We start from the raw sequence: 54,839 nt of genomic DNA, 5'->3' as shown, positions 1-54,839 counted from the left end.
CGGCCGCCGTCGGCCTCCGCGAGGTCGCGGGCCACGGCCAGGCCGATGCCGGTGGAGCTGCGGCCGCTGACGGCACGCTCGAAGATCCGCGCGCCGAGGTCGGCGGGGACGCCGGGGCCCTCGTCGGTGACCTCGATCACGGACTGGTTGCCGGTGACCCGGGTCCGCAGGGCGACGGTGCCGCCGCCGTGCATGAGCGAGTTCTCGATCAGCGCCGCGAGCACCTGGGCGACCGCGCCCGGGGTGCCGACGGCCCGCATGCCCTGCTTGCCGGAGTGGACGATGGCCCGGCCCGCGCTGCGGTAGGCGGGGCGCCACTCCTCGATCTGCTGCTTGACGACCTCGTCGAGGTCGAAGGCGACGGCGGAGCCGGTCCGCGGGTCGCGCGAGTTGGTGAGCAGCCGCTCGACCACGTCGGTGAGCCGCTCGACCTGGGTGAGCGCGATGGTCGCCTCCTCCCGGACGGTGTCGAGGTCGTCGGCGACGGCCACCTCCTCCAGGCGCATGGACAGCGCGGTGAGCGGGGTCCGCAGCTGGTGCGAGGCGTCCGCGGCGAGCCGGCGTTCGGCGGTGAGCATCCGGGCGATCCGCTCGGCGGAGGCGTCCAGGACGTCGGCGACCCGGTCGAGTTCGGGGACGCCGTACCGCCTGTGGCGGGGGCGCGGGTCGCCGGAGCCGAGCCGCTCGGCGGTCTCGGCGAGGTCGGTGAGCGGTGAGGTGAGCCGGTTGGCCTGGCGTACCGCGAGCAGCACGGCGGCGATGACCGCGAGCAGGGCGACGGCGCCGATGATCAGCAGGGTCCGGCCGACCTCGGAGGTGATGGTGGAGCGGGACTCCTCGACGGTGACGGTCTCGCCGCGCTCGCCGCGGGCGCTGCCCCGGATGACGCCGCCCTCGGGCTTGGTGCCGATCTCGATGGCCTCGCGGCCGGGGATCTCGATCAGCGCGTACCGCTTGGCGCCGCTCTGCTCGGCGAGGATGTCCGGGTTGACCGGCTCCCCGCCGAAGAGCCGGCTGTCGACGATGGAGACCAGCCGGAGCGCCTCGACGTCCACGGACTCCTGGGCTGCGGCGGTGATGGTCCGGGCCTCGACGATCACCAGGGAGACCCCGAAGACGGCGATGACGACGAGCACCACGGCCAGCGTGGAGTTGATCAGCCTGCGGCGCACGAGGGGCGGGTCCTAGCTCTTTTCGAAGCGGAAGCCGACGCCGCGGACGGTCGCGATGTAGCGGGGGTTGGCCGCGTCGTCGCCGAGCTTCTTGCGGAGCCAGGAGATGTGCATGTCGAGCGTCTTGGTGGAGGACCACCAGGTGGTGTCCCAGACCTCGCGCATGAGCTGGTCGCGGGTGACGACCCGGCCCGCGTCGCGCACCAGGACGCGCAGCAGGTCGAACTCCTTGGCGGTGAGCTGGAGCTCCTCGTCGCCCATCCAGGCGCGGTGCGACTCGACGTCGATGCGCACGCCGTGGGTGGCGGGCGGGACGACGGGCTCGGTGGCGCCGCGCCGGAGCAGGGCCCGGACCCGGGCGAGCAGTTCGGCGAGCCGGAACGGCTTGGTGACGTAGTCGTCGGCGCCGGCGTCGAGTCCGACGACGGTGTCGACCTCGTCGGCACGGGCGGTGAGCACCAGGATCGGCACGGTGTGGCCCTCGGCACGGAGCCTGCGGGCGACCTCCAGGCCGTCCATGCCGGGCAGGCCCAGGTCGAGCACGACCAGGTCGACGCCGCCCTGCAGTCCGGTGTCGAGGGCGGTCGGCCCGTCCTCGCGCACCTCGACCTCGTACCCCTCTCTCCGCAGCGCGCGGGCCAGCGGCTCCGAGATGGATGCGTCGTCCTCGGCGAGCAGTACACGGGTCATGGGGTGATGGTAGTCCGCGGACGCCCGCCCCCGGAGGGAGATCCGGCGCGCCTGCAAGTCCGGGTGTGCAACCTGATCATGACCTTCGAATGGGTGATGTTGGTTCCTCGTTCACCTGTGATCCATGTCTCAAGTCCTTCCATATCCGGCACTGTCGTGTCGTATGGTGGCGAGACGTCTGTACCACTGACGACGAGACCTTTGGCCACTTTCTTCGCCAAGCGTCTCTTTCCTGCACGAGGCGGCTGCTGCCGGCCTCGGAGGACCGTGAACGCGCCGCCGCACCCAAGGCGCGCGTCCCGAAAGCAAGGATCGACCTCATGGCGTCCAGCCTGACGAAGCCTTCTGCCGGAACCGCTGGTTCCGAGAAGACCTTCTTCGGCCACCCCCGCGGACTGGCCACCCTCTTCATGACCGAGATGTGGGAGCGCTTCTCCTACTACGGCATGCGCGCCCTTCTGGTGCTGTACCTGGTCTCGGGCGGCGCCGACGCCGCGACGGGCAGCCAGGGCGGCGGCCTCATGATGACCGCGGCGACCGCGACGGCGATCTACTCCGTCTACGTCTCGATGGTCTACCTGATGGCCATGCCCGGCGGCTGGTTCGGTGACCGCGTGTGGGGTGCCCGCAAGACGGTCGCCATCGCCGGCGCCGTGATCATGGTGGGTCACCTCTCCCTCGCCATCCCCGGCCAGGCGATGTTCTTCGTCGGTCTGGCGCTCGTCGCCGCCGGCTCCGGTCTGCTGAAGGCCAACATCTCCACGATGGTCGGCCACCTCTACGACGGCCCGGACGACCCGCGCCGTGACGGTGGCTTCACGCTCTTCTACATCGGCATCAACCTCGGTGCGTTCGTGGCGCCGTTCGTCATCGGCACCGTCGGTGAGAACGTCAACTGGCACCTCGGCTTCGCGCTCGCCGCGCTCGGCATGGCGCTGGGTCTGGTCCAGTTCCTGCTCGGCACCAAGCACCTGAGCCCGAAGAGCAACATCGTCCCGAACCCGCTCAGCGCCGAGGAGCGCAAGAGCATCCTGGTCAAGGTCTTCGGCACGCTCGCGGTCGTCGCCGCCTTCTACGGCGTCGTCGTCGCCATGGGCGCGTACACGCTGAACTGGGCGCTCGTCCCGATCACCCTCGCCGGCCTGATCATCCCGGTCGCCGTTCTGGTCCGCATCAAGCGCGACAAGGACCTCAGCAAGACCGAGCAGTCGAAGATGTCCGGCTACATCTGGTTCTTCGTGGCCGCCGCCGTCTTCTGGATGATCTACGACCAGGGCGGTTCGACCCTGTCGCTGTTCGCCGACGGCAAGACCGCCGACACCGTGTTCGGCTTCGGCTTCCCGGCCACCTGGTACCAGTCGCTGAACCCGCTCTTCGTGATGGCGCTCGCGCCGGTCTTCGCGTGGCTGTGGCTGTGGCTGTCCCGCCGCAACAAGGAGCCGAACACCATCACGAAGTTCGCGATGGGTCTGGTCCTCGTCGGTGCCTCGTTCTTCGTCTTCATCGTCCCGATGAACATGGCGGGCGGCGGCGACAAGGTCTCCCCGATGTGGCTCGTGTCGATCTACATGATCCAGACCATCGGTGAGCTGTGCCTCTCTCCGGTCGGCCTCTCCGTCACGACGAAGATGGCGCCGCAGAAGTACGCCTCCCAGATGATGGGTGTCTGGTTCCTCGCCGTCACCGCCGGTGACTGCACCACGGGTCTGCTCTCGCTGGCCGGTGTGGACCTGAACGGAACAGGGATCATCGGCATGCAGGCCGCGCTCGCGGTGCTCGCCGGATTCGCGGTCTACATGTACCGCAAGAAGGTCCAGACGCTCATGGGCGACGTCCACTGACGTCACCCGTCCCGCCTCGTACGGAGGGCCGCCGCACCGGACACCGGTGCGGCGGCCCTCCGCCGTTTCCGCCGGTCAGCGCCGCAGACGCGCCCACGGGGTGAAGGTGAACACCGCGCCGCCGAGCAGGATCACCGTGCCGGCGACCAGGGCGAGGGCACGCAGCGCGCCCTCGTCCTCCGCGCCGGTCTCGGCGAGCCCGCCGCCGGAGCCGGAGCCACCGCCCGCGGCCGTGTCACCGCCGCCCGCCGCGCCCCCCGCCTGGGCGGTCGTGTCGAGCTCCAGGGACGCCTGGACGGAGCCCTTGACCTGGCACGGGATCACGATCGGCGAGCCGCCGAGCGAGACGTTGATGGTCAGCGTGCCGGGGCTGAGGGTGGACTTGCCGGTCGCGCCCGGCTTGTACGTGCCCGTCATGTCCGGCAGGTCGACCGGCTTGCCCTGCTCCAGCGGAGCGGAGTTCGCCGGTCCGTCGACCTTCACGGTGCCGCTGTCCGCGCCGCCGATCTTGACGGCCATGGACGGCTTCAGCGCGCCCGCCGGGAGCGGCGCCGGGCTGTTCATGACGCCCTTGGCGGTCTTGACGGTGAGGGCGTAGCTGCCGCCGCTCTTCTTGGCGTTGATCGTCACCTTGGAGGTGATGCTCGCCGGTCCCGGGGACTGGCAGGTGAACTGGACCGCCACCTCCTTGCCGGTGAAGTCGGTCTGACCGCCGCCCCCGCCCGAGGCCCCGCCGGCGCTCGCCGAGCCGCCGCCGGAGGCGGTGCTGCCACCACCGGAGGTGCTCGTCGAACCGCCGCCCGAGGTGCTCGTGCCACCGCCGGAGGTGCTGCTTCCGCCCGACGTGCTCGTCGAGCCGCCGGAGGTGGTCGAGCCGCCGCCGTCGGTCACCTTGATCGTGGCGCCGACCGCGACCGTCTCCTTCGGGGAGCACTTGGTGTCCGTCGACATCGGCTTGGAGACGTTGATGTTGTACTTGTCCGGCGTCAGCGTGACCTCGCCGGCCTTCTCCAGCTTCAGCTTCCCCTTCATGTCCGGCAGCTTCATCGGGCTGTTCTTGGGGATCGGCGGGTTCTGCCGCGGCCCCTCCATGTTCAGGGTGGCGGTCACCGCGCCGCCGACCTTGATCACGCCGGTCGGCTTGACGGTGTCCTTGTCCAGGTCGAGGACGTCGGGGTTCTTGGAGGCGGCCTCGACCGTCTTCCACACCACCTCGACCTCGTCCCCCACCTTCGCCTCGGCCGGGGCGGTGATCTCCACCTTCGTCGTGCCCTGGACCGGCGGCATGCCGGAGATGGCCGGCGGAATGCACTCGGTCTTGTACGAGACCTCGGCGGCCTGGGCGGGCGCGGCGGACAGCAGGATTCCCGCACCGCCGAGCATCAGCGCGACTCCGGCCGCGCTCACCCTCCGTTGCGTGCTCACGAATGTCCCTTCGTCGTGGGTCGGTTCTCTGACGGTGCGGAGTCCGGGGTGAACCACGGCAGGACCGTGGTGTCCGCGGCGCCGGCCGGGTCTCCGGCGGCCACGGGGGGCGTGGTGCGCCCGCTGGTGGTACGAGGGGGCCGCGTCCGGTGGCGGGCGCCGGTGCCCGGGCGCACCCGGTCCACCACCGCCATGCCGATGCGGAACAGCGCGGCCGGGACGACCACGGCGAGCAGCACCCAGAAGACGACCACGCCCCACGGCCGGCCGACCCCCCACGGCTGCTCGACCAGCACCTTGTCGCCGTACTTCACGGTGACCCGGTAGTCGCCGTAGGCTCCGGCCGACAGCTCGACGGGCAGCTCGACCAGGGCCTTGCGGCCGGGCTCGACGGTGCCGCGCCACTGCCGTTCCTCGTACTGCGGCGCGAACACGCCGTGGCTGGTGCCGACCTGGAAGACCGGGTCCTTCACCGGCCCGGAGCCGAGGTTGCCGACGGTGAACACGACGTTCCGCCGGGCGGGCGCGCCGAACCGGACGAGGACGCCGCTCGATCCTTCGAGCCGTACGGAGGCGAGGACGGCGAGCCGGCCGCCGCCGGTCTGCGTGGGCAGGGGGGCGGTGGGATGGCCGGCGACCGTGAACGCGACGTCCACGGCGTCCTGTCCGCCGCCGGTGACGACGGCGACGTGCACGACGCAGGGGCAGGGCGTGGGCGGTTCGGCCACCGGCATCTTCTTGCTGAACTTCCCCTCGGCGTCGGCGGTCGCGGCCCTCCCGTCGGTGTTGGCGCAGGAGTTGGTGCCGCCGATCACACCCTTCTCGGGCGTGGACTGGCCGCAGATCAGCAGCATCAGCAGCGCGCCGGGCTTCCAGCCGGCGCCGCTCACGGTGATCTCGCCGCCCTTGCCGGCCTCCTTCTGGGAGACCGTGACCTTCGGTGCCTCCGCGGCGGTCGCCGTGGCCGTCGGCAGCAGCGACAGGGCGAGTGCGGCGAGGACGAGCAGGAGGGCCCCGGTGCGGGTGGTACGCGTCGTCGTCATCGTTCCGCTCCCGCCGCCGACGTTGCCAACAGGTGCTCCTCGCTCGGTGGTTCGGCAGATGGTTCGGCAGGTTGTTCCGTGGCCTTACGGCGGCGCCGGAGCAGCGCGTACCCGGCCGTGGCCACGGACGCGAGCAGCGCCGCGGCGAGCGTGCCGACGGCGCCGGCGGAGGCGAACCGGGCCTCGGCGCGGGCCGCCGCGTGGGCCCCGTCGGCCGCGGTGACGCCCAGCCGGACGGTGACCGCGTCGAGGGCGGGGCGGTCCGGCCAGGGCTCGGTGAGCGCGCGCCGCTCGCCCGGGCGCAGGGTGACGGGCAGGTCGCGCGCGGGGCGGTCGAGGGCGGTACCGAGGACGCCGTCGGCGCGTACGGAGAGACGGGGCGTCAGCGCGGTGTTGCCGCGGTTGACCAGGACGTAGTGGATCGTGCCGGAGTCGTCGACACGGACCCGCTCCACGGTGAGCGCGGCCAGCCGGGGGCCGTTCACCCGCAGATGGATCCGCACCCGGGCCTCGTGGCTGCCGTCCGTCACGACGACGGCGCCGGTCCGCTCGCCCGGCACGGCGTCGGCGGGCACGGTCACCGCGAAGGGGATGTCGGCGCGGGTCCGGGCCGGGACGGTCACCGCACGGGCGGCCGGCGCGAGCACGGCGGCGGTGCCCGTACGCGTGGCGTCCGCGGCGGTGAGCTGTACCGTCACCGGCCGCGTACCGGAGTTGGTCACCGACACGGTGTCCTGCAGGACGCTGCCCACCCCGCCCTCCAGATAGACGTACGGCCGTCCGGCGGCCGGTCCCGCCGTCCACGCCGGCCGTGCGTCCGCCGCCGCCGGGGCGGTCAGCGCGAGGCACAGCAGCGCGGCGGCGGGTGCGGCCGCGTCCCGCGCGCGCATCAGCGCGCCGTGCGCCGGGTGAGCCAGAGCACTCCGGCCGCGCCCGTCAGCAGCACGGTGCCGCCGAGGGTGCCCAGCGCCATCGCGGAGTCGAGCGGGCCGGTCTTCGGCAGTTCGCCGCCGCCCGAGTCGTCGCCACCGCCACCGCCCCCGCCCGAGGCGGTCACGTCGAGTTCGAGGGACGGCTTCGGGTTGTTCTTGGGCGTACAGGTGGCCGCGTCCATCCCCAGGGCGTGGACGGTGAGCACACCGGCCGTGAAGGTGACCTTGCCGCTCTTCCTCGGCTTGTACGTGCCGGTCAGCTCGCCGATCTTGATCGGGGTGTTGGGCGGGATCTTCTCGGCGTTGGGCACGCCGGTCACCTTCACCGTGCCGTTGTCGGCGCCGCCGAGGACGAGCTCGGCGCGGGGCTTCATGACCCCCTTGGGCAGCTCGATGGGGCTGTCGGAGACGCCCTTCTCGAAGGACATGGTGACCGTGTAGCCGTCGCCGCTCTTGACCGCCTTGACGTCGACGGGCGACACGGCGCTCTTCGGGCCGATCTTCGTCTGGCAGCCGTAGTTCACGTCGACCACTTCGGCGTACGCGGCGGAGGCGGCCGTCAGCACCGCCGAGCCCGCCAGTGCCGCGGACAGTATCGCTGCGGCGGCCGTCCTCTTCCGGTTGGACACTTCGAGCACCCCTCACGCCGGGCGTCGCACCGCCGAAGTTACTGACGGCACATCAGATTGGGCGCTCAAGGTACGCCCGGGGCCTTGTCGAGGGAAGACAAAGAGCGCGCCGTATTGACGCGCTCCTCAACAACTCCACAAGCCCCAGCGCTTGTTCGATTCGACACCCCTACTGCGGGGCGGCAAGCTCCGCCCACACCGTCTTGCCCGGCGCGCCCGGGGTGCGCTCCACGCCCCAGTCGAGGCAGAGCCGCTGGACGATGAACATGCCGTGCCCGCCCGGCCGGCCGGCCCGGTGCGGGGTGCGCGGCGCGGGCTGCCCGGCGCCGCGGTCGACGACCTCCAGGCGGAGCACCTTCGAGCCGCGGGCGATCCGGAGCCGCTCGGGACCCTCGGCGTGGAGGCAGGCGTTGGTCACCAGCTCGGAGACGACGAGGAGGACGTCCTCGGCGGCCGCTCTGCGGTCGGCGGTGGCGGCGGGCAGCCAGCCCCAGTCGCGCAGCACCTGCCGCGCGAAGTCACGGGCGAGCGGAACGACACCGGGCGCGTCGCCGAGGGCGAGCGTGCGCACCTCAAGGGCGACGTCGCCGGTACCGGCAGCAGTGTCCATCAGCGCTTCACCTCACCGATTCACCGAACGACCTAGGACCAAGAGCAGAGCCGGGGCTCTCCTGCCCCGGCGTGTCACGACAACACCCGTTTTCTCAGTCGGCGAGCGCCGCGTCGAGGGAGTCGTGGACGGTGAAGACTGCGTCCGCACCGGTGATCTCGAAGACCCGGGCCACCGCGGGCCGCATCCCCGAGAGATGGACGCCACCCCCGGCCGCCTCGGCCTTCAGGCGGGCTCCGAGGAGGACGTTGAGTCCGGTGGAGTCGCAGAAGTCGAGCCCGGAGCAGTCGACCACGAGGCGTGAACGACCCTCGCCGAGGGCGTCGTGGAGTGGCGTACGCAACAGATCGGCGGTGTGGTGATCGAGCTCACCCACCGGCTTGACGATCTCGCTCACACCCAGGGTCCGTGCCTCGACCCGAAGCCGGGCCGGTCGCGCGCGGCCCACGGTCTGGCGGTCCATGCCCGTGCCTCTTCTCGCTCTCCGGATGCCGGTTGACGCTCGAAGAACCATACAAGTGGAGCGCCCTTCCCGACACCCGGACTCCACCATGAACCCTTCCAAAGTGGACATTTGGGACTTGCAACGATCCCTGCGGAGCGGGTAGGCCTTGTAGGGACACCCGAACACGACCGGCTTTGGAGGCGCCGCAAACCGCAGCGAACGAATCATGATGGAGGAGACCATGTCACCCCGGCTCGACGCCTCGCGTTCCCCCCACGCGCCGTCGACGACTCCGCCCGCAGCGCACGATCTCCCGGAACTCGCGGAGATCCACTCGTTCGAGCAGGTCGCCCCGCTCGACGCGCGCGCCCTGTCGAAGACCCTCTTCGCCCGCCTCGAAGCACTCGAGGAAGGCACCCACGAGTACGCCTACGTCCGCAACACCCTGGTGGAACTGAACCTCGCCCTGGTGAAGTTCGCCGCCTCCCGGTTCCGCACCCGCAGCGAACCGATGGAGGACATCGTCCAGGTCGGCACCATCGGCCTCATCAAGGCCATCGACCGCTTCGACCTGAGCAGGAACGTCGAGTTCCCGACCTTCGCGATGCCGACCATCATCGGCGAGATCAAGCGCTTCTTCCGAGACACCTCCTGGTCCGTGCGCGTACCGCGCCGACTCCAGGAACTCCGCCTCGACCTGGCCCGGGCCGGCGACGAACTCGCGCAGCGGCTCGACCGCGCGCCCACCGTCGAGGAACTGGCCGCCGAACTCGGCATCGGCCACGACGAGGTCGTCGAGGGCATGGCCGCGAGCAACGCGTACACCGCGAGCTCGCTCGACGCCCAGCCCGAGGAGGACGAGACCGAGGGCACGCTCGCCGACCGCATCGGCTACGAGGACCACGGACTCGAGGGCATCGAGTACGTCGAGTCCCTGAAGCCGATGATCGCGGCGCTGCCGGCCCGCGACAGGAAGATCCTGTCGCTGCGGTTCACCGCGGGCATGACGCAGTCCGAGATCGGCGAGGAGCTGGGCATCTCGCAGATGCACGTGTCGCGGCTGCTCGCCCGCACCCTCGGACGGCTGCGGAAGGGTCTGACCCTGGAGGAGTGAGGACTCCCCCCTGCCTCGTCAACTGCCGGGCGCCTTTGCGTGATTGACGGAGCCGTCCGGAACGGGCTCCATCGAGCCCGGGGTTCAGGGGGGAATCGCCATGGTCTTCTTCGTAGTGCTCGCGGCCGGTGCAGGCACCGCTCGACCCGTGCGACGGCTCGGTCGACACGGCGGCGGTGCCCGACGCGGCGCCCGGTCAGGACTGAGTGCGCTCCACCGGGATCCACAGCTCCGCGTCCGCCTCGGCGCCGCCCGGAGCGAGGCGGACCGAGAGGATCTCCGGGCCCGGCCGGCTGTGGTACGGGTTGGACGGGAACCACTGGGTGAAGACGTCCCGCCAGAGGTGCTGGAGGGACTCGGGGAACGGGCCGGAGTGGTCGAAGACGGCCCAGGTGCCGGCCGGGACGACGAGTTCGTCCAGGTCGTCCGGGGCCTCCGCGCCCGTCACCACCCCGTGGTAGTAGTCGAGTTCGGTGCCCTCGGCCCGGCTGGGGTCGAGGTCGTCGCTCACTCCGACGATGCCCTTCGGCTCCTGGTCGGACAGCGCGGCGATGCGCTGCACCGTCTCCTGGCCGATGCCGCGGACGAAGTCCGCGATGGCGGTGTTCGGGCCCTCGTGGACGAGCGGGACGCGGGCCTTCCGCCCGACGATCCGGAACTGCTCCTTCTGCACGACGCGATACCGCATGGTGCTCCTTCCTTCGATGACGAGACGGAAGGAGATCCGCTGCTGGGCCCGCAGCGCGGCGCCGGTCCGCCGGGCGTCGCCCGGGCCGATCCCGTGCACGGCCCGGAACGCCCGCGCGAACGCCTCGCCGGAGCCGTAGCCGTACCGCACGGCGATCTCCAGCAGCGTCCGCTCGCCGGCCAGCACCTCGGCGCCCGCGACGGTGAGCCTCCTGCGCCGGACGTACTCGGACAGCGGCATCCCCGCCAGCGCCGAGAACATCCGACGGAAGTGGTACTCCGACGTCGTCGCGATCCGCGCCAGCGCGGCCACCTCGATCGTCCCGTCGAGATGCGCCTCGATGTGGTCGAGCGCCTCGTTCAGCCGGTCCAGCATCGCGGTCTCCTTCCCTGTGCCCCTCACGTTAGGAACGGGGCCCCGTACCGGACCCGACATCCTGTGCCCGGTCCGGTCGGGCGTACCGGAGCCGGGCAGGGCGCGCGGGCCGCGGAAGGAGTCTCCTACGATGGCGCCATGACTTCGACCCGCCGGCCGACGAGCCGCCGCCCCCTGGGCGGCGGTTTCGTGATGCTGGTGCTGGTCGTGCTGGCGGGGGTGCTGGGTATGCACGCCCTGTCGCCGGCGCAGGTGGCGGCGCCGGTGTCGGCGCCGGCTCAGGTCGGCATGGCGTCCGCCGGACACGGGACGGCGTCCGCCGGACACGGGACGGCGTCCGCCGGACACGGGACGGCGTCCGCCGGACACGGCATGCGGGGCATGCCCGGCACGGCATCCGCCGCGCACTCCGTCGAGTCCCCCGATCCGGAGCACGCCTGCTCCCACGGCTCGGGCGGGTCCGGTCACCTGGAACACGCGGACGCGACCTGCGCCGCCGCCGGGGTGGGCGGCTCGTACGCCCCGCCCGCGCCGGCGCCCGCCGGTGACGACGTGCCCCCGGCCGCGCCGTCGCTCGTGACGGCGCCGGCCTCGGCGGTGAGCGGGCGCGCGCCGCCCGATCTCGCCGAACTCCAGCTCCTGCGGATCTAGAGCCGCCCGCGCGGTCCCTGTGCCGTCGCTCGCCGCGATGCGATGCGACGCGACACCGGACGCGCTCCGAGGCGACCCTTCATCCGTTCTTCGCGCACGCCGTCGTCCGGCTGCGCCGCAAGGAGCAGAAACAGCATGAACCGCATGATCCGCACGACCGACAAGCGTTCCCACGTCCGCCGCGCCACCGCCGTCCTCGCCGCCGGCGCGGCCGCAGTCCTCCTCGCCGCCTGCGGCAGCGACGGCGACGGCACGGGCGACCACAGCGGCCACGGCAACGGCTCCGGCGCGTCCGCCTCGCCGTCCGCCCCCGCGTCCAAGAGCGCGCAGAACGCGGCCGACGTCACGTTCGCCCAGGGGATGATCCCCCACCACCGGCAGGCGATCGAGATGGCCGACCTGGCGCCGACCCGCGCCGAGTCCCCGGCGGTGAAGAAGCTCGCCGCGGACATCAAGAACGCCCAGGACCCCGAGATCAAGACCCTGTCGGGCTGGCTGACCTCGTGGGGCGAGGAGGTCCCGGCGCCGGGCGCGATGGACCACTCCACGCACGGGGGCGACGGCGACACGGGCGGGATGATGACCACGGAGGAGATGGACGGTCTGAAGAACGCCAAGGGCAAGGCGTTCGACACCGCCTTCATGGAGCTGATGATCAAGCACCACGAGGGCGCGGTGGCGATGGCTCGGACGGAGCAGGCGCAGGGCGCCTTCACCGACGCCAGGACCATGGCGCAGGCGATCATCACCTCGCAGTCCGCCGAGATCGCGCAGATGAACAAGCTGCTCGGCAAGAGCTGAGCCGGTGAGCCGGTCCGGGCGACGTGCGCCCGGACCGGTTCCGGTTCCGGTTCCGGCTCCGGTCCTTCTCGGTCAGGACGCGGCGACGAACACGCTGCGGGTCTCCGTCCCGTCCGGGAGCCGCCAGGTCGCGGTGACGTGCGCGGCGGCGACGGGAGCCGGGCTCGCGGCGAGACGGCGGTTCACCGTCACGTCGGCGAACGTCGCCCCGTCGGCGAGCGCGGCGCCGGCCCGCAGGACCGTGGGGTCGGGGGTGTCGGACACGCTCTGCGCCTGCGGCTCGGCCTGGTCCCGGAGCAGGGCGAGGAGCTGCGCGGCGAGGACCGGGTCGTGGACGCCGTCGTAGATCCAGCGCGTGCCGAGCACGCCGTGCTCGGACGTGCCGATCAGGGCGTCCGCGCCGGCCCCGTCGAGGGGCGCGGCGCGGTACGTCAGAGGCACGAGGTAGGCGACCGGCTCGGTCGCCGAGGCGTCGGTGACCACCATGAACTCGATGCCCACCTCCCCCTCCGGGTCCTCCAGCCGGAAGCCACCGGCCTTCACGGGCTCGGGCGTGCGGCCGGTGGCCTCGTACCAGGGCCGGGTCGGCAGCCACTGGGCGAGCAGCTCGAGTTTGGTGGGGTTCATCGTGGTGTGATGGATGATCGCCATGGGGCGATGGTAGGACGCGGCCGATGCGCGAAGTCAGTCCGACTCCGGTACGCCGCCGTCCAGTTCGTCCGCGCGCCGCTTCAACTCCAGGGCGGTGTCGTCCCAGTCCGGACCGTGCAGGTACAGGCTGTCGCCCGCGGCCCGCAACAGACCGGGATCGTCGGGGCGTTGCAGGCACGCGAGGCGGTACGCCAGGTTGCGCGCCCAGACCGACATCTGGCCGTCGACGAGGTACGGCGCCTGGTCGTCGAGCATGGCGACGATCTCGTCCGCGCTCGCGAAGGTGAGCTGCTCCAGGAACGACGACAGGTCGGCGCTGGTGCTCGCCTCCGGGTTCCAGGGGCGGTTCTCCTCCGGCCAGAGGCCGCGGGCACGGTCGGTGAGGCTCGTCATGGCACCCGATCAGACCATACGGGAGCCGCGCTTCCAGACCTCGGTCACCAACGGGACGCCCGGGCGGTAGGCGAGGTGGACGTGGGAGGGGGCGTCGAGGAGCGCGAAGTCCGCGTACGCGCCGGGCGCGAGGCGGCCGATGTCCGTACGGCGCAGGGCCGCGGCGCCACCGGCGGTGGCGGACCAGAGCGCCTCGTCCGGGGTCATCCGCATGTCGCGGACGGCGAGGGCGATGCAGAAGGGGACGGACGAGGTGAACGACGAACCCGGGTTGCAGTCGGTGGAGAGCGCGACGGTCACGCCGGCGTCGAGGAGACGGCGGGCGTCCGGCCACTCGGCGCGGGTGGAGAACTCGGCGCCGGGGAGGAGGGTGGCGACGGTGTTGCCGTTGGCGAGCGCGTCGACGTCGGCGTCGGTGAGGTGGGTGCAGTGGTCGGCGCTGGCCGCGTCCAGCTCGACGGCGAGCTGGACGCCGGGGCCGTACGAGAGCTGGTTGGCGTGCACGCGCGGGTGCAGGCCCTTGGCCATGCCGGCGGTGAGGATCGCGCGGGCCTGGTCGCCGTCGAAGGCGCCCTTCTCGCAGAAGACGTCGACCCAGCGGGCGTGCGGGGCGCAGGCGTCGAGCATCTCGCCGGTGACGAGGGCGACGTAGCCGGCCGGGTCGTCGGCGAAGTCCGGGGACACGATGTGCGCGCCGAGGTAGGTGACCTCGTCGGTGTGCGCGGCGGCGATGCGCAGCGCGCGAGCCTCGTCGTGGGTGGTGAGGCCGTAGCCGGACTTGGTCTCGAAGGTGGTGGTGCCCTGACGGAGTGCCTCGTCGAGGTACCGCGTGAGGTTGCGCTCCAGGTCGGCGTCGGAGGCGGCGCGGGTGGCGGCGACGGTCGTCCGGATGCCGCCGGCGGCGTAGGCCTGGCCGGACATGCGGGCGTTGAACTCGGCGGTGCGGTCGCCCGCGAAGACGAGGTGCGAGTGGGAGTCGACGAACCCGGGGATCACGGCCCGCCCGCCGGCGTCGACGCGCACGTCGGCGTCGGGCGCGCCGGCCGCGGACCCGGCCCAGACGACCCGCTCGCCGTCGAGCACGAGCGCGGCGTCCTCGACGATCCCGAGCGGGGAGCCGTCACCGAGGGCGGGGTCGTTGGTGACGAGTCGGCCGATGTTGGTGACGACGGTGGTGGTCATGGTCCCTCTCGATGGTCGATTGAATGTCCCCCACCCCGCCCCTCCCCGAAACCCTGCCGGGGGCCGGTGGAGCTGACGGGATCAAGCTTCCCGGGGCTGCCACCCCGGCCCCGGCAGGCGCGGCAGCTCACGCGCCGCAAGGCGCGAACCCGCCCGCCGGAGCGGCAGCTCCGCGCCGCGAAGTACGGAGCCGTGCGCCGGGCACGCAGCCCCGGGCCACGATGGCACGGAACCGGATCCGGGCCTGCCCGGAGCGGCAGGCTACGCGCCGCGAGGCACGTGGTCGGACGCGACAGCTCACGCGCCGCAAGGCGCGGAACCGACCCCGGAGCCGGGTCCGCTCGGCCAGCGCCGAGCGGGCCCGATCCGCCGCCGGCCGGGGGCCGGGGGCGGACGGTCACGTCCGGAGGGACGTGATGGCTTCGCTCAGGGCTGCTGCCGGGTTCTCGATGGTGGCGTGGGCGCCGGCTCGGACGATCGGGCGGCCTGCGACGACCACGTCCGTGACGTCCGCGGCGGTGGCCGCGAAGACCGCCGTCTCCGCCGCCAGGCGCGGGTCCGCGCCCACCGTGCGGATCGAGTCGAGCGTCACCGTCGTGAAGTCGGCGAGCGCGCCCGCCTCCAGGCGACCGGCGTCCTGCCAGCCCAGGGCCGCGTGGCCGTCCTCCGTGGCCGCGCGGAGCAGCGCGGACGCCGTCCAGTGGCCGCGGGTGCGGGAGCGCAGGCGCTCGTTGAGCTCCATCGCCCGCGCCTCCTCCAGGAGGTCGATCACGGCGTGGCTGTCGCTGCCCAGCGAGAGGGGCGAGCCCGCCCGCTGCAGCGCGACCGCCGGGCCGATGCCGTCCGCCAGGTCGCGTTCCGTCGTCGGGCACATGCACGTGCCCGTCGCGGACGAGCCGAGCAGCCTCACGTCCTCGTCCGTCAGGTGGGTGTTGTGGACGCCGGTCGTGCGCGCCCCCAGCACCCCGTGCTCCGCCAGCAGCTGCGTCGGCGTGCAGCCGTGCGCCGCGAGGCAGGCCTCGTTCTCCGCCGTCTGCTCGGACAGGTGGACGTGCAGCGGCGCCTCCCGCTCCCGCGCCCAGTCCGCGACCGCCGCGAGCTGCGACGCCGGGACGGCCCGTACGGAGTGGATCGCCGCGCCGAGGCGGACGCCGGGCCGTTCCTTCAAGCCCGACACCCGCTCCGCCCACGCGTCCGCCGACCCGTCGGAGAATCGGACCTGGTGCGGCTCGGGAGCCGCGCCGAAGCCGGACGACAGGTACGCCGTGTCCAGCAGCGTGATGCGGATGCCCGCGTCGGCCGCCGCCGCGATCAGCGCCTCGCCCATCGCGTTGGGGTCGGCGTACGGCGTGCCGTCCGGCGCGTGGTGCACGTAGTGGAACTCGCCCACGGACGTGATGCCCGCCAGCGCCATCTCCGCGTACACGGCGCGCGCCAGCGCGTGGTACGACTCCGGCGTGAGCCGTGAGGCGACCCGGTACATGACGTCACGCCACGTCCAGAACGTGCCCGAGCCCACCTGGACCGTGCCCCGCAGCGCACGGTGGAAGGCGTGCGAGTGGGCGTTCGCCAGGCCGGGGATCGTGAAGCCGCGCAGGACCACCGCTCCCGGCGGGGGCGTCCCGACGCCCTTGCGGACCGCCGTGATCCGGTCCGCCTCGACCTCCAGGACCACCCCCGGCTCCGCGCCCTCGCCGAGCCAGGCGTGCTCCAGCCAGTACGTCGTCGTCAGCGACATGCCAGGCCCTCCAGTACGTCGGCGAGCGCGTGGACACCCGCGACACAGTCGTCCTCGCCCGCGAACTCGGCCGGGGAGTGCGAGACGCCGGTGGGGTTGCGTACGAACAGCATCGCGGTCGGGATCGAGGCGGACAGGATGCCCGCGTCGTGTCCGGCGCCGGTGCCGAGGACGGGCGTCTTCTCACCGGTCTTCTCGCCGAGGATGCGGACCATTTCGTCGCGCAGCGCGTGCTCGAACTCGACGACCGGTGTGAACGACTCCCGGACCACGCCCAGGTCGATGCCGTGCCTCGCCGCCGTCTCGCGGGCCGCCGTCTCGATGCCGGCGATGACCGCGTCCAGCGCGCCCTGGTCCGCCGCCCGCGCGTCGAGCCAGCCGCGTACCAGCGAGGGGATCGCGTTGACGCCGTTCGGCTCTACGGAGATCTTGCCGAACGTGGCTACCGCGCCCGCGAGTTCCGCCTCGCGGCGGGCCGCGAGGACGGTCTCGGCGTAGCTCAGCATCGGGTCCCGGCGGTCGACGAGCCGCGTCGTGCCGGCGTGGTTCGCCTCGCCGTGGAAGTCGTACCGCCACCGGCCGTGCGGCCAGATCGCGGAGGCGATGCCGACGGCGTCGCCGGACAGGTCCAGCGCGCGGCCCTGCTCGACGTGCAGTTCGACGAACGCGCCGATACGGGCGAGCCGTTCGGGATCGGGGCCGATGGCCTCGGGGTCGTACCCGGCGGCCTCCATGGCCTGCGGGAGGCTGACCCCGTCGCCGTCGCGGAGCTCGTACGCCTGCTCCTTGCTGAGCTGTCCGGCGGTGAGCCGGGAGCCGACGCAGGCGAGCCCGAACCGGGCGCCCTCCTCGTCACCGAAGTTGGTGATGGCGAGCGGGCGCCGGAACTGCACGCCGCGGGCGCGCAGTTCGTCGAGCGCGGCGAAGGAGGAGACGACCCCGAGCGGGCCGTCGAACGCTCCGCCGTCGGGGACGGAGTCCAGGTGCGAGCCGGTGACGACGGCGTCGCCGGCCTCCGGGTCGCCGAGCCAGGCCCACTGGTTGCCGTTGCGGTCGACCTCGTAGTTCAGCCGGCGGGCCTCGGCCTGCATCCGGAACCAGAGCCGGCAGTCGGCGTCCGCCCCGGTCCAGGCGTAGCGGCGGTAGCCGCCCGAGGCGTCGCTGCGGCCGATGGGCCGCAGCGACCGCCACATGGCATGGAAGCTCTCGCTCACGCGGAGTCACCCTCGCGCATCGGGACGCGGACGCCCTTCTCGTCCGCGACCCGCTCCGCGATCTCGTAGCCCGCGTCGACGTGGCGGATGACGCCCATGCCCGGGTCGTTGGTGAGCACGCGGCGGATCTTCTCGCCGGCGAGCTTGGTGCCGTCGGCGACCGAGACCTGGCCGGCGTGGATGGAGCGGCCCATGCCGACGCCGCCGCCGTGGTGGATGGAGACCCAGGACGCGCCGGAGGCGACGTTCACCATGGCGTTCAGGAGCGGCCAGTCGGCGATCGCGTCGGAGCCGTCGAGCATGGCCTCGGTCTCGCGGTACGGGGAGGCCACCGAGCCGCAGTCCAGGTGGTCGCGGCCGATCGCGAGCGGCGCGGCGAGGGTGCCGTTGCCGACCATGTCGTTGAACATGTCGCCGGCCTTGTCGCGCTCGCCCTGGCCGAGCCAGCAGATACGGGCGGGCAGGCCCTGGAAGTGGACGCGCTCGCCGGCCATCTTGATCCAGCGGTGCAGCGACTCGTTCTCCGGGAAGAGGTCCAGGATCGCCTTGTCGGTCTTGGCGATGTCGGACGCCTCGCCGGACAGCGCGGCCCAGCGGAACGGGCCCTTGCCCTCGCAGAACAGCGGGCGGATGTACGCCGGGACGAAGCCGGGGAAGGCGAAGGCGCGGTCGTAGCCGGCCAGCTGGGCCTCGCCGCGGATCGAGTTGCCGTAGTCGAAGACCTCGGCGCCGGCGTCCATGAAGCCGACCATGGCCTCGACGTGCTTGGCCATCGACTCGCGCGACCGCTGGGTGAAGCCGGCCGGGTCCTTCGCCGCCGCGTCGGCCATGTCCTCGAAGGCGACGCCGATCGGCAGGTACGACAGCGGGTCGTGGGCCGAGGTCTGGTCGGTCACGATGTCGATCGGCGCGCCCTCGGCCAGCATCTGCGGGACCAGCTCGGCGGCGTTGCCGAGGAGGCCGATGGAGAGCGGGCGGCGGGCGTCGCGCGCCTCGACCGCGAGCTGGAGGGCGTGGGCCAGGTTGTCGGCCTTCACGTCCAGGTAGCGGTGCTCGATCCGGCGCTCGATGGCGCGCGGGTCGACGTCGACGCAGATCGCGACGCCGTCGTTCATGGTGACGGCGAGCGGCTGGGCGCCACCCATGCCGCCGAGGCCGGCGGTGAGGGTGATCGTGCCGGCGAGGGTGCCGTTGAACTTCTTGGCGGCGACGGCGGCGAAGGTCTCGTACGTGCCCTGGAGGATGCCCTGGGTGCCGATGTAGATCCAGGAGCCGGCCGTCATCTGGCCGTACATGGTGAGGCCGAGCTGCTCCAGGCGGCGGAACTCCTCCCAGTTCGCCCAGTCGCCGACCAGGTTGGAGTTGGCGATCAGGACGCGCGGGGCCCACTCGTGGGTCTGCATGACGCCGACCGGACGGCCGGACTGGACCAGCATGGTCTCGTCCTGCTTCAGGGTGCGCAGCGTGCGGACCATGGCGTCGAAGGAGCGCCAGTCGCGGGCGGCCTTGCCGGTGCCGCCGTAGACGACGAGCTTGTCGGGGTGCTCGGCGACCTCGGGGTCGAGGTTGTTCTGCAGCATCCGGAGGGCGGCTTCCTGCTGCCATCCCAGGGCGCTGAGTTCCGTTCCGCGCGCGGCTCGTACGGGGCGGGGTCCTGACATGGCGTTGCCTCCTCGGATGTGAATCAGATATTCACATCCTGACTGACTGAATAAATGTAGTCAACACCTGCGGCCGCGCGCCGCTCGATGGTGGGATGGACCCATGGCTTCCTCACGTCGCGATCCGGCCGTCCACGCCGCCGTCGAACAAGGACTCCTCACCCCCGACGAGCCCGTCGTCGCCCTGCTCGACGCCGACGGCATCCGGGCCTCCGCCACCGCCCTGCGGGCCGCCTTCGCCGCCGTGGCCCCGGACGTCCGCTTCCTGCACGCCTTCGCCGTGAAGGCCTGCCCGCTGGTGCCCGTGCTGCGCCTGCTGGACAACGCGGGGCTCGGCGCCGAGGTCGCGAGCCCCGGCGAGCTGGCCCTGGCCCGCGCGGCCGGCGTCCCCGCCTCCCGTACCGTCCTCGACTCCCCCGCCAAGACCGAGGGCGAGCTGCGCGAGGCGCTGGCCCTGGGCATCGCGCTGAACGCCGACAACCACCAGGAGCTGGCCCGGCTCGACGCGCTCGTCGCCCGGACGGCGCGCTTCCCGCACGTCGGCCTGCGGGTGAACCCGCAGCTCGGCGCAGGCGCCATCAGCGCGCTGTCCACCGCCGTCCCCACCTCGAAGTTCGGCGTCGCCCTGCGCGACCCGGGGGCCCGCGACGAGGTCGTCCGGGCGTACCTCGACCGGCGCTGGCTCACCCGGCTGCACGTGCACAGCGGCTCCCAGGGCGTCCCGCTCGCCCTGATGGCCGAGGGCGTCGCGGAGCTGTACGGGCTCGCCGAGGAGATCAACGCCAAGGCCGGCCGGCTCCAGATCGACACCCTCGACATCGGCGGCGGGCTGCCGGTGAACTTCGCCTCCGACGAGGAGACGCCGACGTACGCGGAGTACGCCCGGCTGCTCGCCGACCGGGTCCCCGGGCTCTTCGACGGGCGCTACACCCTGGTGACCGAGTTCGGCCGCTCACTGCTCGCCCGGCACGGCACGGTGCTGGCCCGCGTCGAGTACACCAAGACGGCCGGCGGCCGGCCCGTCGCCGTCACCCACGCGGGCGTCCAGCTCGCCACCCGCACGGTGTACGCCCCCGAGGCCTACCCGGTGCGGATCGCCGCGTACGACGCCACCGGCCGGCCCCGCACCGGCCCCGACGTGGTGCAGGACGTGGCCGGGCCGGCCTGCTTCGCCGGGGACCTGCTGGCCACCGCCCGGCGGCTGCCCCGCCTGGAGCCGGGCGACGTGGCCGCGGTCCTGGACACCGGCGCGTACTACTTCTCCAGCCACTACGGCTACAACAGCCTGCCACGGCCCGGGGTGCACGGCTTCACCCGTACGGCCGAGGGGGTTCGTTTCGCGCTCGTCCGCCGTGCCCAGAGCCTGGCGGAGATCGTCGCCGAGTCCGGTGGCGACGACCCGGACGCACTCCTGGCCTGAGAGTGCTTCGATGAAGCCATGGCTGCTACCAAGAGCGTCGTCGTCGAGCGCCGGGTCCAGGCGCCTCCCGGGCCGGTCTGGGAGGCGCTGACCGACCTGCGGGGCATGGAGCGGGTTCTCAGCGGGGTGGAGCGGGTCGAGGTGCTGACGGCGGGCGGCTTCGACGTCGGCACCCGGTGGCGGGAGACCCGGCGGATGATGGGCAAGGAGGCCACCGAGGAGATGACGGTGACCGAGTGCGTGCCCCCGGAGCGGTACGTGACGGTCGCCGACTCCCACGGCATGCACTACGTGTCGGAGATCGAGCTGCTGAAGGGCGACCCGGAGTCCGCCTCGACCATGATCGTGATGACGTTCAGAGCCACCCCGACCGGCGGCGGCGCCATGGGCCTGCTGGCCAAGCTGGTCGGCGGCCTGGGCGCGAAGGCGGTGAGCCGGGCGCTCGCCAAGGACCTGGACGAGATCGCGGCGGCGATCGAACGGCGCGGCTGAGCAGCGCCGTCACAGGGCGAACGATCAAGGGCGGACCGTTCCCGTCCACATCCAAGCATCCCTTGGCATGTTCCGATGGAAAATGCCAGAACTCCCGCCAGTGCACGGGACGTTGAGTAACGTCGCCGTCACTGCCGTACGTCCGCACGCCGTATCGGGAGGGGAACCCGCGTGCCCGGAATCGACGAGTGCCTGCTTGAGGCCATGGCCTTGCCGGGCGCGCGCGGGGCGTCCCTGGTCGACTGGACCAGCGGGCTCGCGCTGGGAACGGCCGGGGACTCCCCGGTCGGCGACCACGAGACAACGGCCGCCGAGACCGCCGAACTGGCGCGCGCGGCGGCCGAGTACGAGTCGTTCGCGGCCGGCCCGGCCGACACCGGGGAGCCCAAGGGGCCGCCGGTCGAGGACCTGATCGTCGCCACCCGCAGCGGCTACCACGTGCTGCGGTTCGTCGAGACGACCTTCGACAGCAGCGTCTTCCTGCACCTGTGGCTGGACCGCACCGAGGGCAACCTCGCGCTCGCCCGGATCCGGCTGCGCGACCTCTCCGAACGGCTGGTCCTCGGATGACCGTCTCCCCGATGCTCGACCGGCTCGCCGCCGAGCGGGCCACCGGCGCGCTGCTGCGCGACCACGGCACGCTCTACCTCGTCGACGGCCGGGTGGTGCACGCGGAGAGCCCGGCCGCGCCCGGCCTGGACGTGCTCCTGACGGCCGGCGGCCGGCTGCCCCGCGAGAACTGGGACGAGGCCGTCGACCGCGCCGGGGCCCGGCGCGAGGTCGGCCGGTTCCTGGTCACCAGCGGCCGGCTCGGCGACGGCGAACTGGAGATCTGCCACCTCGGCGCGGTCTTCGACGCGGCGTTCTTCGCGCTCGCCCCGGGCAGCGGACCGACCCGCTTCCGGTACGGGGTCGCGCACTGGTTCGGCTCCGTGCGCCCGGTCTCCGCCGCGGCCGTCGAGCGGGAGACCCTGCGCCGCCGCGAACTGCTCGACAACGTCTGGCCGTACCCGGCCGTCGACGCCGCCCCCGTCCGGCCGCGCCCCGCCGAGCCCGGCCGGACGGTCGGCCTGCGCCAGCGCGCCCTGCTGGCCGCCGCCGACGGCGCCCGCACTCCGGCGGACCTGGCCCGGCTGCTCGGCCGACCGGCCTTCCACACGCTGCTCGACGTCCGGCGGCTCGCCGCCGCCGGCCTCGTCGAGACCCCCCTCGACCCCGTGCCCGCCGCACCGGCCGCGCTGCCCTCCTGGGTCGGCGAGGTCGCGACGGACCCCGACATCGCCCTGCTGCGCCGGCTCCGTGACGCCCTGGAGGCAAGTCTGTGATGAGGCGTGCCCTGCGCCTGCGCGCCGAGAGGAGACAGCTGATGACCGCAGAAGCCGAGGTGCTCGGCGAGCTCAGAAGGCTGCGCGCCCGGCTGCCCCAGCTCACCGGCGCGCTCGCCGCCAGCGCCGACGGCCTCGTGCTCGCCCAGGACACCGTCGACGGCGAGGCGGAGAGCGTCGCCGCGCTGACCGCGGCGGCCCTCGGCGTCGGACAGCGGCTGGCCGACTCCACCGGCCAGGGCGCCTTCCGCGAACTGCTGGTGCGCGGCGAGCACGGCTACGTCGCCACGTACGCGGCGGGCGGCTCCGCCGTCCTCACCCTGCTCGCCGAGCCCCGGATCAACGTGGGCCGGCTCCACCTGGAGGCCCGGCGCTCCAGCGCGCGGATCGGCGAACTGGTCGACACCGCGCTGGAACGCCGCGACCCGGCCTGAACCGAACCGTCACCACCGATCACTCACAACCGAAGGAAAGAACCATGGCGAACACCGAGACCTCCCTGAAGGAAGCGGCCCAGATCGAGGGCACCATCGGCGCGGCCCTCGTCGACTACACGAGCGGCATGGCGCTGGGCCTGATCGGCGGCGGCAAGGAGCTCGACCTGAACGTGGCCGCGGCTGCCAACACGGACGTGGTCCGCGCCAAGGTCCGGGCGATGGAGCTGCTCGGCCTCAAGGACGAGATCGAGGACATCCTGATCACCCTCGGCGGCCAGTACCACCTGATCCGGCTGCTCAAGGGCCGCGGCAAGGACGGCCTGTTCCTCTATCTGGCCCTCGACAAGAGCCGGGCGAATCTGGCGATGGCACGCCACCAACTGAAGTCGGTCGAGGCGGCGCTGGAGGTGTAGCGGCGCCTAGTCCACGAACAGGCCGCGAGCGGCCGCCTTCGCGTCGAACTCCTCCAGGCGGGCCTGGGCGTCCGGCAGCTCGTCCGCCATGGCCTCCAGGAGCACCCGGCCGAGCAGCATCGGGGCGCAGGCCGTGTCGAAGGCGAGGCCGGTGCCGACGGCGGCCGGGAGCAGCAGGTCGCTGTGCGCGGCAACCGGCGCGAACGCCGACTCGGCGACCGTCACCACGGTCAGGCCCGCGCCCCGGGCGTAGTCCAGGGCCTCGACCGTCTCCCGGGGGTGGCGGGGCAGCGCGAAGCACAGCAGCGCGCCCGCCCCGGCCCGCACCGCGGCGTCGATCCGTTCGGTGAGCATCGAGCCGCCCTCGTCGAGCAGCCGGACGTCCGGGTGGACCTTGCCGGCGAAGTACGCGAACCCGCGGGCCTGCGAGGAGGCGGCGCGCAGGCCGAGCACGGGCAGCGGCCGGGAGGCGGCGAGCAGCCGGCCGGCCTTCTCGACGGGGGTGGGGTCGGCGAGCAGCGCGGCGAGGTGGCGCAGGTTCTCGATCTCCGCGAGAACGGCCTGCTGGTACTCGTTGTGCTCGCTGGTCTCCTCCGCGGCCCTGGCCCGCTCGGCCGGCGCGACCTCGCGCAGGTGGCGGCGGAGCGCCGGGTAGCCGTCGAAACCGAGGGCGACGGCGAAGCGGGTCACGGACGGCTGGCTGACGCCGGCCAGCTCGGCCAGCTCCACGCTGGAGAGGAAGGGCACGTCGGCGGCGCGGCGCACCATGCAGTGCGCGATCCGCCGCTGGGTCGGCGTCAGCCGATGCCCCTCGAAGAGCGCCTGCAGCCGTCCGGCCGGGCTGTCGCTCATGCCGCGCCGTCCCCCTTCGTCCCACGTCCGATTATTCACCCACTCAGAACTCTGCATGAAGATATGCAGCCGAGCAAGGTGCGGGTCACTACGTGGGACGGACCGGGGCCGGTGACGGCGGAAAGAGGATTGCGCGGGGACCGCCGCACCCCCATCACTGGGGGGCGGGACGACGGCGGTCCCCGCGAGGGACACGGGCCCGGGTCAGGACCGGTCACCGCGTCCGCGGCGTCGTCTGGAGTTCCGGGAGCCGCTCCGTTGTCCTCGACGCCGACACGGAACAATCTGCCGGACGCGTGTTAAGCGGGTGCTGCGGCCACGTGTCGGGCCCGTACCGTTTGCGCGAACCGCAGCCCGTCGCACCGCGACCCGCCGAACCGCAGCCCGCCGCCGGTTACTTGGCCTCGCCCTTGGCCAGGAAGGCCAGCAGGTCCTGGCGGCTCACCACACCGGTGGGCTTGCCCTCGACCAGCACGATCGCCGCGTCCGCGGCGCCGAGGACGGACATCAGGTCGGCGACCGGCTCGCCGGAGCCGACCTGCGGCAGCGGCGCGCTCATGTGCTGCTCCAGGGCGTCCTCCAGGGAGGCCTTCTTGGTGAACAGGTGGTCGAGCAGCTCGCGCTCCACGACCGAGCCGATGACCTCGGCGGCCATCACGTCGGGGTGGCCCGCGCCCGGCTTGACGATCGGCATCTGCGAGACGCCGTACTCGCGCAGCACCTCGATGGCCTGGCCGACGGTCTCGTCCGGGTGCATGTGGACCAGCGAGGGCATGCCGCCCTCCTTGTGCCGCAGCACGTCGGCGACGGTGGCGGAGCCGGTGTCCTCCAGGAAGCCGTAGTCGGCCATCCACTCGTCGTTGAAGATCTTCGACAGGTAGCCGCGGCCGGAGTCCGGCAGCAGCACGACCACGACGTCGTCCGGGCCGAGGCCCTCGGCGACGCGCAGCGCCGCGACGACCGCCATGCCGCAGGAGCCGCCGACGAGCAGGCCCTCCTCCTTGGCGAGGCGGCGGGTCATCTGGAAGGAGTCCTTGTCGGACACGGCGACGATCTCGTCGGTGACGTTCGGGTCGTACGCGGTCGGCCAGAAGTCCTCGCCGACGCCCTCGACCAGGTACGGGCGGCCGGAGCCGCCGGAGTAGACGGAGCCCTCGGGGTCGGCGCCGACGATGCGGACCTTCCCGCCGGACACCTCCTTGAGGTAGTTGCCGGTGCCGGAGATGGTGCCGCCGGTGCCGACGCCCGCCACGAAGTGGGTGATCTTCCCGTCCGTCTGCTCCCAGAGCTCGGGACCGGTGGTCTCGTAGTGCGAGCGCGGGTTGTTCGGGTTCGAGTACTGGTCCGGCTTCCAGGCCCCCTCGGTCTCACGGACGAGACGGTCGGACACGTTGTAGTACGAGTCCGGGTGCTCGGGGTCGACGGCGGTCGGGCAGACCACGACCTCGGCGCCGTACGCGCGCAGCACGTTGATCTTGTCCGTGGACACCTTGTCCGGGCAGACGAAGATGCACTTGTAGCCCTTCTGCTGGGCCACGATGGCGAGGCCGACGCCGGTGTTGCCGGACGTGGGCTCGACGATCGTGCCGCCGGGCTTGAGCTCGCCGCTCTGCTCCGCCGCCTCGATCATGCGCAGGGCGATCCGGTCCTTGACCGAGCCGCCGGGGTTGAAGTACTCGACCTTGGCCAGGACGGTCGCCTGGAGGCCCTCTGTGACGCTGTTGAGCTTCACCAGCGGGGTGTTGCCGACGAGGCTGATCATCGAGTCGTGGAATTGCACCGTAATCTCCGGGGTCTCCGTAGTGATGCAGCCAGCGTATGCGTAGTCGAAGCAGGTTACGGGGCAGTTACTCCCTGAACGGCTTGAAGGAGGTGACTGCCCGATGTCCAGGGCGAGGGTGGCACGGCGGATCGCGGCGGGTGCGGCGTACGGCGGAGGCGGGATCGGGCTGCTGGGCGTGGCCGCGGTCGGGGTTCTACTGGCCGAGGTGCAGCTGGCCAAGCGATCGGTGGGCGGGGGCGTGGCACCGCTGCCGCCGGGGACGGACGGCCGGTACGGGCGCTCGTTCGAGGACGGCGAACCGTTCCGGCTGGCCCTTCTGGGTGATTCCACGGCCGCGGGACAGGGAGTGCGCCGGGCGGGGCAGACGCCGGCGGCGCTGCTGGCGTCCGGCCTCGCGGCGGTCGCGGAGCGGCCGGTGGATCTGCGGAACGTGGCGCTGCCGGGGGCGCGCTCGGACGACCTGGAGCGGCAGGTGTCGCTGCTGCTGTCGGCACCGGGAGGACCCTCCGACGTCTGCGTGATCATGATCGGCGCGAACGACGTGACGCACCGGATGTCGCCGACGGAGTCGGTGCGGCACCTGGCGGCGGCGGTGCGGCGACTGCGGACCTCCGGCGCGGAGGTGGTGGTCGGGACCTGCCCGGATCTCGGCACCATCGAGCCGGTGTACCAGCCGCTGCGGTGGCTGGCGCGGCGGGCGTCGCGGCAGCTGGCGGCGGCGCAGACGATCGTGGTGGTGGAGCAGGGCGGCCGGACGGTGTCGCTGGGCGATCTGCTCGGCCCGGAGTTCGCGGCGAACCCCCGCGAGATGTTCGGCGTGGACAACTTCCACCCCTCGGCGGAGGGCTACGCGACGGCCGCGATGGCGATACTGCCGACGGTCTGCGCGGTCCTGGGCGTCTGGCCGGAGGAGGAGCGCCTGGAGGTCGACCGCCGCGAGGGCATGCTCCCGGTGGCGAAGGCCGCGGCGGAGGCGGCGTCGGAGGCCGGCACGGAGGTCACCGGGGCACGGGCCCCGTGGGCGCTGCTCAAGCACCGGCGCCGGCGCAGGGTGGCCACGCCCGCGGAGGCACCGGCACCGGAGCCGACCGCTCCGGCCCCGGGGACGGTGTCGTGGCGGGCCGGGCCGGGGAACAAGCAGGACTGAGCGGGCGCTTAGAAAAGAGGTCGGCGTCACACCGCACAGGCGGTGACCCGTGCCGTACGTACAGGTAACTTCCCTTTCAGTCCCCCGACGTCGCCACACCCTCATGGAGTCGTGATGCCCGAAGCCGTCATCGTCTCGACCGCCCGCTCCCCGATCGGCCGGGCCTTCAAGGGCTCCCTGAAGGACCTGCGGCCGGACGACCTCACCGCGACCATCGTCCAGGCCGCGCTCGCCAAGGTGCCCGAGCTGGACCCGCGCGACATCGACGACCTGATGCTCGGCTGCGGTCTGCCCGGCGGCGAGCAGGGCAACAACCTGGGCCGGATCGTCGCCGTCCAGATGGGGATGGACCACCTCCCGGGCTGCACGATCACCCGCTACTGCTCCTCCTCCCTGCAGACCTCGCGCATGGCGCTGCACGCCATCAAGGCCGGCGAGGGCGACGTCTTCATCTCCGCCGGTGTCGAGATGGTGTCCCGCTTCGTGAAGGGCAACTCGGACTCGCTGCCGGACACGCACAACCCCTTCTTCGCCGAGGCCGAGGCCCGCACCGCCGAGGTCGCCGCCTCCGAGGGCTCCACCTGGCACGACCCGCGCGAGGACGGCATCGTCCCCGACGCGTACATCGCCATGGGCCAGACCGCGGAGAACCTGGCCCGCCTGAAGGGCATCAGCCGCCAGGAGATGGACGAGTTCGGCGTACGGTCCCAGAACCTCGCCGAGGAGGCCATCAAGAACGGCTTCTGGGAGCGCGAGATCACCCCGGTCACGACCCCCGACGGCACGGTCGTGTCGAAGGACGACGGCCCGCGCGCCGGCGTCACCCTGGAGGGCGTGCAGGGCCTCAAGCCGGTCTTCCGCCCCGACGGTCTGGTCACCGCCGCGAACTGCTGCCCGCTCAACGACGGTGCGGCCGCGCTCGTGATCATGTCCGACACCAAGGCGCGCGAGCTGGGCCTGACCCCGCTCGCCCGCATCGTCTCCACCGGCGTCTCGGGTCTCTCCCCGGAGATCATGGGCCTCGGCCCGGTCGAGGCGTCCAAGCAGGCCCTCAAGCGGGCCGGCCTGACCATCGGCGACATCGACCTGGCCGAGATCAACGAGGCCTTCGCCGCCCAGGTCATCCCGTCCTACCAGGACCTCGGCCTGGACCTGGACAAGGTGAACGTCAACGGTGGCGCGATCGCCGTCGGCCACCCCTTCGGCATGACCGGCGCCCGGATCACCGGCACGCTGATCAACAGCCTCCAGTTCCACGACAAGCAGTTCGGCCTGGAGACCATGTGCGTCGGCGGCGGCCAGGGCATGGCCATGGTGATCGAGCGGCTGAGCTGAGCCGTAGCGGAGGGTAGGGGTCGCCTGAGGAACGAAGGCGGCACCTGCCCGCAGCGGTGGCGAAGCTCAGCGCGACCAGAGACACGAGCGGCTGAGCTGAGCCTTTCGCACGTCTCCTGAGGCCCTTTGACTAACCGCCTCGCGTCCGAGCCGTGACCGAATCTCCCCCAGGATGTGACCTACGTCCCGGGGGAGAGTCGTTTTCCCAGGTCACAGCAGCTACGGGACTAAACACCAGGCACAAATACCTGTCCATTTCGTGACGTAATGCACTGACAGGGGGTCCCACCTCGGGACAAGCTGATGTAGGAAGTCGGGGGATCGACTCGGAACGGGAGTACGTCAGTGAGCACCATGTCTCTTGCCCTGCTGGTGACCACGGCCGCCGCCACGGTTGTGGGTGCCGCTGCCCTGCACGCCGCCCACGGTCTCCGCAAGCAGGTCACCGCCCTGCGCGGCGACCTGGCCGCCGCGCACGGGGTCACCGTCCCCCAGGCCCGCCAGACCCCCGCCGTCGAGATACGGGCCGCGGTGGCCGAGGCGCTGGCCGAGGAGCGCGAGCGGGAGCTGGCCGAGGCGCGGGCCTTCTGGGCCGCGCAGGAGGCGCGTGACGCCGCCGACGCCCCGTCCCTGCTCGGCGGCCTGGCCGGCCCCGGCGAGGACGCCCCGTTCTACGTGCCCCGGCAGGCCGACTTCGCCGGACTGGAGGCCCTCGGCCTGGAGGCGATGGAGCTGGAGGCCGCCGCGCTGGACGCGTCGTCCGCGCTCGACGCCGCCGGCTACGACGGCACCGCCCTGGAGGCCGCCGCGCTGGAGGAGGTCCTGGACGACCTGCCGGAGCTCACCGAGTACGCCGAGGACTCCCCGGAGCTGGCCGCGGCCCGCCGCCGTCACCCCTCGCACCCGGACTTCGTGCCGGTCCAGACGCCGGTCGTCACCGACCACGAGCGGACCGTGTCCCGCCTGGAGGAGCTGGCCGACGGCCGCACCGCGCTGACCGACGTACGCCCCGGCCCCCTCGGCACCCTCGACGTGTACGTGTTCGCCGACGGCACCACGCTCTGCATGACCCCCGGCCACAAGGAGACCGCGGAGCGGCTCGCCGAGGCGCTGCGCCAGGGCAAGAGCCCGGTCCTGCTCGGCGGCTCGGGCATCTCCGGCGCGTACGCGCTGACCTTCGCCTGCGGCGACGCGGACGACGACAACGTCTACATCCTCGCGGACCGCGTCATCGCCTCGCTGTGACCCCGGGGGCCGAAAGGGCCTCCCCCACAGCCCGCGCGGCTACAGCCCGGAGCGCGTCAGCGCCTCCCGTACCGACCTCACGGCCTCGTCCAACTCCCCTTCGGGGACACCGGACGGGGCCGTTCGCAGAATCTCCGCCAGATCGTTCCCGGCGACGACGAGCTGGTCCGCCACCGAGAACACACCGGCGTCCGGCATGACGCGCGGCTCGCTCCCGGGCTCCTCGACGCGCTGCGCCCGCGCGGACAACTCCCTGGCCAGCGCCAGTCCCTCGGCGGCCGCTCCCCGTTGGAGCCGGCTCTGCGGTGCGGCCCGCAGCCGGTCCGCGAACCGCTCCACGGCGGCCGTCAGTTCACTCGTATCAAGCACGGCGCGACCCTACGCGCCCTCCGGGGACTGTTGCCAACGGGCGAACGCTCAGGCACGGTGACGTGAAGGAGCACACGGCAACACGCGTCCGGAGGCGCCGATGTCCCACGTCTTCTCCGAAGAGACCCATCGCAACCTGCTCGCCCGCATCCCTCATTGCACCGGTCGTGAAGTGGCCGACTGGCTGCGCACCGTCGAGGAAGGCCCCTCGCTCGTCCGCTTCGAGGAGAAGGTCAGCTGGCTCCGGGGCGAGCACGACCTCGCGTACGGGCATGCGAAGGCGATCATCCACGAGTACGACCTCCGTCGAGCCGCCCGCCGGCTGCTCTGAGGCGGTGCGCAACCCACCCCGTGAAGCCGAAGGGCCCGCCCGGCATGCGCCGGACGGGCCCTTCGCTCACAGCTGTGGCGGCTTCCCGGGGGATTAGTCGTCGCCGGAGAAGATCGCGACCAGGCGCAGCATCTCCAGGTAGATCCAGACCAGAGACATGGTCAGGCCGAACGCGGCCAGCCAGGACTCCTCGCGGGGCGCGCCGTAGGCGACGCCGTCCTCGATCTGCTTGAAGTCCAGCGTCAGGAAGAAGCAGCCGATCAGGATCGCCAGGATGCCGACGACCGCGCCGAGCGGGCCGAAGCTCCGCAGGCCGCCGTCGTCGACCGCACCGAAGACGCTGAGCAGCAGGTTGACCGCCATGACGACCACGAAGGCGATCGCGATGGTCATGCCGATGCGCGCGTAGCGGGCGGTGACCCGGATCCAGCGCTGCTTGTACATGAACAGCGTGGCGCCGGAGACGGCCATGGTGCCGAGCACCGCCTGGAACGGGGCGCCGGACCACTGCGCGTTGAACATCTCGCTGATGACGCCGAGGAAGACGCCCTCGAACGCGGCGTAGCCGATGATCAGCGCGGGCGACGGCGTGCGCTTGAAGGACTGCACGATCGCCAGCACGAAGGCCACCAGCGCGGCGCCGATCGCCAGACCGTAGCTGGTCGGCGAGACGGGCAGCAGCGTCCACGCGAGGACGGCGCCGATGACCACGGTGCCGAGCGTCATGGCGGTGCGCGTGACGACGTCGTCCATCGTCATGCCGCCCGTGCGGGCCGGCGCGGGGGCGCCGTACTGCGTGCTCTGCGGGGCGTAGGGGTTGGTGGCGTACGGGTTGCCGGCGCCCTGGGCGTACGGGTCGGCCGTTCCCTGCGCGTACGGGTTGGTTCCTACGGCGGGGCCCCCGGCCTGCTGCTGCGCGTTGAAGCCCGCGGAGCCGTTGTCGCGGCTGAACCCCCGTCGCGAGAAGACCGGGTTGCTGCTCCTCATCTCACTCCTCCATGGCCGCACGGCGCGGCCTTGCGTCAAGAGTAATGCGGAAGCAAAAGAATCTCCCTAGTGCTCGGGGAGGATCTTTTCCGATCATGGAAGAGGACCCCGAGGATCCTCGGGGGAGAAAGTGCCCGGAACCGGACTCGAACCGGTACGGCCCGAAGGCCAGCGAGGTTTAAGCTCGCCGTGTCTGCGTTCCACCATCCGGGCATTGCGCGCGGCTCCGCGTCAGCACATGAGCCTATCCGGACGCATCCCTCGTTCAGCGGAACGCCGGCCCGATGTTGTCTTATTTTATTGACGTCTGAGGGTGCGTCAGTGCAGGTGGGGCCGGTTTCGGCAAACTGTGACGGGGCTCGCAGGCGCAAAGGTGTACACGAGGGAATGACGAAAACTCGTCGCCCCGTGTCCCGTTCCCCCACGGGGTACCGGCCCGTCGGCGAGGCTCAGGGTGGCCGTCATACCTCAGGAGGAGGGACGGCACCGCCGGTCCGACTCGAGACTGCCCCGGGAACGGGCATGTGGACGGACGACCGGCGAACGTGTGGCCGAGACGATGGAGGGGTTCCGAACCGCTCGTCCCGACCTCCCGACAGGAGTCCCACGTGACCACCACCCCCACCGTGCCCCGCGCCACCGCGGTGGCCGCCCACGCCATGGATCTGAGCAAGGTCTACGGACAGGGCGAGACCCAGGTGGTCGCCCTGGACCGGGTCACCGTGGACTTCCGGCAGGGCGAGTTCACCGCGATCATGGGCCCCTCGGGCTCCGGCAAGTCGACGCTGATGCACTGCGTGGCCGGCCTCGACTCGTTCAGCTCCGGCTCCGTCCGGATCGGCGACACCGAGCTCGGCACCCTCAAGGACAAGCAGCTGACCCAGCTGCGCCGGGACAAGATCGGCTTCATCTTCCAGGCGTTCAACCTGCTGCCGACGCTCAGCGCGCTGGAGAACATCACGCTGCCGATGGACATCGCCGGCCGCAAGCCCGACCAGCAGTGGCTGAACCAGGTCATCGACATGATCGGGCTTTCCGGCCGGCTCAGCCACCGCCCCGCGCAGCTCTCCGGCGGCCAGCAGCAGCGCGTCGCCGTCGCCCGCGCGCTGGCCTCCCGCCCCGAGATCATCTTCGGTGACGAGCCCACCGGAAACCTGGACTCCCGATCCGGCGCCGAGGTTCTGGGCTTCCTGCGCAACTCGGTGCGCGAGCTGGGCCAGACCGTCGTGATGGTGACGCACGACCCGGTCGCCGCCTCCTACGCGGACCGCGTGATCTTCCTCGCGGACGGCCGGATCGTCGACGAGATGCTGCGCCCCACGGCGGACGGCGTCCTCGACCGGATGAAGGCCTTCGACGCGAAGGGCCGTACGAGCTGAGGCGCTGAGCCGCCCCGTCTCGCCTCCCGACTTCTCCCCCGCGTCCGGCGCGCCGCAGGCGCCCCGCGGGGCCCACCCCAGGACTCACACCCATGTTCCGTACCGCCTTGCGCAATGTGCTCGCGCACAAGGCCAGGCTCCTGATGACCGTGCTCGCCGTGATGCTCGGCGTGGCCTTCGTCTCCGGCACCCTGGTCTTCACCGACACCCTCTCCAACGCCTTCCGCAGCCAGTCCGCGAAGAGCTACGACGACGTCGCCGTCGCCGTCAGCCTGCGGCCCGACCCCGAGGAGGCCCAGAAGACCCCCGGCCTCTCCCAGCAGGTCGTCGACGAGATCGGGAAGCTCGACGGGGTCGAGTCCGCCACCGGCCGGGTCGACGGCTTCGCCGGCGTGGCCGACAAGAACGGCAAGCTGATCGGCGCCGGCTGGTCCAACAAGGGCACCAACTTCGCGCCCGGCAAGGACGGCAAGGACGCCGCGTACGACTTCACCGACGGCGCCGGCCCGACGGAGGCCGGCCAGGTCGCCCTCGACAAGGAGACCGCCGACAAGGGCGGCTACAAGGTCGGCGACCCGGTCCGGGTGGCCACCAACGGCCCGGTCCAGGAGTTCACTCTCTCCGGCGTCTTCACCACCGAGGACGGCGCGGTGAACGCCGGCGGCAGCCTGATCCTCTTCGACACCCCGGTGGCGCAGAAGCTCTACGTGAAGCCCGGCTGGTACTCGGACGTGACCGTCGCCGCCGCCCCCGGCGCCGACGACGACCGGCTCCTCGACGAGGTCCTGAAGGTCGTCCCGAAGACCGCCACGGCCCAGACCGGCCAGGCACTCGCCGACCAGCAGGCCAAGGACATCGAGAGCGGCCTCGGCGCACTCAACCAGGTGCTGCTCGGCTTCGCCGCCATCGCGCTCTTCGTCGGCGTCTTCCTGATCTCCAACACCTTCACGATGCTGGTCGCCCAGCGCACCAAGGAACTCGCCCTGATGCGGGCCGTCGGCGCCTCGCGCCGGCAGATCACCCGGTCCGTGCTCATCGAGGCCTTCCTGGTCGGCCTGGTCGCCTCGGTCATCGGCTACGGCATCGGCATCGGGCTGGCCGTGGGGCTCCGCTCGGGCATGTCCGCCTTCGGCATGAAGGTGCCGGACGGCCCGCTGGTCCTCGGCGCGACGCCCGTCGTCGCGGCCCTCGCGGTCGGCGTGATCATCACGATGCTCGCCGCTTACCTGCCCGGCCGCCGGGCCGCGAAGATCCCGCCGGTGGCGGCGATGAGCAGCGTCCACGCGGTCGCCACCACCAAGTCGCTGGTGCTGCGCAACTCCATCGGCGGGGCGATCACCGCGGTCGGCGCGCTGCTGATCTTCGCGGGCGCCTCCAAGGGCAGCGACATGGGCCGGATGCTCGTCGGCGGCGGCGCGTTCCTCGCGCTGGTCGGCGTGATCATCCTGATCCCGCTGCTGTCCCGCCCGGTGATCGCGCTGGTGAAGCCGCTCCTGAAGGCCTTCGGCGTGGCGGGCAAGCTGGCCGGCCAGAACGCAGTGCGCAACCCGCGCCGTACCGGCGCCACGGCCTCCGCGCTCGCCATCGGCCTCACCCTGGTCACCGGCCTGTCGGTGCTCGGTGCCACGGTCGGCACGGCCCTGGACAAGGCGACCGTGGACCAGGTCAGCGCCGACTACATGATCACCATGGCGAACGGCGCGGGCCCCGGCCTCGACAAGTCGGCGCTGACCGCGCTGCGCGCGGCCCCGGGCGTCACGGCGGTCTCCCCGCAGCAGTCCGGCTACTTCGAGATCAAGGGCGAGTTCCGCTCGGCCTCCGGCGTCACCCCCGGCGACGTCGAGAAGGTCCTGAACCTGAAGACCGTCACCGGCGACCTGGGCTCGCTGGCCGAGGGCCGGATCGCGGTCGCCGAGCCGACCGCCGAGAAGCAGGGCTGGAAGGTCGGCGACACCCTGCCGGTCGTCTACGGGGACAAGAAGAAGGCCACGCTGACCGTCGGCGCGGTCTTCGAGGAGAGCGCCTTCACCTCCCCGTTCCTGCTGGACTCGAAGATCCTCGACGCCCACGAGCAGAAGCCGTTCATCCCGCAGGTCTTCGTCAGGACGGACGGCGGCGAGTCGCCGGCCAACGAGGCCGCCCTGGTCAAGGCCCTCGGCGACAACCCGGCCATGACCGTGATGGACAAGCAGGACATCCGTGACGCCTTCGGCGGCCCGATCAACATGCTGCTGAACATCATGTACGGCCTGCTCGCGATGGCCCTGATCATCGCCGTCCTGGGTGTGGTGAACACCCTCGCGATGTCGGTCTTCGAGCGGCAGCAGGAGATCGGCATGCTGCGGGCGATCGGCCTGGACCGGCGCCGTGTGAAGCGGATGGTCCGTCTGGAGGCCGTGGTGATCTCGGTGTTCGGCGCGGTGGTCGGCATCGGCCTCGGCTCCTTCCTCGGCTGGGCGGTCGGCGAGACCTTCAAGAGCAGCCTGCCGGGCTACGCGCTGGTGCTGCCCTGGGACCGGATCGGGATCTTCCTGGTCCTCGCCGGACTGGTCGGCGTGCTGGCCGCCCTCTGGCCGGCCCGCAGCGCGGCGCGGCTGAACATGCTCTCCGCCATCAAGGCCGAGTAGCCGAGGCGGTCCACGCACCGGCAAGGGCCGGGTCCCCCGCACGGGGACCCGGCCCTTTCGCCCGGGTCAGACCTCTTCCGTCCACTGCCGGGGCCGCAGCGGCAGCCCGCTCGTCCCCGGCTCCGGCGTACGCACGGCCAGGAACTGGTTCACACCGATCCGGTTCCGCTCGAAGGACACCGCCGAGGCGGCCATGTACAGCCGCCAGATCCGCGCCCGGCCCGGCGAGGTCAGCCGCACCGCACGGGACCAGTGCGCCTCCAGGTTGGCCACCCAGCGGCGCAGCGTCAGCGCGTAGTGCTCGCGCAGCGCCTCCACGTCCCGCACCTCGAAGCCGGCGGCCTCCAGGGTGGTGAGGGTGCGGCCCATCGGGGCCAGCTCGCCGTCGGGGAAGACGTACGCGTCGATGAACGCGTCCACGTGGTACGCGTCCTCGTCGCGCTCCGGCCGCCGGGAGATCTGGTGGTTGAGCAGCCGCCCGCCCGGCTTCAGGAGCGCGTACAGGTCGTCGGCGTACTCCCGGTAGCGCTCGGTGCCGACGTGCTCGGCCATCCCGATCGACGAAATCGCGTCGTACGGGCCGTCCTTGACGTCCCGGTAGTCCTGGACGCGGATCTCGACCCGGTCGGTCAGGCCCTCGTCCGCGATCCGCTTGCGCGCGAAGGCGGCCTGCTCCCGGGAGAGGGTGATGCCGACGACCTCGGCGCCGTACTCGCGGGCCGCATGGATGGCCATGGAGCCCCAGCCGCAGCCGACGTCGAGCAGCCGGTCGCCGGGCTTCAGGGCGAGCTTGCGGGCGATCAGGTCGAGCTTGTCCCGCTGGGCGTCCTCCAGCGTCCCGCCGTCCGTCCAGACGGCGCACGAGTAGACCATGGACGGCCCGAGGACCAGCGCGTAGAAGTCGTTGCCCACGTCGTAGTGGTGGCTGATCGCCTGTTCGTCGCGGCGCCGGGTGTGCAGCCGGCCGTGGCGCCGGCGCATCTCCTCGGCGGGCGGCGGGGGCGGCGGGAAGGGGCCGGCGATCCTCAGCAGGGCCCGGGCGGCGGCGCGCAGCTTCGGGTCGCGCAGCGGGTGGACACGGCGGCCCTCGCCGGGGTCCCGCTCCCAGAGCAGCCCGGCGAGCCGGTCCAGGAGCGCGTAGAGGTCGCCCTCCACGTCGATCTCCCCGGCCACCCAGGCGCGGACGAGCCCCAGCTCCCCGGGCCTCCACAGGATCCGCCGCAGGGCCCGGCGGTGCTTGATCACGAGGACGGGCCCGTCGGCCGGTCCGGCTTCGCTGCCGTCCCAGGCACGCAGGCGGACCGGGAGCGGGCTGCCCAGCATCTCCTCGGCAAGAGCGGTCAGCCGTAGTGCGGCGTCGGCCATGGTGGACACCTCCGTGATGTCGTGCCCCAGCAACTCGTCACCGTGAGAACACCGTCGGTAGGCGATTACAGTCCCTTTACCGCGTAATCACCCCGCAAAACACACCGAAGGGGCCGTCCGCACCACGGATGGCGGACGGCCCCTTCGGGGGTGGTTCAGTCGTACTGCGGGAGCGTCAGGAGGCCTTGGCCTTCTCCGGGGCCGACTGCGTCGGGGCCGGAGCCGGCTTGGCCGCCTCGTAGAACTCCTCGCGCGGCGTCTCCATGGCGCCGAGGGAAACGACCTCGCGCTTGAGGAACATCGCGAGGGTCCAGTCGGCGAAGACGCGGATCTTGCGGTTCCAGGTCGGCATGGCCATGCCGTGGTAGCCACGGTGCATGTACCAGGCGAGACGGCCCTTGAGCTTGATCTTCATCTTGCCCATGACGATCATCGCGACGCCCTTGTGCAGGCCGAGACCCGCGACCGCGCCCTTGTTGGAGTGGCTGTACTCCTTCTGGGGGAAGCCACGCATGCCGGCCACCACGTTGTCGCCGAGGACCTTGGCCTGGCGCAGCGCGTGCTGGGCGTTCGGCGGGCACCAGGCGTTCTCGACGCCGGCCCGGCGGGCGGCCATGTCCGGGACCTGGGCGTTGTCGCCCGCGGCCCAGATGTAGTCGGTGCCCTGGACCTGGAGCTTCTCCGAGGTGTCCACGTGGCCGCGGGGGCCGAGCGGGAGACCGAAGCGGGCGAGCGCCGGGTTCGGCTTGACGCCGGCGGTCCACACGATGGTGTTGGAGTCGACCTCGAGGCCGTTCTTCAGCACGACGTGGCCGTCGACGCAGGAGTCCATGGAGGTCGAGAGGTAGATCTCGATCCCGCGGCTCTCCAGGTGCTCCTTGCCGTACTGGCCGAGCTTCGGGCCGACCTCGGGAAGGATCTTGTCGGCCGCGTCCACCAGGACGAACCGCATGTCCTCGCGGCTCACGTTCTGGTAGTACTTCGCGGCGTCGCGGGCCATGTCCTCGACCTCGCCGATGGTCTCCGCGCCGGCGAAGCCGCCGCCCACGAAGACGAAGGTCAGCGCCTTGCGGCGGACCTCCTCGTCGGTCGTCGAGTCGGCCTTGTCGAGCTGCTCGAGGACGTGGTTGCGCAGGCCGATGGCCTCCTCGATGCCCTTCATGCCGATGCCCTGCTCGGCGAGACCGGGGATCGGGAAGGTGCGGGAGACCGCACCCATCGCGATGACCAGGTAGTCGAACGGCAGCTCGTACGCCTCGCCCACGAGGGGCGCGATCGTGGCGACCTTGCGGTCCTGGTCGATGGTGGTGACCCGGCCGGTGAGTACCTCTGCTCCGCGCACGACGCGTCGCAGCGGGACGACGACATGGCGCGGCGAGATGCTGCCGGCGGCGGCTTCGGGGAGGAAGGGCTGGTAGGTCATGTACGACCGCGGGTCGACGACCGTGACGGTCGCCTCCGCGTAGCGCATCTTCTTGAGGATGCGCCGAGCTGCGTACAGGCCTACGTACCCACCGCCTACTACGAGGATCCTGGGACGCTCCGTGGTGCTCATGCCATCGAGTATCCACCCGCCCGGAGGGGGTCGCTCGTGCGCCCCTTCACAAGCATGGTGACCACCTCTGCTACACTCCGCCGCCCACGTGACCGAGGTCATGTTGCCGCAAAGGAACCGCGGTGCACCGGCGAACGTTGTTCACCCCTGTTGAACTGGCCCAGAGAGCCATTCGTAACGCTGAACCACAGGGTGCGTTCACGCGATGGAAACAACGAGCGAACTGACCTCTGCGCCTACGAAAGAGCCCCGACAGGGGCTCCGGAGGCTCAGATGACCCTCCAGGGCCCCCATCAGGGCCTTTTTCTTGTGAAGAACTTCACGAAGTTCTTCGGGCGGGGTGTCGCCGGACGGCGCGGCGACGGCCCCTTATGCCACCGACAGGGCGATTCCGTCGAGAATGTCGTGCTCGCTCACCACGACCTCACGGGCCCCGATCCGCTCCATGATCTCCCGCAGCACCAGCGCCCCGGCGACGATGACGTCCACCCGTCCCGGGTGCATCACGGAGATCGCGGCGCGCTCGTCGTGGGTGGAGCCCATCAGCCGGTCCGTGACCTCGACGACCCGCTCGTAGGAGATCCGGGAGCGGTGGATCCGCTCCGAGTCGTACTCCTCCAGACCCAGCGCGATCGCGGCGACCGTGGTGACCGAGCCGGCCAGGCCGACCAGGGTCTCGGCCTGCGCGAGCGGGACGGTCTCGGCGGCCAGGTCGAGCGCGGCCCGGACGTCGGCGCGGATCGCGGCGATCTCCTCGGCGCTCACCGGGTCGCTCGTGACGTGCCGTTCGGTGAGGCGGACGCAGCCGATGTCCACCGAACGCGCGGCCTCCACGTGCCGGTTGCCCACGACGAACTCGGTCGAACCCCCGCCGATGTCGACGACCAGGCACGTGTCGTCGCCGTCGAGTTCCGAGGTCGCGCCGGTGAAGGAGAACTCGGCCTCCTGGTCGCCGGAGATCACCTCGGGCTCGACGCCCAGGATGTCCAGCACCCCGGAGACGAACTCCTCGCGGTTCTCCGCGTCCCGGGAAGCGGAGGTCGCCACGAAGCGCAGCTTCTCGGCGCCCAGCTCCTTGATGACGCCGGCGTACTCGCGGCAGGCCGCGAAGGTGCGCTCCAGCGCCTCCGGGGCCAGCCGCCCGGTGCGGTCCACGCCCTGGCCGAGCCGGACGATCGTCATCCGCCGGTCCAGCTCGATCAGCTCGCCCGTCTCGGGGTGAACGTCGGCGACCAGCAGGCGGATGGAGTTCGTCCCGCAGTCGATGCCAGCGACGCGCGTCATTCGCCGGCCTCCTCTTCCGTGGCGGCCTTCTCGCCGCACGGGTCGACGCAGGGGCCCTTGGCCCACCACTCCGGCAGCATCGCGATCGCCTCGTCGCCGAACGGGTTCACGCCCGGGCCGGCCACGAGCGAGTGGCCGACGAGCACGTGCAGGCACTTGACCCGGTCCGGCATGCCGCCGGCGCTCGGGAAGCCCTCCAGGACCTCGATGGCGTCGCGGCGGGCGATGTAGTCCTCGTGGGCGGCGCGGTAGGCGGCGGCCAGCTCCGGGTCGGTGCCGAGCCGGGCCTGCATCTCCTTCATGACCCCGTTGGCCTCCAGCGTGCCGATGGCCGAGGCCGCACGCGGGCAGGTCAGGTAGTACGTGGTCGGGAACGGCGTCCCGTCGGGGAGCCGCGGCGCGGTCTCGACGACGTCGGGGTTGCCGCACGGGCAGCGGTGCGCGATCGCGCGCAGGCCGCGCGGCGGCCGGCCGAGCTGCGCCTCGAACGCGGCGACGTCCGCCTCGGTGGGCGCGGTGGGTTCGGTCTGCGGAGGGGGCGTTTCCATGCGTACGTCAGTCTTCTCGTCGTCGGAGCCGGGTCGCCCCCATCATCCCTCAGCGGCGCGCGTCGGCGTGGTCCACGCCGTCCCACAGCTCGGAGTACCAGGCGCGGTCGTCGGCGTCGCCCCCGGAGCGGGGCCGGCCGGCGGCCTCCGGGTCGTTCACGGTGAAGCCGGTCTCGCCGGGCATCACGAAGTGCAGGTGCTCGCGGGCCAGCCGGCGCACGTACGCGGGGTCCTGGAGCCGCGCCTTCTCGTCGCGCAGCTGTTCCACCCGGTCGGCGGCCTCGGCGGCCTGGCGTTCCTGGTCGGCGATCTCGGCGCGCTGGGAGACGTACTGCCGCATGGGGTAGGCGAGGGCCACCACCAGGGAGCAGACGATCAGGGCGAGGAAGGCGGCGCGCCCGGTGAGCCGGGAACGGCGGGCCTGCCGGCGGGTCTGGGACCGGTAGACACGGGCGGCGGTCTGCTCGCCGAGCAGCCTGATCCGGGTCGCGGTCGAGAACCGGTCCCGGTCCTTCACGGCCATTCGTACACCCCCTGATCAAACGCACGTCCCCGCACACGGTACGGGACCGAGTGCGGGGACGCGGGGAAGCTGCCTCACGGCTGCTGGGTGTCAGCCCTGGCGTCAGCCCTTGAAGCGCGGGAAGGCGCTGCGGCCGGCGTAGACCGCGGCGTCGTCGAGGATCTCCTCGATGCGCAGCAGCTGGTTGTACTTGGCGACGCGCTCGGAGCGGGCCGGGGCGCCGGTCTTGATCTGGCCGCAGTTGGTGGCGACGGCCAGGTCGGCGATGGTGACGTCCTCGGTCTCGCCGGAGCGGTGGGACATCATGCACTTGAAGCCGTTGCGCTGGGCCAGCTCGACGGCGTCCAGCGTCTCGGTCAGCGAGCCGATCTGGTTGACCTTCACGAGGAGGGCGTTCGCGGCGCTCTCGTCGATGCCGCGGGCCAGGCGCTCCGGGTTGGTGACGAACAGGTCGTCACCGACGAGCTGGACCTTGGCACCGAGCTTCTCGGTGATGGTCTTCCAGCCGTCCCAGTCGTCCTCGAACAGCGGGTCCTCGATGGATACCAGCGGGTACGCGGAGACGAGCTCCTCGTAGTACTCGGTCATCTCGGCGGCCGAGCGGGACTTGCCCTCGAACTCGTAGGCGCCGTCCTTGTAGAACTCGGACGCGGCGCAGTCGAGCGCCAGCGCGATGTCCTTGCCCGGGACGTAGCCGGCCTGCTTGATGGCCTCGAGGATGAGGTCGAGCGCCTCGCGGTTGGAGCCGAGGTTCGGGGCGAAGCCGCCCTCGTCGCCGAGACCGGTGGACAGGCCCTTGGTCTTCAGGACGGACTTGAGGGTGTGGTAGACCTCGGTGCCCCAGCGCAGCGCCTCGGAGAAGGACTCCGCGCCGATCGGCGCGATCATGAACTCCTGGATGTCCACGTTGGAGTCGGCGTGCGAGCCGCCGTTCAGGATGTTCATCATCGGAACGGGCAGCAGGTGCGCGTTCGGGCCGCCCAGGTAGCGGAAGAGCGGGAGGTCGGACGCCTCGGAGGCGGCGTGCGCGACGGCGAGGGAGACGCCGAGGATGGCGTTGGCGCCGAGCGAGGACTTGTCCGGCGTGGCGTCCAGGTCGAACATCGCCTGGTCGATCAGGCGCTGCTCGGTGGCGTCGTAGCCGACGAGCTCCGGGCCGATCTGCTCGATGACGGCGAGGACGGCCTTCTCGACACCCTTGCCGAGGTAGCGGTTCTGGTCACCGTCGCGAAGCTCCAGGGCCTCGAACGCACCGGTGGAGGCGCCGGACGGAACGGCAGCACGGCCGGTGCTGCCGTCGTCGAGGCCGACCTCGACCTCGACCGTGGGGTTGCCTCGGGAGTCCAGGATTTCCCGGGCTACGACGACGTCGATGGACGGCACGAGCATCTCCTTCTGGGATGTGACGCGAGAAAAGTGCAGAGGTCTGCTTGGCCTTGCGACAAGAGCCTAACCGGCTCGGGGTGCCCGGCCAGTCGGGTGCCCGCCCGCTGGGACGAAAAAGGACCCAAGCGCGGGCATCCCGGGGCGAACGGTCTCGTTCTACCTGCGGGTAACCGGACATGGAGAACCCCGGCCCGGCGTGTACGGGGGAGAAACACGCCGGACCGGGGTGATCACCGCGGGAGTGTCGTGCGACGCGGGTGGGCCGCCGGACCCACCCGGGTCGCTCGGCTCACTTCAGGTGGAGCTGCTGACCCGGGTAGATCAGGTCCGCGTCCTGGACGATGTCCTTGTTCAGCTTGAAGAGCTTCTCCCAGCCGCCCTTGACGTCGTGCGCGGCGGCGATCTTGCTCAGCGTGTCACCGGCGACGACCTTGTACTCGCCGTCACCCTTCTTGACCTTCTTGCCGGTCGGGGTGGTGACGGTCTTCTTCGCGTCGCCGTTCTTCGCGGCGGGCTTCGGCGCGGTGCGCTGCTCGCTGCGGGTGGTGGGCTGCTCGGCCTTCCGCTCCGGCTGGGGCTGCGCCTGCTCGGCGGTGCCGCCGGTGTACGCGGCGCCGGACAGGCCCACGCCGCAGCTCGGCCACGCGCCCTTGCCCTGGCCCGCCAGGACCTTCTCGGCGATCTGGATCTGCTGCGACTTGGAGGCCTGGTCGGCGGTGGCCGCGTAGGCGGTGCCGCCGTAGGCGGCCCAGGTGGAGGCCGAGAACTGCAGGCCGCCGTAGTAACCGTTGCCGGTGTTGATGGACCAGTCGCCGCCGGACTCGCACTGCGCGACGGCGTCCCACTCGGAGGCGGTGGCGGCCGAGGCGGTGCCCGCGGTCAGCAGCGGGGCGGCGACGGCGACACCGGCGACGCCGGCGAGTGCGACGACGCGGGTGGCCTTGGAGGCACGACGGTGTTTGCCCTTGCCGGAAAGCAGCATGGAAGTTCTCCTCACCGACGCCTGCGAGGTGAGCTGTCGGGTTCGGGCCGGAAGAGTTGCCCGGCCGCGTGTCCTTGCACGCGGCTTCACCCCAAGCCGGTCGATCGGCCGTCACTGTCTCGACGGCCGGGACCGGCACTTACCTGGGTCCCCCGCTCCTGCCTACGGCGCTTGACGCGACGACTGTTCCCATCGGCCGACGGCAGGATTCGGCGTTACCGGTCGACGGGGCCCGCGGTGGCGAGCGGTCACGACCGTAGACACAGACCCCGGCCAAGTTCAAAGACCCCATTCGGGAAAAATCGCCCCTACCGGCCCAGTTGTGAGGGTCGTTTGCGCAGGTGAGAGGTGACGGAAGCAAAGTTTGCGGACAAGACACGCCAGTTGAGGCGAAGAGACCCATGTCTCATTTGCTCAGAACCGGACATACAGCCGCGAACCACCCCCGTACGCGACTACTGCCGGTCGGTCAGATCGAGGCTCTGACCGGGGCGGATGAGGTCCGGATCGGCCCCCACGGTCTCGCGGTTGGCCTTGTAGAGCGCCTTCCACCCTCCGTGGAGTTCGTGCTCGGCGGCGATCTCGGAGAGGTTGTCGCCGGGAAGCACGGTGTATTCGTCCGAGGTGTTCGGGTTCTCACCCTTCACACCCTTGGCGGCATCCGTCTGGTTACCGGCGATTTCGTCGACAGCGGGATCGCCGGCGTCACGCGCCGGGTCGCCACTCGGCGCGGCATGACGTCCCGATTCGGGCGTGGTGTCCGAATTGACGGGATCCTCGGTGGCCGCCTCGCCGCGGTGCTTGCCGGTGCCGGGGGTCTCGGTGCCGGGCGAGGTGCCGGCGTCCGGGGAGGCGGAGGCCGACGGCGAGGAGGGCGAGCCGCTCACGTCGGGCTCGGCGGACTTCTCGGGCTTTCCGGGCGTGTCGGACTCGGCGGGGTCGGTGGACCCCTCCCCCGCGGCATCCGGATTTGCGGATGCGTCGGGCGCCTCCGGCAGGACCCCGCCGGTCGGGTTCGCGGGCGGCTTCAGGGTGCCGTCGTCCTTCAGGCCGACGATCCCGGCGCAGGTGGCCCAGGTCTTCGCGCCCTGCGAGGCGAGCGCCTTCTCCGCGACGGCGATCTGCTGAGCGCGGCTGGCGAGGTCCGGGCGGGCCGCGTACTCGGCGCCACCGAAGGTGTCCCAGGTCTCCTGGGTGAACTGCAGGCCGCCGTACAGCCCGTTGCCGAAGTCGGCGCTCCACAGCCCGCCGGACTCGCACTCGGCGACCCGGTTCCACGTCGCCGCGTCGGCGGCCGAGGCGGAGCCCGCGCCGAGCAGCGGCAGGGCGAGGGCGGACCCGGTCACGCCTGCCGCTACGACGAGGGCGGGGGCCTGACGGGGGCGACGGTGTCGTCCGTTCCCGGAGCGCATGCGGAGTGCCTTTCGCGTGACTGCTGAGGTGTCGGTGAACGTAGCGGCATTCGAACGTAAGTCACAAGTCGATGCAGCGCGGATCACGCGAAGATCACAGTCTTGACGCTCCGTCAGTTGTGCGGGGTGGTGAACTCCACCGGAAGCGTGCGTAGACCACGCATAATCAGCCCGCCGCGCCATCGCAGTTCGGCCGGATCGGCCCCAAGTCGCAAGTCCGGCAAGCGAGTCAGGAGCGTGGCGAGCGCCGTCTGGCCCTCCAGCCGGGCGAGCGGGGCGCCCAGGCAGTAGTGGATGCCGTGCCCGTAGCCGAGGTGCTGGTTGTCACGCCTCGACAGATCGAGCGTGTCCGGCTCGGCGAACCGCTCCGGGTCCCGGTCGGCGGCGGCGAGCACCACCAGGACGGGGTCGCCGGCCCGGATCTCCTGCCCGCCGAGGGTCAGCGACTCGGTGGCGAACCGCCAGGTCGCCAGCTCCACCGGCCCGTCGTACCGCAGCAGCTCCTCCACCCCGGTCTCCAGGAGGCCGGTCTCGCCGGCCGCCAGGGAGGCCTGGAGGCGCTCGCGCTGCTCGGGGTTGCGCAGCAGCGCGTACACCCCGTTGCCGATCAGGTTCACGGTCGTCTCGAAGCCGGCGAACAGGAGGATGAAGGCCATCGCGGCGGCCTCGTTCTCCGTGAGGTGCTCGCCGTGGTCGGACGCCCGGATGAGCCCGGAGATGAGGTCGTCGCCCGGGTCGAGGCGCTTGCGGTGGATCAGCTCCGCGAGGTAGCCGCGCATCTTCTTCACCGACCGGGCCACCCCACCGCGCGGCCCGCCGCCGTGCCGGATCATCATCCCGGCCCAGTCCCGGAAGTCGTCCTGGTCCTCGCGCGGGACGCCGAGCAGGTCACAGATCGCGTAGATGGGGAGCGGGAAGGCGAACTCGTGGATGAGGTCCGCCTCGCCCCTGCCCTCGAACCCGTCGATGAGCCGGTCCGTCAGCTCCTGCACCCGGGGCGCGAACTCCGCGACCGTGCGCGGCGTGAACGCCTTGGAGACGAGCCGGCGCAGCCGGGTGTGGTCCGGCGGGTCGATGTTGAGCAGATGCGTCATCAGCTCGGCCTTGCGCTCGCCCGGGATGCCGGTCTTGCCCTTGGCGTGCGCGGGCTCGTCGTGGTGGGCCGGGTTCTTCGACAGGCGCTGGTCGGCGAGCGCCTGCCGGGCGTCCCCGTACCGCGTCACCAGCCAGGCCTCCACCCCACTGGGCAACGTCGCCCGGTGCACCGGCGCGTGCTCGCGCAGCCAGGCGTAGGCAGGGTACGGATCGGTGGCGAACTCCCAGGTGAAGAGTTCGGGGGCGGGGCTCTCACTCACCCTCCGACGTTACCCGGACTCCGGCCCGGACCGAGCCGTGGGGACACACCGTGAAGGTCGTGCGGATCTGGTGAAGACTCGTGGCCTAGATTCGTCGTCGTGGATCCTCAGCTGCTCCGAAGCACGTTCGCCGTCGTCGAGAGACGGGCCGAACAAGCCGTCACCTTCTTCTACTCGCACCTGTTCTGGCACAACCCCGGCGTGCGCGACCTGTTCCCCGAGGACCTCCGCCCGCAGCGCGACCGGCTCTTCGCCGCGCTCACCCACGTCGTCACCCGTCTCGACGACCCCGGCCTCGCGGACTACCTCGGCCGGCTCGGCCGCGACCACCGCAAGTTCCTCGCCGCGCCCGCGCTGTACCCGGCCGTCGGCGCCAGTCTGCTCACGGCGTTCGCCAGGACCGCCGGGACCGCGTGGACGCCGGCCGCCGAGAAGGCCTGGACGGAGGCGTACACCCTGGTCGCCGACCTCATGATGCGCGGCGCGCAGGAGGCCGAGCAGGCCGGCGAGCCCGCCTGGTGGGACGCGGACGTGGTGCGGCACCTGCGGTACGGCGACGACCTCGCGGTGCTCACGCTGCGGCCCCGGCAGCCGTACATGTACTCCGCCGGGCAGTACGCGAGCGTCAGTTCGCTGCGGGTGCCGCGGATCTGGCGCACGTACTCGCTCGCCAACGCGCCCCGCCCGGACGGCACCGTCGACCTGCATGTCAGCCGAATACGCGGCGGGCGGATGAGCACGGCGCTGGTGGACGAGGTCCGGCCCGGCGAGACACTGCGCCTCAGCGCGGCGGGCGGGGCGACGGTGCACCGCACACCGGCGGGCGCCCCACGCACGTACATCGCCGCCGGGACGGGCTGGGCGCCGGTCAGGGCGCTGCTCGAGGAACTGGCGGTCGACCCCGGGGAGACGGAGGCGCGGCTGTTCCTGGTGGCGCGGGCCCGGGAGTACCTGTACGGCCAGGCGGAGCTCGACGCCTTCGCGCAGCGGATACCCGGGCTGGGCGTCACGTGCATCGCGTCGGCGCCGCGGCATCCGCGGGACCAGGCGACGGAGCGCCTCCTCCAGGCGCTGCCGGCGAGCCTGCACTGGGCGGACCACGACGTCTACCTGGCGGGACCGCCGGGCTTCCTCACGGAGACCGTCCCGGTCCTGGAGGCGCTGGGGACGGCACCCGCGCGGATCTTCCACGACCGGCTGCCGGCGATCGGCCGCTCCCACACCCGCCCGCAGGGCGCGGCGGAGTGGCTGCTGAGCCCGCCGGAGCTCCAGTGGCACGACCCCGAGGCGCGGGCGCCGGGGGAACCCTAGGCGTCCGTGCCCTCCGCCGCGCGGATCGCGTCCCGGTACGCCCGGCCCGCCGCGCGCAGCGCGGCCTCCGGGTCGACGCCCGCCGCCTCGGCGCGGACCGCGAGGGCGAGCAGTTCGTAGCCGATGCCCTCGCCGGACGGCGGCTCCACCTCGAGGCCCGCCGTGCGGACGCGGCCCGCCAGCTTCGCGGCGAGCGCGAGACCGGGCTGACCGAGGGGGACGCCGTCCGTCACGGACTCGCGCTGCTTCTCGATCGCCTTCGTGCGCAGCCAGTGCTCCTTGACGTCCTCCGGGGTCTCCGCGTGCGCGTCGCCGAAGACATGGGGGTGGCGGTGGATGAGCTTCTCCACGATGGTGCCGGCCACGTCGTCGATGGAGAACGCCTCGTCCGCGTCCTCGTACTCCTCCGCGATCCGCGCGTGGAAGACGACCTGGAGCAGCACGTCGCCGAGCTCCTCGCGCAGCTCGTCCCGGTCGCCGTCCTCGATCGCCTCGACGAGTTCGTACGCCTCCTCGATGCCGTACTTCGCGAGGCCCTTGTGGGTCTGCCGCGAGGACCACGGGCACTCGCGGCGGATCCGGTCCATCACCTGGACGAGGTCGAGCAGCCGCGCGCCGGGCAGGTCGTACGAGCCGGGCAGCAGCTCCAGGTCGGGCATGGCGACGCGGCCGGAGCCGGCCAGCCGGGCGAGTCCGTCCGTCAGGGTCGTGTCGCCCTCGCCGGAGGGCAGCACGACGACGGTCCGCCCCCCGGCGCACGCCTCGACGAGGTCCTGCGCCGACGGGCGGCCGTGCTCGACGGCCACGCCGGCCTCGCGCAGGTACGGCAGCTGCGGGTGGTGCTCGTCGGGGCACAGCACCCGGTCGGCGGCGTGCAGCGTCTGCCACGCGGGCCAGGACAGCAGTCCGGGGGCCACGCGGTGGCTGGCGGTGAGCAGGACGATACGGCCGGGGCTGTCAGCGTTCACCCCTCGAACCTACCCGGGTCAGGCGCCGCTCTCGATGGCCGGGGGCTGCTGCGTGAGCTGCTTGATCCACGGCGCGCTGTACGAGCCGAGCTGGATCTTGTCGTTGTCCCAGGCGCCGTAGCGCGGGTTCACGTCGATGGCGAGCTTCTTCGACGCCGCGGTGAACACCTCGGTCAGCTTCTTCTGGCCCTCGGGGGTGTTCGTCGCGCCGATCTTCTCGGCGACCTTGTTCATCAGGATCTGCCGGCGGACCGCGGCGTCGATCTGGTCCGGCGCGATGCCCTGCTGCTGGAGCAGCATCGCGGCGAGCTGCTCCTCGCCGCCGGTCTGCGCGGCGGCCTGGGCCCGGGTCCGCTGGATCTCGGCGCGGGTCGCGGTCACCCCGTGGTCCTTCGCCACCTGGTCCACGATCCGGTCGAAGATCATGCCGTTGAGCTTCTCCCGGCTGAGGTCGCCGGTCGCCTGGAGCAGCTGGGCGGACTGCGGCGAGGCCTGCTGCGCCGTCCGGACGTCCTTCACCTGGGCCTGGAGGCTGGAGACCTCGATCCGCTGTCCCCCGACGACGGCCGCCGCGCCTGGGTGCGCGTCGCTCCCGCAGGCGGAGAGGAGCGGGGCCGCGGCGAGGAGCGCGGCGGAGACGGAGAGCGCGGTGCGGCGGTGCAAAGGAGCCTCCCGGCGTGGGTCGTTCGTCATCTTTACGACCTTGCGGTGATCGATGTTAGGCAGTCGCCGTGGTCTGGGCCACTACTTCGAAGCGACTGTTTCGACCAACGACTCGTGCGTTCGGGTGGTGTCGGGTCGCAGCATGATCGTTCGGGAGAGCAGAAACGTCACGGGGACGGCGCCCGCGGCGGCGATCAGCGGGGCGTACCGGGCGGACAGACCGGCCAGGTCCACCAGCACGTACACCCCCACCGTGGTGATGACGAAGTTGGCCGCGTTGGTGAGCGGGAAGAGCAGGAACTTCCGCCAGGTGGGCCGGGTGCGGTAGGTGAAGTACGAGGTCAGGAAGAACGAGCCGACCATGGACAGCAGGAACGCCAGCACGTGGGCGGCGAGGTAGGGCAGCCGCAGACCGAACAGCAGGTAGAGGCCGTAGTACGTGCCCGTGTTCACCGCCCCGACGAGTGCGAACCGCACCACCTGCCAGGCCGTCGTCGTCATCGCCGTACGAGCTCCTGCCGGGTCTGCTTCTGGCCGGGGACGGTGCCCGTGTTCGCCGCCTTCACCAGGAAGTGGGGGCGACGCTTCACCTCGTAGTAGATCCGGCCGACGTACTCGCCGACCAGTCCCAGCATCACCATCTGGACGCCGGCGAGCGCCGTGACGGTGACGAGCAGGGTGACATAACCGGGGGTGTCCACCCCGTTCACCAGCGCGACACCGACGATCCAGGCCGCGTACGCCATGGCCACGGAAACCAGTACGAGACCGAGATAGACGGCGGCCCGCAGCGGTTTGTCGTTGAAGGAGAGCAGCCCGTCGAGACCGTAGTTGAGAAGTTTTCCGAAACTCCATTTCGAGCGGCCCTGCTCACGCAGCGCATTCTCGTACTCGAAGGTGGTGGAGCGGAATCCGACCCAGGCGAAAAGGCCCTTGGAGAAGCGGTTGTACTCGGTGAGTTCGAGGACCGCGTCGACGGTGCGGCGGGACAGCAGCCGGAAGTCGCCGACGCCGTCGACCAGCTCCACGTCCACCAGCCGGTTGATCAGCCAGTAGTAGGCGCGGGCGGTCAGGGTCCGGGTGACCCGGTCGCCCTTGCGCGTGCGCCGGGCGATGACCTGGTCGTATCCCTCGGCGTGCAGGGCGAGCATGCGGTGCACGAGCTCCGGCGGATGCTGGAGGTCGGCGTCCATGATGACGACCGCGTCGCCGACCGCGTGCTGGAGACCGGCCAGCATCGCAGCCTCCTTGCCGAAGTTGCGGCTGAAGGAGACGAAGCGGGCGCGCGGGTCGGCGTCCGCTATCTCCTCCAGGATGGGGAGCGTACGGTCGTGGCTTCCGTCGTCCACGTAGACCAGCTCGAATTCTCCGTCCAGTCGGGAGAGTTCCGCCGTCACATGGTCATGGAAACGGCCGATGATCTCCTCTTCGTTGAAGCACGGGACCACAATCGAGATCAGCACGGGGAAACGACAGTGCACGGGTGTGTCGCGGGCGGATTCGACACATGGCGGGCAGAAGACCATTGCATGAACTGGCCCATTTCCCGGACCATTTCACGATCATCGCTGTCATATTCGAACCGTCATGCGCCGACCGTCTCTTCCCGCCCGGCCCGCCGCCGCCCCCGCCCTCGCCGGGCTGCTCGCCGCCCTCGCCCTGTGCGCCGGGGACGCGGCCGCCCGCACGTTCCCCTTCGGGTCGCGCACGCGCGCCGTCAACGACCTGGGCAACCAGTTCGTCCCGTTCCACGCCCAACTGTGGGACCTGCTGCACGGCCGGGCCGACGGCGGGCTGCTGCTGAACTGGCGGTCCGGCTGGGGCACGAGCTTCCTGCCCGACCTCGGGACGTACCTGACGAGCCCGTTCGCGCTGCTCGTCGGCCTGTTCCCGCGCGACGGCATCGACCTCGCGGTGTACGTGATCACCGTCCTGAAGACGGCGACGGCCGCCGCCGCCATGGCGGGGGTGCTGCTCGCGCTGCGCCCCGGGCCCCGGTGGGGCGCGGCGGTGCTCGGGGCCTCATACGGGCTGTGCGGCTGGTCGGTCGTCGAGGCCACGTACAACCCGATGTGGCTGGACGGGCTGATCGCCTTCCCGCTGCTCTGCCTGGTCGGCGAGTGGGTACGGGAGCGGCGCCGGCCCGTCCTCGGTCCGGGGGTGGTGGCGCTGGCCTGGGTGGCCAACTTCTACACCGCGTACATGGCGACGCTGGGCGCGGCGCTCGTGCTCCTGGTGCGGCTCGCGGCGGCGCGGGAGCTGCGGCCCGGGGTGGTGGCGCGGGCGGCGGGCACGGTCGCGCTGGGCGTCGGGCTCGCCGCGCCGGTACTGCTGCCCGTGTTCCTCGGCTCGCGGCACGCGTACCCGGGCGTGACACGGGAGTTCGTCCCGGCCACGCTGCCGGACGTGCTCGCGCGGACGCTCCCGGCGACGTACGGCTTCGCCAGCCCGGCCGCGTTCCTCGGCACCGGGGCGCTGCTGCTCGCCTGCGGCCTGGCGTTCCGCCGGGACGTGCCGGGGCGGGAGCGGTGGCTGTGGACGGGGCTCGCGGTGGCCGTGGCGCTGTCGCTGCAGTGGCAGCCGACGCATCTGGTGTGGCATGTGTTCGCCACGCCGAACGGCAGCCCCTACCGCCAGTCGTTCGTGCTCGCGGGGGTGCTGGTGCTGACGGCGTGGGCCGGCCTGTCGTACGGATGGCCGGACCGGCGGTCGCTGCTCGGCGGCGCGGCGGTGGTCCTCGTGCTCGCGGCGGGGGCGACGGGCAGCGCGCTGGTGTCCGTGTGGACGTACCCGCTGTTCGCGGCCGGGTTCGTGGCGTCGGCGGCGGGGCTCGTCCTGGCGCGGCGGCACGGCGGCGGGCGGTACGGCGACCGGCGGTACGCGGTGCTCGCGGCGGGCCTGCTGGCTGCGGCGCTCGTCGGGCAGGCCGCGGCGACGACGGCGTACGCGGACCGGGAGAAGCGGGCCCGGCTGGACGACTACCCGGCGTGGGGCGCGGCGCACGAGACACGGGCCGCGGCGGTCGCGGCGGCCGACGGCTGGCCCGTGTACCGCACGGACCCGGGCCGCCCGCTGCTCACCGGCAACGACCCGCTGCTGGTCGGCGGGCAGGGCGCGGGGTACTACAGCAGCCACACGCCCGAGGTCCTGACGCGGACGCTGGCGGCGCTCGGCGCGGGCTGGACCTCGCGCGGCCGCAATCTGCAGAGCCTGGACAACCCGGTCACGGACGCGCTGTTCGGGGTGGGCGCGCGATGGCGGGACGGGCGGGTCGTACGGACCGGGGAGCCGCTGCCGCTGGTGACGGTCCGCCCCGCGGGCCCGCCGGGAGCGTACGGCCCGTCCGCCTTCCGCAACCAGGAACTGCTGCTCGGCGCCCGGGTCTACGACCTGCCGGCGGACGGGGTGTGCCCGGTCGGGACCGAGGTCTTCCTCTGGGCGCCGGACTTCACGGGCACGGCCCGGCTGGGCGCGGCCGGCCCGCCGGTGGAGCTGCGCGGCGGGCTGCCGAAGCGGCGGGCCGCGATGACCTCGCTGGGCGTGCAGGGGACGGCGGGCGCCGGCCCGGTCCTGGAGGGCCGGGGCGGGCGGGGCGCGGTCGGCTGCCTGGACCCGGCCCGGCTGCGCGCCGCGGTGACCGCGCTGCGGGCCCGCGCCGCGACCGAGGTCGAGATCACGGACTCCGGTGTGCGCGCGGAGCTCCCGCCGGGCGTGGCCGGCACGGTCGTGGTGGCGGCCCCGCGCATCGCGGGCTGGCGCTGCGACGGCCGCCCGGCGACCGCGTACGGCGGCCTCCTGGCCGCCCCGGCCACCGGCCGCACGACGACGATCTGCACGTTCCGCCCGCCGGGGCTGCGGGGCGGGCTGGGTGTGGGAGCGGTGGCGCTGGCGCTGGTGGCCCGGGTCGTCGGCGCCCGGCGTCGTACGAGGACGGGCGCGGCGGCTACGACTGGCTGTTGAGGAAGCCTATGAGGGCCGCGCCCCACCAGCCGGTCTGGCTCAGGGCCGCGGCGGCGGCGGACTGGACCAGGAGGCTGCGGGGCACGGGGCCGCTCTTGTAGGGCGCCAGGCGCTGGCCGAGCCAGTGGGCGTAGAGGCCGTTGAGGGTGATGGCGAGGACGAGGCCCACCTTGACCACCGTCAGCGACGACTCGAGGTTCGGACGGAGGAACAGGCCTGTGACGAGCAGACCGGCGAGACCGCCCCAGATCGGCACCTGGAGGCCGCGGGCCGTGTTCAGGACCTCCGGGAGGCTGCGCAGCCCGCGCATCCACAGGACCGCGAGCCAGTCCACGGCGAGCACCGCACCCATGCCGACGGCGAGCGCGGCGATGTGGAGGAACCGGGCGACCGTCAGCAGCGCCGCGTCGGCGTGCACATGGCCGGACACCCAGCAGGCGCCCAGCAGCGCGGCCGAGCCGACGACGCCGAGGACGGCGAGGACCCACACGGGCGTGTGCTGCTCGGAACCGCGCGCACGCTGGGACATCAGAACGACGGCGGGTCTGTCGGAGGCGGCGTCCACTGGCTGAATTCTCCTTTCGTACTTAGGTAAGGCGAACCTAAATACCAAAGGGGGTGCCCGGTCAAGTCGTCTCGAAGTGAGAGAGGTCTCGGTCAGCGGTCCGAGACGCGGCGGTACGTGCACACCTGGACACCCGCCGGGCTCGTCACGGCCGACTCCAGCTCCAGATTCCGCAGACCGCCGTCCTCCGGGAAGATCTTCTTCCCGCCTCCGAGGATCACCGGCATGATCATGAGGCGGAGCTCGTCCACCAGGTCCTCGGCCAGCAGCGTGCGGGCGAGCTCGGAGCTGCCCATGACCAGCAGGTCGCCGCCCTCCGCCGCGCGGAGTTCACGGATCCGGTCGAGGGCCTTCGCGCCGTCGATGATCGCGCTGTTCTCCCAGGTGAGGTCGGACGCGTCGAGCGTCGTCGTCACGACGTACTTCCTGATGGAGTTCATCCGGTCGGCGAACGGGTCGCCCGCCCGCTCCGGCCACGCGCCGGCCATGGTCTGCCAGGTGCGGCGGCCGTACAGCAGCGCGTCCGCACCCGCCAACGCCCGGTCCCACACGCCGCCGACGACCTCCGGGTCGAAGAACGGACCCGTCCAGCCGCCGTGCGCGAAGCCGCCGTCGGTGTCCTCCTTCGGGCCGCCGGGGGCCTGGACGACGCCGTCGAGGCTCATGAACTCGGTGATGACGATGCGCATGGGGACCGCTCCTCATTCTCGTGTCGGTGCGACGCCGGTAAAGACCGCAGCCCTGCCGGAAACTCATCGCTTCCGGCCCATCTTGCGTGCTCCTCTTGGCACTTCGCTCAAAACGACGCGCCCTTGTTCGTCGTCACGGACGTCGAGAAACACCCTGCCGAGCCCATAGGCTCACCCGATGAAACACATGTTCGGGCGCCGTAGCCGCCTCACTCGAATCCTGCTCGGAGGGGCCGTGGCCGCCTCCGTTCTGCTGCCCGTGCAGCCCGCCCAGGCCGCCTCGGGCCTGGACCCCTTCACGGCGAACTTCAAGCTCACCCGCATCGACGGCGACAAGTCTGCTCTCATCACCTCGGCCGAGGCGGCCGGAATCGCGCGTGCGGCCGTCACCGAGGTGCTCGGCGAGCGCACCGGCACCCCCGGCCTCTGCCACGGCGCCCAGGGGCTGAACGGCGCGCTCAAGCGCGACGGGTTCTGCTGGGACACCGAGGACGACTTCACCGGGTACAACGACCCCGACGGCGGCTGGATGCCGCAGGGCTTCGCGGGGGCCCATGCCGCGACGGCCGACGGCTACTACGAAGGCCGTTCGCTGTACGCCGGGTCCTGGTACTACGGCAAGTACGCCAACGGGCAGCCCAACGAGCAGTACACCCGCGTCTCGATCGCCGAGTCGACCGGGAGCCAGGTCTCGTACGGGCACATCGCGCTCGTCGAGCCGGTGAACGGGAACTTCAAGACCCTCACGAACCTGTCGCACGCGGACGGCGTCGCCTGGCACGAGAACCGGCTGTTCGTGGCCAACGGCGTCGAGCTCCAGGTGTACGACCTGAAGCGGATGTGGCGCATGACCGACACCGCGAACAGCGGCACCGG

Annotated in this window: 53 protein-coding genes, 1 tRNA gene and 1 riboswitch (2 of these 55 only partly in view); of the genes, 19 read left to right on the top strand and 35 right to left on the bottom strand. The window is 71.9% G+C overall.

Annotated features, from left to right (window positions below):
- Both R2D22_RS22540 and R2D22_RS22535 read right to left on the bottom strand, forming a co-directional pair.
- Positions 1 to 1,172: the 5' portion of an ATP-binding protein gene (locus R2D22_RS22540; protein ID WP_318106468.1), read on the bottom strand. It extends 97 nt beyond the left edge of the window; the window shows 1,172 of its 1,269 coding nt (coding positions 1-1,172); its start codon is at positions 1,170 to 1,172; the stop codon falls past the left edge of the window.
- A 12-nt stretch (positions 1,173 to 1,184) separates the two neighbouring features.
- Positions 1,185 to 1,862: a response regulator transcription factor gene (locus tag R2D22_RS22535; RefSeq protein ID WP_318106467.1), complete on the bottom strand. Its 678-nt coding sequence runs from the start codon at positions 1,860 to 1,862 to the stop codon at positions 1,185 to 1,187.
- Positions 1,863 to 2,182: 320 nt separating this feature from the next.
- Here R2D22_RS22535 and R2D22_RS22530 point away from each other — a divergent pair, with 320 nt between their 5' ends.
- Positions 2,183 to 3,703, top strand: a complete 1,521-nt coding sequence (locus tag R2D22_RS22530) for a peptide MFS transporter (RefSeq protein ID WP_318106466.1) — start codon at positions 2,183 to 2,185, stop codon at positions 3,701 to 3,703.
- 75 nt (positions 3,704 to 3,778) lie between these two features.
- Here the strand turns inward: R2D22_RS22530 and R2D22_RS22525 are convergent, their stop codons facing one another.
- From R2D22_RS22525 to R2D22_RS22500, 6 genes are all read right to left on the bottom strand, one after another.
- The gene (locus R2D22_RS22525; protein WP_318109924.1) at positions 3,779 to 5,086 is read right to left on the bottom strand and encodes a hypothetical protein; all 1,308 of its coding nucleotides are present in this window, start codon (positions 5,084 to 5,086) and stop codon (positions 3,779 to 3,781) included.
- Between the two features lie 38 nt (positions 5,087 to 5,124).
- Positions 5,125 to 6,171 carry a hypothetical protein gene (locus R2D22_RS22520; protein ID WP_318106465.1) on the bottom strand — a complete coding sequence of 349 codons (1,047 nt, stop codon included), beginning with the start codon at positions 6,169 to 6,171 and terminating at the stop codon, positions 5,125 to 5,127.
- Positions 6,168 to 7,061 carry a COG1470 family protein gene (locus R2D22_RS22515; RefSeq protein ID WP_318106464.1) on the bottom strand — a complete coding sequence of 298 codons (894 nt, stop codon included), beginning with the start codon at positions 7,059 to 7,061 and terminating at the stop codon, positions 6,168 to 6,170. Before R2D22_RS22515 ends, R2D22_RS22520 begins: the two co-directional genes overlap by 4 nt.
- Entirely contained in the window at positions 7,061 to 7,732 is a 672-nt protein-coding gene (locus tag R2D22_RS22510) for a peptidase (RefSeq protein ID WP_318106463.1), read from the bottom strand. Before R2D22_RS22510 ends, R2D22_RS22515 begins: the two co-directional genes overlap by 1 nt.
- A 169-nt stretch (positions 7,733 to 7,901) precedes the next feature.
- Entirely contained in the window at positions 7,902 to 8,342 is a 441-nt protein-coding gene (locus tag R2D22_RS22505) for an ATP-binding protein (protein ID WP_318106462.1), read from the bottom strand.
- 94 nt (positions 8,343 to 8,436) lie between these two features.
- On the bottom strand, positions 8,437 to 8,805 hold the full coding sequence (locus R2D22_RS22500) for an STAS domain-containing protein (protein WP_318106461.1): 369 nt from the start codon (positions 8,803 to 8,805) through the stop codon (positions 8,437 to 8,439).
- Between the two features lie 223 nt (positions 8,806 to 9,028).
- Between R2D22_RS22500 and R2D22_RS22495 the strand changes: the two genes are divergently transcribed.
- The gene (locus tag R2D22_RS22495; protein WP_318106460.1) at positions 9,029 to 9,901 is read left to right on the top strand and encodes an RNA polymerase sigma factor SigF; all 873 of its coding nucleotides are present in this window, start codon (positions 9,029 to 9,031) and stop codon (positions 9,899 to 9,901) included.
- 196 nt (positions 9,902 to 10,097) lie between these two features.
- On the opposite strand, the gene R2D22_RS22490 is transcribed toward R2D22_RS22495, so the two are convergent.
- Positions 10,098 to 10,964: an AraC family transcriptional regulator gene (locus tag R2D22_RS22490; RefSeq protein ID WP_318106459.1), complete on the bottom strand. Its 867-nt coding sequence runs from the start codon at positions 10,962 to 10,964 to the stop codon at positions 10,098 to 10,100.
- Positions 10,965 to 11,102: 138 nt separating this feature from the next.
- Between R2D22_RS22490 and R2D22_RS22485 the strand changes: the two genes are divergently transcribed.
- Together R2D22_RS22485 and R2D22_RS22480 are read left to right on the top strand one after the other, a co-directional pair.
- Complete coding sequence (locus R2D22_RS22485) at positions 11,103 to 11,615, top strand: DUF6153 family protein (RefSeq protein WP_318106458.1); 513 nt, start codon at positions 11,103 to 11,105, stop codon at positions 11,613 to 11,615.
- A 144-nt stretch (positions 11,616 to 11,759) separates the two neighbouring features.
- The gene (locus tag R2D22_RS22480) at positions 11,760 to 12,416 is read left to right on the top strand and encodes a DUF305 domain-containing protein (protein ID WP_318109922.1); all 657 of its coding nucleotides are present in this window, start codon (positions 11,760 to 11,762) and stop codon (positions 12,414 to 12,416) included.
- Between the two features lie 72 nt (positions 12,417 to 12,488).
- Here the strand turns inward: R2D22_RS22480 and R2D22_RS22475 are convergent, their stop codons facing one another.
- The 6 genes from R2D22_RS22475 to hutU form a co-directional block, all read right to left on the bottom strand.
- Positions 12,489 to 13,067 carry a maltokinase N-terminal cap-like domain-containing protein gene (locus R2D22_RS22475; RefSeq protein WP_318106457.1) on the bottom strand — a complete coding sequence of 193 codons (579 nt, stop codon included), beginning with the start codon at positions 13,065 to 13,067 and terminating at the stop codon, positions 12,489 to 12,491.
- Positions 13,068 to 13,100: 33 nt separating this feature from the next.
- A complete protein-coding gene (locus tag R2D22_RS22470; protein ID WP_318106456.1) occupies positions 13,101 to 13,460 on the bottom strand; it encodes a hypothetical protein in 360 nt (119 codons plus the stop codon).
- A gap of 9 nt (positions 13,461 to 13,469) precedes the next feature.
- The gene (gene hutI, locus R2D22_RS22465; protein WP_318106455.1) at positions 13,470 to 14,642 is read right to left on the bottom strand and encodes an imidazolonepropionase; all 1,173 of its coding nucleotides are present in this window, start codon (positions 14,640 to 14,642) and stop codon (positions 13,470 to 13,472) included.
- Positions 14,643 to 15,039: 397 nt separating this feature from the next.
- Entirely contained in the window at positions 15,040 to 16,380 is a 1,341-nt protein-coding gene (locus tag R2D22_RS22460) for a formimidoylglutamate deiminase (RefSeq protein ID WP_318106454.1), read from the bottom strand.
- A complete protein-coding gene (locus tag R2D22_RS22455) occupies positions 16,371 to 17,573 on the bottom strand; it encodes an allantoate amidohydrolase (RefSeq protein WP_318109920.1) in 1,203 nt (400 codons plus the stop codon). Before R2D22_RS22455 ends, R2D22_RS22460 begins: the two co-directional genes overlap by 10 nt.
- Positions 17,574 to 17,590: 17 nt before the next feature.
- Positions 17,591 to 19,255 (bottom strand): urocanate hydratase, encoded by a 1,665-nt coding sequence (hutU, locus tag R2D22_RS22450; RefSeq protein ID WP_318106453.1) that lies wholly within the window; start codon positions 19,253 to 19,255, stop codon positions 17,591 to 17,593.
- A 103-nt stretch (positions 19,256 to 19,358) separates the two neighbouring features.
- Here hutU and R2D22_RS22445 point away from each other — a divergent pair, with 103 nt between their 5' ends.
- The 6 genes from R2D22_RS22445 (at position 19,359) to R2D22_RS22420 (ending at position 23,342) form a co-directional block, all read left to right on the top strand.
- On the top strand, positions 19,359 to 20,675 hold the full coding sequence (locus R2D22_RS22445) for a type III PLP-dependent enzyme domain-containing protein (RefSeq protein WP_318106452.1): 1,317 nt from the start codon (positions 19,359 to 19,361) through the stop codon (positions 20,673 to 20,675).
- An 18-nt stretch (positions 20,676 to 20,693) separates the two neighbouring features.
- The gene (locus R2D22_RS22440; protein WP_318106451.1) at positions 20,694 to 21,167 is read left to right on the top strand and encodes an SRPBCC family protein; all 474 of its coding nucleotides are present in this window, start codon (positions 20,694 to 20,696) and stop codon (positions 21,165 to 21,167) included.
- A 171-nt stretch (positions 21,168 to 21,338) separates the two neighbouring features.
- Entirely contained in the window at positions 21,339 to 21,737 is a 399-nt protein-coding gene (locus R2D22_RS22435) for a hypothetical protein (protein WP_318106450.1), read from the top strand.
- Complete coding sequence (locus R2D22_RS22430; protein ID WP_318106449.1) at positions 21,734 to 22,492, top strand: transcriptional regulator; 759 nt, start codon at positions 21,734 to 21,736, stop codon at positions 22,490 to 22,492. The genes R2D22_RS22435 and R2D22_RS22430 overlap by 4 nt, the downstream gene beginning before the upstream one ends.
- Before the next feature lie 41 nt (positions 22,493 to 22,533).
- On the top strand, positions 22,534 to 22,926 hold the full coding sequence (locus R2D22_RS22425) for a roadblock/LC7 domain-containing protein (RefSeq protein ID WP_318106448.1): 393 nt from the start codon (positions 22,534 to 22,536) through the stop codon (positions 22,924 to 22,926).
- A gap of 44 nt (positions 22,927 to 22,970) precedes the next feature.
- On the top strand, positions 22,971 to 23,342 hold the full coding sequence (locus R2D22_RS22420) for a hypothetical protein (RefSeq protein WP_318106447.1): 372 nt from the start codon (positions 22,971 to 22,973) through the stop codon (positions 23,340 to 23,342).
- A 6-nt stretch (positions 23,343 to 23,348) separates the two neighbouring features.
- On the opposite strand, the gene R2D22_RS22415 is transcribed toward R2D22_RS22420, so the two are convergent.
- Positions 23,349 to 24,194: a MurR/RpiR family transcriptional regulator gene (locus tag R2D22_RS22415; protein WP_318106446.1), complete on the bottom strand. Its 846-nt coding sequence runs from the start codon at positions 24,192 to 24,194 to the stop codon at positions 23,349 to 23,351.
- A gap of 394 nt (positions 24,195 to 24,588) precedes the next feature.
- Positions 24,589 to 25,974, bottom strand: a complete 1,386-nt coding sequence (locus R2D22_RS22410; protein WP_318106445.1) for a cystathionine beta-synthase — start codon at positions 25,972 to 25,974, stop codon at positions 24,589 to 24,591.
- Between the two features lie 103 nt (positions 25,975 to 26,077).
- Between R2D22_RS22410 and R2D22_RS22405 the strand changes: the two genes are divergently transcribed.
- From R2D22_RS22405 to R2D22_RS22395, 3 genes are all read left to right on the top strand, one after another.
- On the top strand, positions 26,078 to 27,124 hold the full coding sequence (locus R2D22_RS22405) for an SGNH/GDSL hydrolase family protein (RefSeq protein ID WP_318106444.1): 1,047 nt from the start codon (positions 26,078 to 26,080) through the stop codon (positions 27,122 to 27,124).
- A gap of 114 nt (positions 27,125 to 27,238) precedes the next feature.
- The gene (locus tag R2D22_RS22400) at positions 27,239 to 28,459 is read left to right on the top strand and encodes an acetyl-CoA C-acetyltransferase (protein WP_318106442.1); all 1,221 of its coding nucleotides are present in this window, start codon (positions 27,239 to 27,241) and stop codon (positions 28,457 to 28,459) included.
- Positions 28,460 to 28,813: 354 nt separating this feature from the next.
- Positions 28,814 to 29,704 (top strand): hypothetical protein, encoded by an 891-nt coding sequence (locus R2D22_RS22395; protein WP_318106440.1) that lies wholly within the window; start codon positions 28,814 to 28,816, stop codon positions 29,702 to 29,704.
- Between the two features lie 39 nt (positions 29,705 to 29,743).
- On the opposite strand, the gene R2D22_RS22390 is transcribed toward R2D22_RS22395, so the two are convergent.
- Complete coding sequence (locus R2D22_RS22390; protein WP_318106438.1) at positions 29,744 to 30,073, bottom strand: hypothetical protein; 330 nt, start codon at positions 30,071 to 30,073, stop codon at positions 29,744 to 29,746.
- A 100-nt stretch (positions 30,074 to 30,173) separates the two neighbouring features.
- Between R2D22_RS22390 and R2D22_RS22385 the strand changes: the two genes are divergently transcribed.
- On the top strand, positions 30,174 to 30,404 hold the full coding sequence (locus tag R2D22_RS22385; protein WP_318106436.1) for a DUF4287 domain-containing protein: 231 nt from the start codon (positions 30,174 to 30,176) through the stop codon (positions 30,402 to 30,404).
- Between the two features lie 93 nt (positions 30,405 to 30,497).
- On the opposite strand, the gene R2D22_RS22380 is transcribed toward R2D22_RS22385, so the two are convergent.
- Together R2D22_RS22380 and R2D22_RS22375 are read right to left on the bottom strand one after the other, a co-directional pair.
- Positions 30,498 to 31,391, bottom strand: coding sequence for a Bax inhibitor-1/YccA family protein (locus tag R2D22_RS22380; RefSeq protein WP_318106434.1), 894 nt, complete (start codon positions 31,389 to 31,391; stop codon positions 30,498 to 30,500).
- Between the two features lie 131 nt (positions 31,392 to 31,522).
- A tRNA-Leu gene (locus tag R2D22_RS22375) sits at positions 31,523 to 31,604 on the bottom strand.
- Positions 31,605 to 31,999: 395 nt separating this feature from the next.
- Here R2D22_RS22375 and R2D22_RS22370 point away from each other — a divergent pair.
- Together R2D22_RS22370 and R2D22_RS22365 are read left to right on the top strand one after the other, a co-directional pair.
- Positions 32,000 to 32,770, top strand: coding sequence for an ABC transporter ATP-binding protein (locus R2D22_RS22370; RefSeq protein ID WP_318106432.1), 771 nt, complete (start codon positions 32,000 to 32,002; stop codon positions 32,768 to 32,770).
- A 92-nt stretch (positions 32,771 to 32,862) separates the two neighbouring features.
- Positions 32,863 to 35,397 (top strand): ABC transporter permease, encoded by a 2,535-nt coding sequence (locus R2D22_RS22365; RefSeq protein ID WP_318106430.1) that lies wholly within the window; start codon positions 32,863 to 32,865, stop codon positions 35,395 to 35,397.
- Positions 35,398 to 35,463: 66 nt separating this feature from the next.
- Here R2D22_RS22365 and R2D22_RS22360 read toward each other — a convergent pair whose 3' ends face one another.
- The 9 genes from R2D22_RS22360 to R2D22_RS22320 all read right to left on the bottom strand — a co-directional run bounded on the left by R2D22_RS22360 (position 35,464) and on the right by R2D22_RS22320 (position 45,807).
- The gene (locus R2D22_RS22360; protein ID WP_318106428.1) at positions 35,464 to 36,762 is read right to left on the bottom strand and encodes a cyclopropane-fatty-acyl-phospholipid synthase family protein; all 1,299 of its coding nucleotides are present in this window, start codon (positions 36,760 to 36,762) and stop codon (positions 35,464 to 35,466) included.
- A gap of 175 nt (positions 36,763 to 36,937) precedes the next feature.
- Positions 36,938 to 38,317 carry an NAD(P)/FAD-dependent oxidoreductase gene (locus R2D22_RS22355; RefSeq protein WP_318106425.1) on the bottom strand — a complete coding sequence of 460 codons (1,380 nt, stop codon included), beginning with the start codon at positions 38,315 to 38,317 and terminating at the stop codon, positions 36,938 to 36,940.
- Positions 38,318 to 38,686: 369 nt separating this feature from the next.
- Positions 38,687 to 39,601, bottom strand: coding sequence for a Ppx/GppA phosphatase family protein (locus R2D22_RS22350; protein WP_318106423.1), 915 nt, complete (start codon positions 39,599 to 39,601; stop codon positions 38,687 to 38,689).
- Entirely contained in the window at positions 39,598 to 40,149 is a 552-nt protein-coding gene (locus R2D22_RS22345; RefSeq protein ID WP_318106420.1) for a DUF501 domain-containing protein, read from the bottom strand. The genes R2D22_RS22350 and R2D22_RS22345 overlap by 4 nt, the downstream gene beginning before the upstream one ends.
- Positions 40,150 to 40,198: 49 nt before the next feature.
- Entirely contained in the window at positions 40,199 to 40,672 is a 474-nt protein-coding gene (locus R2D22_RS22340; protein ID WP_318106419.1) for an FtsB family cell division protein, read from the bottom strand.
- Between the two features lie 102 nt (positions 40,673 to 40,774).
- The gene (gene eno / locus R2D22_RS22335; protein WP_318106417.1) at positions 40,775 to 42,061 is read right to left on the bottom strand and encodes a phosphopyruvate hydratase; all 1,287 of its coding nucleotides are present in this window, start codon (positions 42,059 to 42,061) and stop codon (positions 40,775 to 40,777) included.
- A 286-nt stretch (positions 42,062 to 42,347) separates the two neighbouring features.
- Positions 42,348 to 43,040, bottom strand: coding sequence for a transglycosylase family protein (locus R2D22_RS22330; RefSeq protein WP_318106416.1), 693 nt, complete (start codon positions 43,038 to 43,040; stop codon positions 42,348 to 42,350).
- Between the two features lie 3 nt (positions 43,041 to 43,043).
- Positions 43,044 to 43,220: riboswitch (cyclic di-AMP (ydaO/yuaA leader) on the bottom strand.
- Positions 43,221 to 43,495: 275 nt separating this feature from the next.
- On the bottom strand, positions 43,496 to 44,386 hold the full coding sequence (locus tag R2D22_RS22325; protein WP_318106414.1) for a transglycosylase family protein: 891 nt from the start codon (positions 44,384 to 44,386) through the stop codon (positions 43,496 to 43,498).
- Between the two features lie 179 nt (positions 44,387 to 44,565).
- A complete protein-coding gene (locus R2D22_RS22320) occupies positions 44,566 to 45,807 on the bottom strand; it encodes a cytochrome P450 family protein (protein WP_318106412.1) in 1,242 nt (413 codons plus the stop codon).
- Between the two features lie 99 nt (positions 45,808 to 45,906).
- Between R2D22_RS22320 and R2D22_RS22315 the strand changes: the two genes are divergently transcribed.
- Entirely contained in the window at positions 45,907 to 47,118 is a 1,212-nt protein-coding gene (locus R2D22_RS22315; protein WP_318106410.1) for a globin domain-containing protein, read from the top strand.
- Here the strand turns inward: R2D22_RS22315 and R2D22_RS22310 are convergent.
- The 4 genes from R2D22_RS22310 to R2D22_RS22295 are packed head-to-tail and all read right to left on the bottom strand — an operon-like array spanning position 47,115 to position 50,212.
- Positions 47,115 to 48,086 carry a nucleoside triphosphate pyrophosphohydrolase gene (locus tag R2D22_RS22310; protein ID WP_318106408.1) on the bottom strand — a complete coding sequence of 324 codons (972 nt, stop codon included), beginning with the start codon at positions 48,084 to 48,086 and terminating at the stop codon, positions 47,115 to 47,117. The two genes, R2D22_RS22315 and R2D22_RS22310, sit on opposite strands and share 4 nt — an antisense overlap.
- Positions 48,087 to 48,104: 18 nt before the next feature.
- Positions 48,105 to 48,779: a SurA N-terminal domain-containing protein gene (locus R2D22_RS22305; protein WP_411977062.1), complete on the bottom strand. Its 675-nt coding sequence runs from the start codon at positions 48,777 to 48,779 to the stop codon at positions 48,105 to 48,107.
- A gap of 51 nt (positions 48,780 to 48,830) precedes the next feature.
- The gene (locus R2D22_RS22300; protein ID WP_318106406.1) at positions 48,831 to 49,250 is read right to left on the bottom strand and encodes a GtrA family protein; all 420 of its coding nucleotides are present in this window, start codon (positions 49,248 to 49,250) and stop codon (positions 48,831 to 48,833) included.
- Positions 49,247 to 50,212, bottom strand: coding sequence for a glycosyltransferase family 2 protein (locus tag R2D22_RS22295; RefSeq protein WP_318106404.1), 966 nt, complete (start codon positions 50,210 to 50,212; stop codon positions 49,247 to 49,249). The genes R2D22_RS22300 and R2D22_RS22295 overlap by 4 nt, the downstream gene beginning before the upstream one ends.
- 124 nt (positions 50,213 to 50,336) lie before the next feature.
- Between R2D22_RS22295 and R2D22_RS22290 the strand changes: the two genes are divergently transcribed.
- Entirely contained in the window at positions 50,337 to 52,709 is a 2,373-nt protein-coding gene (locus tag R2D22_RS22290; protein WP_318106402.1) for a YfhO family protein, read from the top strand.
- Here the strand turns inward: R2D22_RS22290 and R2D22_RS22285 are convergent.
- Both R2D22_RS22285 and R2D22_RS22280 read right to left on the bottom strand, forming a co-directional pair.
- The gene (locus tag R2D22_RS22285; RefSeq protein WP_318106399.1) at positions 52,693 to 53,274 is read right to left on the bottom strand and encodes a hypothetical protein; all 582 of its coding nucleotides are present in this window, start codon (positions 53,272 to 53,274) and stop codon (positions 52,693 to 52,695) included. The genes R2D22_RS22290 and R2D22_RS22285 overlap by 17 nt on opposite strands.
- 92 nt (positions 53,275 to 53,366) lie before the next feature.
- Positions 53,367 to 53,963, bottom strand: a complete 597-nt coding sequence (locus R2D22_RS22280) for a dihydrofolate reductase family protein (protein ID WP_318106398.1) — start codon at positions 53,961 to 53,963, stop codon at positions 53,367 to 53,369.
- A gap of 235 nt (positions 53,964 to 54,198) precedes the next feature.
- On the opposite strand from R2D22_RS22280, the gene R2D22_RS22275 reads away from it, so the two are divergent.
- Positions 54,199 to 54,839 carry the 5' end (the start) of an RICIN domain-containing protein gene (locus tag R2D22_RS22275; protein ID WP_318106396.1) on the top strand. The gene runs 1,048 nt beyond the window's last position, so 641 of the gene's 1,689 nt are visible here — the first part of the coding sequence; it begins with the start codon at positions 54,199 to 54,201; the stop codon falls past the right edge of the window.

Source organism: Streptomyces sp. HUAS YS2, assembly GCF_033343995.1.
Classification (GTDB): Bacteria; Actinomycetota; Actinomycetes; order Streptomycetales; family Streptomycetaceae; genus Streptomyces; species Streptomyces solicathayae.
Note: the sequence above shows the minus strand (reverse complement) of the source record. Positions and strands in the feature narration are given on the sequence as shown.

What these genes read in the sequence shown, in the direction of transcription:
- R2D22_RS22535 (WP_318106467.1), bottom strand. Translation starts at nt 1,862, where the DNA reads ATGACCCGTGTACTGCTCGCCGAGGACGACGCATCCATCTCGGAGCCG.
- R2D22_RS22530 (WP_318106466.1), top strand. Translation starts at nt 2,183, where the DNA reads ATGGCGTCCAGCCTGACGAAGCCTTCTGCCGGAACCGCTGGTTCCGAG.
- R2D22_RS22525 (WP_318109924.1), bottom strand. Translation starts at nt 5,086, where the DNA reads ATGCTCGGCGGTGCGGGAATCCTGCTGTCCGCCGCGCCCGCCCAGGCC.
- R2D22_RS22520 (WP_318106465.1), bottom strand. Translation starts at nt 6,171, where the DNA reads ATGACGACGACGCGTACCACCCGCACCGGGGCCCTCCTGCTCGTCCTC.
- R2D22_RS22515 (WP_318106464.1), bottom strand. Translation starts at nt 7,061, where the DNA reads ATGCGCGCGCGGGACGCGGCCGCACCCGCCGCCGCGCTGCTGTGCCTC.
- R2D22_RS22505 (WP_318106462.1), bottom strand. Translation starts at nt 8,342, where the DNA reads ATGGACACTGCTGCCGGTACCGGCGACGTCGCCCTTGAGGTGCGCACG.
- R2D22_RS22500 (WP_318106461.1), bottom strand. Translation starts at nt 8,805, where the DNA reads ATGGACCGCCAGACCGTGGGCCGCGCGCGACCGGCCCGGCTTCGGGTC.
- R2D22_RS22495 (WP_318106460.1), top strand. Translation starts at nt 9,029, where the DNA reads ATGTCACCCCGGCTCGACGCCTCGCGTTCCCCCCACGCGCCGTCGACG.
- R2D22_RS22490 (WP_318106459.1), bottom strand. Translation starts at nt 10,964, where the DNA reads ATGCTGGACCGGCTGAACGAGGCGCTCGACCACATCGAGGCGCATCTC.
- R2D22_RS22485 (WP_318106458.1), top strand. Translation starts at nt 11,103, where the DNA reads ATGACTTCGACCCGCCGGCCGACGAGCCGCCGCCCCCTGGGCGGCGGT.
- R2D22_RS22480 (WP_318109922.1), top strand. Translation starts at nt 11,760, where the DNA reads ATGATCCGCACGACCGACAAGCGTTCCCACGTCCGCCGCGCCACCGCC.
- R2D22_RS22475 (WP_318106457.1), bottom strand. Translation starts at nt 13,067, where the DNA reads ATGGCGATCATCCATCACACCACGATGAACCCCACCAAACTCGAGCTG.
- R2D22_RS22470 (WP_318106456.1), bottom strand. Translation starts at nt 13,460, where the DNA reads ATGACGAGCCTCACCGACCGTGCCCGCGGCCTCTGGCCGGAGGAGAAC.
- hutI (WP_318106455.1), bottom strand. Translation starts at nt 14,642, where the DNA reads ATGACCACCACCGTCGTCACCAACATCGGCCGACTCGTCACCAACGAC.
- R2D22_RS22460 (WP_318106454.1), bottom strand. Translation starts at nt 16,380, where the DNA reads ATGTCGCTGACGACGACGTACTGGCTGGAGCACGCCTGGCTCGGCGAG.
- R2D22_RS22455 (WP_318109920.1), bottom strand. Translation starts at nt 17,573, where the DNA reads ATGTGGCGGTCGCTGCGGCCCATCGGCCGCAGCGACGCCTCGGGCGGC.
- hutU (WP_318106453.1), bottom strand. Translation starts at nt 19,255, where the DNA reads ATGTCAGGACCCCGCCCCGTACGAGCCGCGCGCGGAACGGAACTCAGC.
- R2D22_RS22445 (WP_318106452.1), top strand. Translation starts at nt 19,359, where the DNA reads ATGGCTTCCTCACGTCGCGATCCGGCCGTCCACGCCGCCGTCGAACAA.
- R2D22_RS22440 (WP_318106451.1), top strand. Translation starts at nt 20,694, where the DNA reads ATGGCTGCTACCAAGAGCGTCGTCGTCGAGCGCCGGGTCCAGGCGCCT.
- R2D22_RS22430 (WP_318106449.1), top strand. Translation starts at nt 21,734, where the DNA reads ATGACCGTCTCCCCGATGCTCGACCGGCTCGCCGCCGAGCGGGCCACC.
- R2D22_RS22425 (WP_318106448.1), top strand. Translation starts at nt 22,534, where the DNA reads ATGACCGCAGAAGCCGAGGTGCTCGGCGAGCTCAGAAGGCTGCGCGCC.
- R2D22_RS22420 (WP_318106447.1), top strand. Translation starts at nt 22,971, where the DNA reads ATGGCGAACACCGAGACCTCCCTGAAGGAAGCGGCCCAGATCGAGGGC.
- R2D22_RS22415 (WP_318106446.1), bottom strand. Translation starts at nt 24,194, where the DNA reads ATGAGCGACAGCCCGGCCGGACGGCTGCAGGCGCTCTTCGAGGGGCAT.
- R2D22_RS22405 (WP_318106444.1), top strand. Translation starts at nt 26,078, where the DNA reads ATGTCCAGGGCGAGGGTGGCACGGCGGATCGCGGCGGGTGCGGCGTAC.
- R2D22_RS22400 (WP_318106442.1), top strand. Translation starts at nt 27,239, where the DNA reads ATGCCCGAAGCCGTCATCGTCTCGACCGCCCGCTCCCCGATCGGCCGG.
- R2D22_RS22395 (WP_318106440.1), top strand. Translation starts at nt 28,814, where the DNA reads ATGTCTCTTGCCCTGCTGGTGACCACGGCCGCCGCCACGGTTGTGGGT.
- R2D22_RS22385 (WP_318106436.1), top strand. Translation starts at nt 30,174, where the DNA reads ATGTCCCACGTCTTCTCCGAAGAGACCCATCGCAACCTGCTCGCCCGC.
- R2D22_RS22380 (WP_318106434.1), bottom strand. Translation starts at nt 31,391, where the DNA reads ATGAGGAGCAGCAACCCGGTCTTCTCGCGACGGGGGTTCAGCCGCGAC.
- R2D22_RS22365 (WP_318106430.1), top strand. Translation starts at nt 32,863, where the DNA reads ATGTTCCGTACCGCCTTGCGCAATGTGCTCGCGCACAAGGCCAGGCTC.
- R2D22_RS22360 (WP_318106428.1), bottom strand. Translation starts at nt 36,762, where the DNA reads ATGGCCGACGCCGCACTACGGCTGACCGCTCTTGCCGAGGAGATGCTG.
- R2D22_RS22355 (WP_318106425.1), bottom strand. Translation starts at nt 38,317, where the DNA reads ATGAGCACCACGGAGCGTCCCAGGATCCTCGTAGTAGGCGGTGGGTAC.
- R2D22_RS22350 (WP_318106423.1), bottom strand. Translation starts at nt 39,601, where the DNA reads ATGACGCGCGTCGCTGGCATCGACTGCGGGACGAACTCCATCCGCCTG.
- R2D22_RS22345 (WP_318106420.1), bottom strand. Translation starts at nt 40,149, where the DNA reads ATGGAAACGCCCCCTCCGCAGACCGAACCCACCGCGCCCACCGAGGCG.
- R2D22_RS22340 (WP_318106419.1), bottom strand. Translation starts at nt 40,672, where the DNA reads ATGGCCGTGAAGGACCGGGACCGGTTCTCGACCGCGACCCGGATCAGG.
- eno (WP_318106417.1), bottom strand. Translation starts at nt 42,061, where the DNA reads ATGCTCGTGCCGTCCATCGACGTCGTCGTAGCCCGGGAAATCCTGGAC.
- R2D22_RS22330 (WP_318106416.1), bottom strand. Translation starts at nt 43,040, where the DNA reads ATGCTGCTTTCCGGCAAGGGCAAACACCGTCGTGCCTCCAAGGCCACC.
- R2D22_RS22305 (WP_411977062.1), bottom strand. Translation starts at nt 48,779, where the DNA reads ATGACGAACGACCCACGCCGGGAGGCTCCTTTGCACCGCCGCACCGCG.
- R2D22_RS22300 (WP_318106406.1), bottom strand. Translation starts at nt 49,250, where the DNA reads ATGACGACGACGGCCTGGCAGGTGGTGCGGTTCGCACTCGTCGGGGCG.
- R2D22_RS22290 (WP_318106402.1), top strand. Translation starts at nt 50,337, where the DNA reads ATGCGCCGACCGTCTCTTCCCGCCCGGCCCGCCGCCGCCCCCGCCCTC.
- R2D22_RS22280 (WP_318106398.1), bottom strand. Translation starts at nt 53,963, where the DNA reads ATGCGCATCGTCATCACCGAGTTCATGAGCCTCGACGGCGTCGTCCAG.